Genomic DNA, 57,671 nt, shown 5'->3' with positions numbered 1-57,671 from the left:
AAGCTGTCACGGAGACAATTTGGTTTTCTGTTCGTGATCAGGTTGGGGGTACAGAATTTTTAGGGTATGAAACAGAAAAAGCTAAAGGTATTCTTACAGCTCTTGTGCGTGATGGTAAAATTGTTGATGAGGTTTCTTCAGGGCAGAAAGCCATTCTTGTGTTAAATCAGACTCCTTTTTATGGTGAATCTGGTGGACAAATTGGTGATAGCGGTATCATTTCTAATGAAGGTTTTATTTTTGAGGTGTATGATACGCAGAAAAGAGCTGATGGTGTTTTTATTCATCTTGGAGAAGTTAAATCTGGTCATGCTAAGATCTCTGATTGTGTAGAATTAACCGTTGATGGTGTTCGTCGTAAAAAAATTCGTGCGAACCATTCTGCTACCCATCTATTACACCAAGCTTTACGGCAAATATTGGGATCTCATGTTACTCAAAAGGGCTCTCTTGTGTCGCCAGAACGGTTACGTTTTGATTTTTCTCATCCAAAAGCTATTTCGGCAGAAGAATTGAAAAAAATAGAAGATTTAGCAAATGAGATTGTTTTGCAAAATAATAAAGTGACAACGCGCCTTATGGCTGTTGATGATGCAATTTCTGAAGGAGCAATGGCACTTTTTGGGGAGAAATATGGAGATGAAGTTCGCGTTGTTTCTATGGGAGAGTTGCTTGAAAAGGAAGACTTAAAAAGGTCTTGGTCACTTGAGCTTTGTGGAGGAACACATGTGGAAAGAACAGGGGATATTGGTTTGATTCATATTGTTTCTGAAAGTTCTGTTTCAGCTGGAGTGCGCCGTATTGAAGCTTTAACAGGTGCTGCAGCGCGTCTTTATCTTAGCCGCCAAGATGTACGCATCCGTGAAATTGCAGATCTTTTAAAAACTTCTTCTTCTGATTTAGAAGAACGGGTGAGAGTTTTGCTTGATGATCGTCGTAAACTTGAAAAAGAATTGAATGATGTGCGTAAGAAAATGGTGTTGAGTGGGGGAATAACAGAAAGTGGTCAAAGTGATATTACTATTATCAATGAACTTTCTTTTATGGGACGTGTTGTAAATAATATTCCACCACGGGATCTTAAAGCACTCGTTGATTCTGGTAAAAAACAAATTGGATCTGGAGTGGTTTCTTTTATTAGTGTTTCGGAGGATGGCAAGGGGAGTGCTGTTGTTGGTGTTACGGATGATTTAACGGATAAGTTAAACGCTGTTGATCTCGTTCGTATTCTTTCATCTGTTCTTGGTGGGAAAGGCGGTGGAGGGCGTCCTGATATGGCGCAGGCTGGTGGTCCTGAGGGAACCAAAGCTGATGAGGCATTTGCAGCACTAAAAGATTTTCTAGAAAAATTTAAAAAGTAAAAAATTTCCTTATCGGTTTTTTTTTACATTGGTATGTTAGATTGGCGTATAAAAATCACGAATATCTATCGAGTGGATTGCTGAAATATAGATACAGTATTATTGAGAGAGAGATAAAATCATCAAGATAAAAAAGGGGGGTGTTAGCAAGATTGTGTTGTGCTTCATGCTTTTGTTTATGATGTAGACGAACCATATCTTTCATAAAAGAAAGTATCTATTATTTTGATTTTAAAAGAAACATCTCTATCCTATTTTACAATAGGAATTGTGAAGAGGATAACGCAAGATTTATTGCAAAACAGCTTCTTAAGCTTATGAAGTTGTAAGCTGTCGCTTTTTTGCTTTCAAATTGCTTAAATTATTGCTCGCTCTTTATAAGAGGCTCGTTTTTTAGAGCCGTTTTATTGGTTTCCTTTGCGGCTCATGTGTAAGAGAATAGATTTTTCTTGCAAGTTATGGAACGTAAATTAAACAGATAAATACTGCACAAAACTAAATATTTATATTAATTCAAGTTTTTCTCTGTGCATTTGCTGCATTTAAAATAGATTATGGCATTCTTAGAAATTTTTGCTTACCCACGAACAGAGCATTTTTGCAATGTTTTGCATTGAGAGGTTTTTTTGCATAAGATTTGTGAAGAGTGTTATTTTTATGATGCTATGGCTTCATGTAAGGGGATGATGTTTTCATTTTCTCCTTCTCTTTCTGGTGGCGTGATTGTTAAATTGCTTGCTTTTAAAAATTTAGAGAAACGGCCCCCTTTATCGATCAATTCTTGAAAGCTTCCTTTTTCAATTAAATAACCCTGTTCCAGAAAGAGGATCACATCAGCATTGCGTATTGTTGAGAGGCGATGTGCTATAATGAAAGTGGTGCGGTTATGGCTTATGCTCTCAAGAGCATCTTTGACACGTGCTTCTGTTTCAACATCAAGAGCGCTTGTTGCTTCATCGAGAATGAGAATGGGGGCATTTTTTAAAACAGCACGTGCAATTGCTAACCGTTGTTTTTCTCCACCTGATAATCGAGTTCCTCGTTCGCCCACCATTGTATTATAACGATCAACTTTTTTTAGAATAAAATCATGAGCTTCTGCTATTTTTGCTGCTTCATAAAGCTCTTCGTTTGTTGCACTTGCTTTTCCTATTGAGATATTTTCATGAATACTGCGGTTAAAAAGACCTGCATCTTGAAACACTGTCGCTAGAGATTTTCGTAAAGATTCGCGATTGATTGAGCGTATATTTATTTCATCAATGGAGATATGTCCGAAGGTAGGGTCGTATATGCGCTGCAATAAATTGATTAATGTTGTCTTCCCAGCTCCTGTTGGTCCTACAATCGCAATAGTTTGCCCTGCTTCCACTTTAAAGGAAATGTCAAAAACACCTTGAGAAGAATTTGGAAATTTATAGGTAACGTGGTGAAATTGTATGGCGCCCTTAACATTTTTGAGGGAAGGGAGATTTTGTGGTTCGTTGATATTAAAGGTTGAGTCTTCCATTTCAAAAAACTCTTGCAGCTTTGCTTGTGAGGATATCGCGCAATTAATAAAGTTGCTCATTTGGTCTAGACGGCTAATCATGAGTTGTGCAAATCCGACAAAAGCAACGACTTCACCTACCCTTAATTGATCTCTTGCAACAAAAAAAGCTCCAAGGAGAAGAACACAAACGATTGAAACTGTTGAAGCCATTCTATTTAAGCCACTGGCGAGCGCCCACCAATTGAGAACAGGATTTTGTGCTTTAAGAAGGTCATTTGTATGTTGGTACAGTATGGATGTTTCTTCTTTTATTCGATTATAACTTTGTACAATAGAAACATTAGAGATTGAATCACTAACATGTTTAAAAAGGTTATGATGATAGCATTCTACAGCGGCTTGTCCGTCTTTTGTTTTTCGCATCACTAAACGGGCAATTAAGACATAGATGATGGCAAGTACAATTAAGACTATTGAAAGACGCCAATTCATGTTAAAGGCTGTGGGGATGAGAACCAATAAGGCGACAAGTGTTGAAAGATGTTGACGCATAAAATCAAGCCATATGGTTGACATGGCGTCTATTGCACGCAAAAGTGTATGGAGTGCGTTGGACGTTCCGCGTTGTTGATGCCAAATTAAAGGCATGGCAATGATACGTTCAAAAGATTCTGTTAAAACCGTTAAACGGAGTCTATGGGCTAAGCGGTCCGCACCACGAGCAACAAGGACATAAGCGATGATATGGGAAAGGCCAAAACAAACCCAAATGGCAAGGGTAGGGATGATTCCTGATTTTTCTGTAATGGAATCAATAACGTGTCCAAATAAAATAGGTTCTGCAATGGTGATAATCGCTAACATAACATTAGCGTTACAGATTAAAAGAGATGCATTTTTTTCTCTCTTTAGGTAAGTGAGAACACGTGCATAGGTTTTGAATAAGGACACTATTAATGATCTCCATTCGCTGTTAAGCGTAAAAGCTACTGATTTTTATAGACTCAAATTTCTAACTAATAAAAATTGAACGTTAAGAAAAGGCAATTTTGGATACTCATTGTAATATGGTGTGATAAAGCCAACGAGCATATGAATTTTTGTGTTTATAAAGGCGCAAAAATAGATCAATAAAATTATCAGAAAAAAAATATTAGGTAGGGAAAATTATCAGGTAAGGGAACTTTCATGGCTGGTGTCGAAATAAAAAAGGTTGAGACAGACGAAAATGGAATGCGTTTAGACCGTTGGTTTAAAGTGCATTATCCAGGACTTGCATTTGGTGCTTTGCAAAAATTGTTGCGTTCTGGACAGATACGGGTTAATGGTGGACGTGTTAAAGCTGATACGCGCCTTTGTATGGGACAGTCTGTTCGTGTTCCACCTCTTCCTCTTGATGATACGATAAGTCTTCCAATAACGGATAAAACACTTCGTGGTAAAGATGATGGAACTGTTTTGAAAAAAATGCTGCTTTATGAAGACCCAAAGGTCTTTGTTTTTAACAAACCAGCAGGCCTTGCTGTACAAGGAGGCTCTGGTTTAACACGTCATATAGACAGTATGCTTGAGGTATGGCGCAATAAAAAAGGTGAAAAGCCGCGTTTAGTTCATCGCCTTGATCGCGAGACATCAGGAGTGCTTATTGTTGCCCGCTCTAGGGGAGCTGCACAGGCCTTAACAGCTGCTTTTAGAGAACGGGAAACAAAAAAGACTTATTGGGCGTTGGTTCGGGGTGTTCCTAAAAAAAAACAGGACAAAATTTCGACATGGATGGTTAAGGAAATGACCGCACAAGGTGACAAAATGCGTGTTTGTGACCATGGGGAACCCGATTCACATCATGCAGTTTCCTACTACCGCGTTTTAGAGTCGCGTGGGCGGGCTCTTTCGTGGCTTGAAATGGAACCTTATACGGGGAGAACACATCAGCTCCGTGTGCATGCTGCCCATATGGATCATCCTATCATTGGCGATTCAAAGTATTTTTTTTCTGATAGTAATTGGACATTACCAGGAGGCATTCAAAATCGCCTTCACCTTCATGCACGTCGTATTCGTATTCCTCATCCTTCAGGAGGCATCTTGGATATTGTTGCACCTTTACCCCCTCATATGGTCCAAAGTTTTAATCTTTTGTCTTTTAATGAGCGTGACGCTGAAACAGAATAATTTATCTTTATTTGTTCTTTTTGGTTGGTGCAAATTTTGTCTATAAATTTGATTAAGATGGATAGGGTATCATTTGTAAAGAGCCTTAGTAATCGCTATAAGAAAATTGTGTTTTTGAGTAATGAATTTTCAAATATCATAAATTTTCTTCCTACAGTTTTTTATTTGATTGTATTGTTATTTCTAGATAAGGTGTATCTTTAATAATCTTGGGCTTATGAAGCTGTTCCTTTGAATTATCTACAGAGGTCATATATTGGGGAGGCACGTTTGTAAGGGGGATGAATGAGATAAAATCTGAAGGATATTGACTGAAACAGTAATGGCAATTTTTGATTTTTTCATGGAAAATAATTGAAGACTTTTACAGGAACTCTTAGGGGGGAAGCAGCTTTTCAATAAATTATTGTTTTCAAGGAAGTTTATCCTATTAGTGGTGGGGTTTGGTATATTTATAGATTTATGCTTTTTACCTTTGCTTATACAGTGAAACTTATCAGAAAAGTATTCCTTGCAATGATTAATTATTCTTCTGTTTGTTTCTTTGAAAGATTATCTTTCACAAAAGAAGAAATAAGTTTTTAGTATTTTAATACTTCAGTGAAGTGAATTCATCACATTGAAGAAATGTGCCCCATACCAAAAGTCAGATAGAAAGCATCAGGTGTGTTTTAGTGTTCTAAGGATGGCATGAATACTTTTGTTTTTTCCAGTGAAAAAACAAATATTCAAAGATTGTGGAAATGTTCCAAGAGGGGATAAGTTGAAATGAGGAATGACTAATGGGATCATTATTGATTGACGTTAAGAGCGTCTCAAAAATATACCGCAGCATAAACAATGCAACGGGTTTTACCAATAAAGTTTTTTCTCTTTTCAAGCCTACTTATGCAAAATATCAGGCGCTAAAAGAGATCAGTTTTACCTTGTGTTCAGGGCAAGCACTCGCAATTGTTGGTCCTAACGGAGCGGGAAAATCAACATTGATTAAAATACTTTCTGGCATACAAGCTTCTGATGAGGGAGATGTTAAAGTTTTAGGCGTTAATCCCTATAACGCCAAAAAAAATCTGTTCAAGTCTCTGGGCGTTGTCTTTGGTCACAAAAATTGCTTATGGTGGGATTTACCCCTACGTTATAGTCTGGAAATGGCGCGCCCCTTATATAACCTTGAGCCAAGCTCTTTTCACCGTGATCTTAAAGAAATTACCGAGCTCTTGAATATTGAGCATATCATGGATAAGCCAGTGCGTATGCTAAGCCTTGGTGAGAGAGTCAAAAGCGAATTAGCGTTTAATTTATCCTTTAGACCTCGATTATTATTTCTCGATGAGCCAACGATTGGTCTTGATATTACATCTAAATATGAAATCAGGGAGTTGCTTAAAAAACTGAAAAAAGAGCAGTCTATAGGATATATCATCACCAGTCATGACATGGGAGATATCGATGGTTACGTTGACGATATTCTTCTTTTGCATAAAGGAAAAAAACAGTTTCATGGCGCTATTGATACGTTGAAAGAGATGATCGCCTCAAGTGTGAGAATAACGCTTTTTTGTGAACATTTACCAACAGCTTCACCTCTTATAAAGGATATTGATGAACTGGCAATAAAATTGTCCACTCCTTTAAAAGAGAAATACTTTAATGATGAAAAATGTACACTAGAGATTTCACTCCCGCGTGAAGATGTGCCACGTTTTATCAGAGAAATCGCAACAGAATTTAACTGCCCCTTCTCTGTATCCACCCCCTCACTTGAAGAGATGCTTCGTGTTAAATTTAAAGAATTTCTCTAATCATTGCTTTGCTCTCTTTCTTTTTGCCAAGAATGGATTGCTTACAATCCTTAGTGACAGAGCCATGTTTTTTACCGATATCGTTATGGGGACGCTCTCGCCCTTCGTGATTCAACTTCTGTTGTGGAATGCACTTTTTTCTGACACAAACGATAGTATAAACGGTTTTGGCTTTCATGATATGATGTATTATTATGCCTTTGCCTTAATTTTCTCACGTTTAAATAATGGTTATGGACTTATTCAATCTTTCTCTCAGCATGTTAAAGACGGGAAGTTAGAAGTCTATCTCACCAAACCATTCAGTTACATGATGCAAATGCTATTTACCTTTTTGGGTGAAAGTGTACTCTATGCCGTGCCGTTACTCGCTATTTTTGCTGTAAAGCTTAGTTTATCCTCTGAGAGTATTTTAGCATTGCTTATAGCTTTCCTGCTATTTTTTCTCATTGTTGTTTTCTCACAATTGCTGTGCTTTTTTCTCTCCTTTGCTATTGCCTTATTAAGTTTCTGGGTGATTGAATACAATATTTTGCTCTCTTTTAGTATTCTCAGTTCAGCCCTTCTTGGTGGCACCCTTTTGCCTCCTTCTTTTTGGCCAACATGGCTCATTCCATTGATGCAGTTTAATCCTTATCGTTTTACCATCTCAGCGCCTGCTGAATTTCTTTCCACGCATGATCTGAAAGTGTTTGAGCAATTTATTGTGGGGTGTGTTTTTTATATTTTGTGTCTTTTATTCTTCATTCATATTGCTTGGAAAAAAGGAATGAAAGCCTATCATGGAGCAGGGGGATGAGGTGAAAAAGATCGTTTATTTTATCAGCATGAATGTGCGCCGACAAATTGTTTACGGTAAAAATTTCACGGGAGAATTTATTCTTTCTCTGTGCTATTATTTTATTCAATTCATCTTTATTGATAAAATCTCTTGTTTTTCAGGTAGCATTGGGAACTATAGCAGAGATGAAATTCATCTTATCTTTGTTGTTTTCATTTTGCTTGGGATATTTTTGAATATTTTTACCACTTCTATTGAAACATTTTTTGAAAAAGTTGCAGAAGGGAAAATTGAAGTTTATCTGACAAAGCCAGTTTCAATTTGGCTGTTAATCCTGTTTGGCTGGTGTAAACCTCTTTATTTGATTAAGTTCTTTATTGTTTGTGCCAGTGCTTATTCATTTGTCTCGATACCAGATATGTCAGAGATAAAACTAAAATGGTTTTCTTTTATCGTTGCAATCATTTGTGTCTTTATCGTAAATTTATGTTTTTTCATGATGTTCAACTTTATAACATTCATAACTAGCCGTAAGATGCCCGTCGCCTATTTTCATGCAATGCTTTACCAACTTTCCTTTATCCCCATAGCAATTTATCCCTTAAATCTTGTAAAATGGTTGCTGTTTCTGCAGCCTCTAGCTTTTTCTGCTTCTCTCCCAGTGTCACTCCTGCTTGGTAAAAATGAATGGAATATCGGATATCTTCTGTTGAGCACTTTTCTTTCCATTGCCATGACTTTTATGGTCTACAAGAAAACAATGCCTAAATTTAATGGATTAGGGGGATGATATAAAAGTTTGCCTAATTTATAAAAATGAAAAATTGAGTGAATAATTCTATTGTGCTGTAAAATATTATTATTTACGCTGGCTGTGTGATGTAGGGAAAACATGTAAAAACATGTACATGGTTTTTTAGATATATTGATGCATAAAATCAGCTGTCATATGTTTCTGGTGATTAGTACTAAATAGTGTATTTGTGATATAGCGATTGAAAAGATTGAGAACTTTTTCATGTATCATTCATATCTTTTTACCAAACTTTTTGAAAATTATATAAGGCAGAAAAAATAAATTCTGTGGCGATATTCGCATTTATAATGCCCCTTTTATTCTTCAGTTTTGTTACTACTTTTTCCATTAACAATGCATGAATAACATGCAGATCTGCTTTAAAGTTTCATATAGAATTATCTAGTTAACCTCTCTTTTGATTTTTTATTGCATAGCTCGTATTGGTGTATAAAAATGTATTCGAGACAACATAAAATTACAAAAATAAATTTTTGATTGGGCATATAAAATACGGATTACTACAGATCAAAAAATTTATGTATATCAAAGTTACTTAAGTTGCTTCCTCTTCAAAACGTGCATTTGAGTTAAGTTTTGTGATTGATAGCTTTTCTAAGATGAAAATATGGATATCAATGGATATCTATGAAGTTTGTATATCCACTTAAAAAATAAACGATAATGGTTTTAGGGCTATGGTGGATTTCATTGTTGTAAACTGAAGAAATATAATGCTGAGTATTACAAATATTAATAAGAAAATACTTTTATTAGGTGTCATTAATTTTTTTATTTTATCTTTGTTAGAGAGGGAGGTTATCTATTATCTACTTCTTGCGTTTATCTTAAAATCATGGAGTAATATCAAAAACCATGATACTAGATGATAATGAAATTAATATGCAAGTTATTCCTCGATTTTGTAGAAATAAATGACTGTAAAATATTTCAAAGTTATAATGGCTTTACAGATTTAGATTGAGAGAATATATAAATATCATTTCTCTTATCTTATTTCATTTATTTTTTTCAAATAAAGGCTTAAACTTGTTCTTATGCTAAATTTTATTTAATTAGCTATTTATTCTCAATTTATAATAAGGATAAACTATTATTTAATAATAATTAAATAAATTATTTAAATAAATATCTTACTATTTTATATAAAAATAAAAAATCATTTTGTGTAACTAAAAAACAACAATATAATATTTTTTTGTATTTTAAAATTTAATTATATATAATTTAAAAAAATAAAAGTATAATAAAAACAATAAATTAATTATATTTTATCACTATATTATATAATTTAAAAACACATATTAAATAATTGACATAATTAAATAAATATGTATTGTATAAATAATAATTATTATATAATATAAAATGACATTTAAAATAAAATTATTTTAAAATTTTATGTTATATTCTTCTTTTCAGAAGATAAATAGACATTATCGGTAGATGATGCGGTATTTTTTGTTTAGAGGGTACAGTAAAGATAATTTATTTTACTAAATAGTATATAGGTGGTTATAATGAAAATATTTAAGCATTGTATATTGTATGTTGTTGCAATGGCTATTTTCTTTTCACAGGTTTTGGGTGCGAATGCCGATTCTTTAAATAATCGATTTCAAAATATTGGTTTCATTTCTGTAATGACACAAGAAAATGGGGTTAATAAAGCTGTTAATATGATTATGAGCCAATTTGGAGGACAAAGGGCTGACAAAAATGTCCAAAAGGTTGCGGCTTTAATGGGAATGGAGGCAGCGATTTTTGGTTTAATCGCATATCTTGTATATTTCTTTACGAGAAAGCCACCCAGTCCAAACAGAGCGACAGGTGGGAGAACATTTGATGCTCTTGCTCATAGCGCATGGGCTCTTAATCCTTGATGAACTTTAAATTATTCTATTATTGGATGTTTTATATTACATAAACCGTGATTAAACATCACGGTTTATGTTTTTAGTGCTATTGATAAATTTATTCTTTTATATCATTAAGATGTTGTATGTAGGATGGCAGAATAGGGCGCATTAAATTTAAATAATCAGCTAGCTTTTAAAGTTAATTAAATTTTTTCTCTTTAAAACATGCATAATGCATATGCTTTAATTGAGATACTCATAAACTTTATGTATCTACTTAAAAAACACAGAGTAATACAATCTTATGGTTATGTGGATTTGCTTTTTAATGACTGAAAAAGCATACTGATGCGTCTCACAAATATTTGAAAAAATGCTTTTATTGAAAGCGTTTTGTCTCTTTGTGGTTTACAATTTTTTTTATCATTTTATCCTTAAGCAAAGAGAATGTGGATTCATTTCTATTTCTCTGTTTTATCTGAGAAAGGTGGAGTTATACGAATGTCAAAAAAAGTCATGATCGTGGAAGATAATGAGCTTAATATGAAGTTATTCCGTGATCTTGTAGAAGCGAGTGGCTATGAAACTGTTGAAACACGTAATGGTCTTATGGCACTAGATTTGGCGCGTTCATCGATGCCATCTCTTATCCTTGTGGATATCCAGTTGCCAGAGGTTTCCGGAATAGATGTCATTAAACAATTAAAAGAAGATGAGGAATTGAGATCAATCCCTGTTGTTGCTGTAACAGCCTTTGCTATGAAGGGGGATGAGGAGCGAATTCGAGCAAGTGGATGTGAAGAATATATGTCAAAGCCTATTTCTGTTCCTCATTTTATTGCAATGGTGAAACATTTTGTGGATTAAAGCTCTTTTTAAGTGATGATAGAAAAAGGTATTGAAAGGCTTACGGGGTTGCTAAAGTTATTGTGCAAATATTTTTGTGTTTTAGCGGGAATATATTTTAGTTTCCAAAACAGACTTTAAAAATTGAAAAGAGTTTTTTATTTTTTGGTTTATGTTTCTTACTTTTTGTTTTAAGAGAAGTTGTTGTTTTATACTCTTATTCTCTTCTAAATGGTATAAGATTTTTTCCTGCATTCATCTAAAAGTCTGTTTTAGCAGGGCGAAAAAAGCCCCGATGAAAACGGGGCTCTATATATTGCAAAAATATTGAAATTAACGTTTCGAAAATTGGAAAGATCGACGCGCTTTTGCTTTACCGTATTTTTTACGTTCAACGACACGGCTATCGCGGGTAAGAAATCCCCCTTTTTTCAAAATTGGGCGAAGCTCTGGTTCGTAATAGGTTAAAGCTTTGGAAATACCATGACGTACTGCACCAGCTTGTCCAGAAAGACCTCCACCTGCAACGGTTGCAATAATATCAAATTGGGTATCCCTATTTGTTGCAACAATTGGTTGACGAAGAATCATTCTCAAAACAGGACGAGCAAAATATTTGTCAAATTCTTTGTTGTTAATGGTAATTTTTCCAGAACCTGGTTTAATCCATACGCGAGCAACAGCATCTTTACGTTTTCCTGTTGCATAGGCACGCCCTTGTGAATCAAGCTTTTGCACATGGACAGGAGCGGTATTTTCATGAGCTTCCACAGTATTTGTTACGACACTGAGCTCAGCAAGAGAATTAATTTCAGCCATAATCAAGCAATCCTTTTGTTTTTGCGGTTTAAAGCACTAACGTCAAGAGACTCGGGCTGTTGTGCTTCATGCGGATGTTGGCTTCCAGCGTAAACACGGAGATTCTTCAATTGACGGCGACCAAGGGGACCACGCGGAATCATACGTTCTACAGCTTTTTCAACAACGCGTTCAGGAAAACGTCCTTCGAGAAGCTGACGCGCTGTACGTTCTTTGATTCCACCAATATAGCCGGTATGCCAATAATATTTTTTATCTGTATATTTTTTACCGGTAAGAGCTATTTTATCGGCATTGATGATAATAACATTGTCACCATCATCAACATGTGGCGTAAATGTAGCTTTATGTTTGCCACGTAAGCGGTTTGCAACAAATGTGGCAAGACGACCTAAAACAAGGTTTTCTGCGTCAATAATAACCCATTTTTTCACCACTTCAGTTGGCTTTTGTGAAAAAGTTGCCATACGAAGTATCCTTTAATTAAAGCCCCTGTAGTATGAGGGCATTTTCATTGTTTGCGTTGAAAATTGTTAGCACAGCGAAGTATTTAACGCGTATTAGCTGCTCTGATATAATGTCTTTTGATTGACGTCAAGAGAAAATAAAAACTTTATAAAACAGCATGTTATTGTTGAGGTATCATGATACCTTATATGAGAGGTCTTTATGTATATTATGATTGGGGTAAATGGGGCAAAAGACAATTTTATCTTTAAAGCATGATTGTATTTTATTCACCTTCATTATAAAATAAATAGCAATGCAGCTGTCTCGTTATTTTCTCAATGTTGAATCTTCTGCTTGTGGTCAAGCTTGGCTAGATGCTCTTGATATTCAAGGGATAAATAATGCACGTGCGATTTCTCAAAAATTTGGTTTTCCTGATCAGTTAGCACGAGTTCTTTCGGCAAGAGATGTGGATGAAACTGAAGCTGTTGCTTTTATTAATCCAACATTGCGCATGCTCATGCCTGATCCAGAAAGTTTTGTTGATATGCAATGCGCAGCAGAGCGTATCATTAAGGCTCTTCTCAACCAAGAACAGGTTGCTGTTTTTGGTGATTATGACGTTGATGGCGCTTGTTCATCGGCACTTATAGCGCGTTTTTTTCGTTATTTTGGGATTGAAGTTAAAATTTATATTCCTGATCGTATTGTTGAAGGCTATGGACCGAATGAACAAGCTATGAGGATGCTTGTGCAAGAAGGCGCCCGTTTAATTATCACTGTTGATTGTGGGGCGAACAGTTCAGAAGCCGTCAAAGCAGCAAGACTGGCAGGTGCTGATGTTGTAATTTTAGATCATCATCAAATGTCAGAGGTTCATCAAGAAGCCGTTGCTCTTGTTAATCCTAATCGCCCTGATGATTTTTCTGGACAAGGGCATTTATGTGCAGCAGGTGTTGTCTTTGTTACGTTAGCTTGGGTTCATCACTTGTTGCGAAAAAAACAATTTGAAGGGATGTTGCCTGATCTTCTCAGTATGCTTGATCTTGTTGCCTTGGCAACCATATGTGATGTTGTTCCATTGCAGGGTGTTAACCGTGCTTTTGTAATGAAAGGACTTCAAGTCGCTCGTTCTATGCATAATCCTGGGGTCGCTGCTTTAACAAAGGTTGCACGGATAGGCGAACCGCTTAATAGTTTTCATTTAGGTTTTTTGTTAGGTCCTAGAATTAATGCAGGAGGACGCATTGGCGACCAAGCGTTGGGGGCACGTTTGCTCAGTTGTGAGGATAAAGATGAGGCGGACAGAATAGCAGAACAATTAAATCAACTTAACCAAGAACGCCAAGAAATGGAGAACATTCAATTAGCGCAGGCCGAATCTTATATTGCTTCTCTTTATCAAGATCAAGAAACACCATTGTCACTTGTCATTTCTCATAAAGAATGGCATCCGGGGATTATTGGTATTCTTGCTTCCCGCCTCAAAGAGCGTTTTTTTTGTCCTGTTTTTGCTATTGCATTGAAAGAAGATGGAAATGGTGTAGGGTCGGGACGCTCAATTAGCGGCATAGATTTAGGGGCACTTGTTCGTGAGGCGGTTACACTGAATTTGTTAGAAAAAGGAGGGGGACATAGTATGGCAGCAGGCATTACAATTCAATCAACAAAAATTGAAAGCTTTCGAAAATGGCTAGAAGAAAAAGTTTCTGGCATGGTTTCACAATTGCATGCAAAAAAGTCCCTTAGTATAGATGGTTCTCTTTCTGCTTCTGGTGTTAATCAAGCACTATTTGAGTTGCTTGAAAAGGCAGGACCTTTTGGGACAGGAAATGCAACACCTGTTTTTGTTCTTCCCTCTCATCGATTAATGAACCTATCTGAAGTTGGTAAAGGACACCTTCGCCTCATTGTATCTAACGCGGAAGGAAAAAAACTGCAAGGAATAGCTTTTCGTGCTGTAGGGACTGCACTTGGAGATTTTTTGTCGAAAAATATTGGGGAAATGATTCATTTAGCTGGTCATCTTAGTTTGAATTATTGGAATGGCACGATCAATCCGCAACTGCGTGTGATTGACGCTGCTGCAGTAGTTTAAATGAGATATTTTTTACATTAGATGTCTAAATTAGAAGCAAAAGTAGAATTTTCTTGTATGAAACGAAATCGTGCTTCTGGTTTTGTTCCCATGAGACTTTCTACAGTCTTTTTTGTTTCTTGCATTTCCACAGAATCAATAGAAACACGAAGCAATGTACGTTTTTGGGGATGCATCGTCGTTTCTTTAAGTTGTTCTGCACGCATCTCACCCAGTCCTTTAAAACGACCAATTTCAATTTTCGCTTTTCCCGTAAATTCAGTTTTGAGCAATTCATCCTTATGGATGTCATCGCGTGCATAAGCAACTTTTCCGCCTTGCGATATTCTATAAAGGGGAGGGACGGCGAGATATAAATGTCCCTGATGAATAAGATCAGGCATTTCTTGAAAAAAGAAGGTAATAAGCAATGATGCAATATGAGCACCATCAACATCTGCATCTGTCATGATGATAATACGTTCATATCTGAGATCTTTTTCACGATATTTAGAGCGTGTTCCACAACCAAGAGCAAGGATAAGGTCGCTAATTGTTTGGCTTGAGCTCATTTTTTCATGGGCAGCACTGGCTACATTGAGGATTTTACCGCGAAGAGGTAAAATTGCTTGGTTTGTTCTATTTCTTGCTTGTTTAGCAGATCCCCCTGCAGAATCCCCTTCAACAATGAATAATTCAGCACCTGTAGCATGGTTTTGGCTACAATCTGCAAGTTTACCGGGCAGACGTAATTTACGGACAGCTGTTTTTCGACTGATTTCTCTATCTTGGCGGCGTCTAACACGTTCTTCAGCACGTTCAATAACCCAGTCAAGAAGTTTTGTTGCTTCTTGAGGGGAATTGGCTAACCAATGATCAAAAGGATCGCGGATTGCATTTTCAACGATACGTTGCGCTTCGATTGTTGCTAGTCGATCTTTTGTTTGTCCAACAAATTCAGGATTTTTTATGAAAACTGAAAGTATTGCAGCCGTTGAAATCATAATATCGTCTGATGTAATGATCGCTGCGCGCTTGTTTCCTGTTAACTCAGCGTAAGATTTTAAGCCACGCAAAAGAGCTTGACGCAGTCCTGTTTCGTGTGTTCCTCCTTCTCCGGTGGGAATAGTATTGCAATAAGATTGCACACAAGGATCTCCACCATGCCAAGCGATGGCCCATTCAACACAGCCATGACCATTATTTTGTTGTGTTTTTCCAGAAAAAATTTCTGACGTGACGCGATATTCATCTTTTAATGATGTAAGTAAATAGTCTTTAAGCCCATGGGGAAAATGAAAAACAGCCTTTTCAGGAATATTTTTTACGCCTTCAAGTATGATGGGATCACAAGTCCAGCGAATTTTTACACCGCCAAAAAGATAGGCTTTGGAGCGCGCCATCTGATAAATTTTTTCCGGATCAAAAGCTGCTTTTTCACCAAAAATTTCACCATCAGGATGAAAACGAACACGTGTACCACGACGATTGTAAACATCTCCCAAATCTTCTAATCCAGATTGAGGAATACCACGTGAAAAACGTTGGCGGTAAAGTTTTCGTTCTCGTGCAACCTCAACTTCCATATTATCTGACAGGGCATTGACGACAGAAATTCCTACTCCATGAAGTCCGCCCGCAGTTTGATAAGCTTTTCCATCAAATTTTCCTCCGGAGTGGAGTTGTGTCATAATAACTTCTAGAGTTGATTTGTCAGGCATTTGAGGATGATTTTCGACAGGAATACCACGTCCATTATCTGTAACGGTTATATAACCGTTCTTATCTAATGAGACCTCAATGGAGTCTGCATAACCAGCAACAGCTTCATCCATCGCATTATCAATAATTTCGGCAAATAAATGATGAAGCGCTTTACTGTCTGTTCCACCAATATACATTCCAGGGCGTAAACGTACAGGCTCTAAACCTTCAAGCACGCGAATAGAGAGGGCATTATAGTCGTCTTCTTGTGTATTTTTTGCACTTTTTTTTGAAATCATCGCTTTTGATTTCGTTGGAGACTGCAGAGTGCTTTCTTTTGTATTGACCCTAGATTGGGCTTTATTTAAAATACTAAAAAGATCCTTGTTGTTATCGCTCATAGCGTTTAACTATCCACCTCATAAAACAAAATATTTATTAGCATAAATTTTATGCCTGTTTTTTATTTAAAAATCAATGCAGTTAGGAAACATCAATTGTTGGACCAAAAATTTGTTCAAAAGCCTGTTTGAGAGCAATATCAATATCATGCATTGTTACAGGGCACCCTAGATCAAGAAAGCTTGTTACACCGTGGTTTGTAATTCCACAAGGAACAATTCCTGAATAATGGGCTAAATTAGGATTAACATTGATAGAAACGCCATGAAAACTTATCCATTTGCGCACTCGAATGCCAATCGCTGCAATTTTATCTTCGGAAGAAAGATCATTTTGTTTTGATGGGCTATGAGATTGTTTAACCCAGACACCAACGCGATCTTCTCTGCGTTCGCCTTTAATATTAAAGCGCGCAAGCATTTGTATGATCCATTCTTCTAATGCACTAATGAAAGCACGAATGTCTTGTTTTCGGCGTTTAAGATCAAGCATAATATAAGCAATACGCTGTCCTGGTCCATGATAGGTAAATTCACCTCCACGTCCTGCTTCGTAAACAGGAAATAAATGAGGCGCTAAGAGATCCTTTTTATCTGCACTCGTACCCGCAGTATAAAGGGAAGGGTGTTCAAGAAGCCAAACCTGTTCATGAGCCGTTTTTGCAAGAATTTTTTCCACACGTTCCTGCATGTAACGCAGCGCTTCAGGATATTCAACCAAATGATCACTTATTTTCCATTCAACGGGTGGATTCCCTAGAATTGCATTAAAATGATGTGATAAGTGACTACGATCCCTATGTTTCAATTCAAATGTCATTGGCAATATTTATCTTAATGTTTGAGTTTGTATTGTAATCAGAAAAATAACAAAAGCGTAAGATTAAGAGACACTTTATGAGAAATGCAATGAATTTTTAATGAGAAATGTAATGAGTTTTATTAAAAAGAACGTGTTATGTTCGTTTTACCATCTTCCTGTTGCACCACCACCACCTGATGATCCACCACCACCTCTGAATCCTCCTCCTCCTGAATGTCCACCAAAAATTCCACCAGAACCTCTACCCCTCGTATTTAAGTTTAAAAACCAAGGTGTGAAGATAATACCCATCCAAAGATACTTTCGTGGACCTATTTTCTGACCAAAAATCATAGCAAGAATGGGTAACCCCATGGCTATAAAGAGAATGAAAAACATGACTGTATTTATAATCATTTCTTCTTTTGCAGCTTGTTTACGTTGTTCTTCAACAGCTTTAGCTTTTTGTTTGAGTCGAAAAGAAAAATCTGCATCACTTTGTGTGATCACTTTGATAATTGCATGAACCGATTCAACAATTCCTTTTTGATAATTTCCTTCACGAAAATGAGGAATCATGAAGCTATTAATGATGACAGAGGAAATAGCATCTGTTAGTTCTCCTTCCAGACCATAGCCTACCTCAATACGTGCTTCACGTTCATTGGGTGCAATGACGATTAATACGCCGTTATTGATTTTTTTTTGGCCTAACTTCCATGTGCGAAAAAGAGAATTGCTGTAAGTTTCTATATCATTTCCCGAAAGAGTAGGGAGCGTTACAAGAACAATTTGATCTCCCGTTTTCTCTTCGAGTGTAGCAAGCTTTTCCGTTAAATTTCTCTTTGTTGCATGGTCAAGTAAATGAGCCATATCGTTGATATAGCCGGTTAAGGGAGGAAATTGAGTGTGTGCGTGAGTAACATTCCCCCATGTAATGATCAAGTAAAGAATGCTCAAAGAAATCCATAAACGTCGAAAAAAACGACGTTTTATAGCGTATTCAAACGATTTCATTAATTAAAATTAACCTTTGGAGTTTGTTGACTATCCGTATCGATGGTAAAAGTTGGCATCGGTTTGGCGTCACGAAACCATAATTTTGCCCAAATCATTGTTGGCATTGTTTTGAGTGCCGTGTTGTAGGCACGAACCGTTTCAATATAATCACGGCGTGCAACGGAGATACGGTTTTCAGTTCCTTCTAGCTGTGATTGAAGAGCAAGAAAGTTCTGGTTTGCTTTAAGATCCGGATAGTTTTCGACAACTGCCATAAGTCGCGAAAGTGCACTTGATAAATTGGCTTGATTTTTGAGATATTGCTGCATAATTTCCGGATTATTCAACATATCTGCATTAATGTTGACTTGTGTTGCTTTGGCACGTGCTTCAATGACATTTGTGAAAACGCTTTGTTCATGGGCGGCGTAAGCTTTAACTGTTTCTACAAGATTGGGGATGAGATCTGTACGGCGTTGATATTGATTGAGTACTTCACTCCATGCGGCGTGTGCTTTTTCTTCATTTGTTGGTATTGTGTTAAATCCGCAGCCACTTAAAAATGGTATTAACCCTGCCAAAAAAATAATGATTGAAAATTGTTTTAATATTTTAAACATTGAAGAAGTTTGTCCATTTAACATAAAGAGGTCTCCACAGATATTTTATGTATCATATAGGGTTTATCTTACTTGTGGAAAGTATTTTGAATTTTATAAACAGCTATTGTTATCAATAAATTGATATCTCTCTGCGTTTTTAGCACGCTTAAGTCACTTGTTGATATGAGGATAATAGCGAGAGTATAAATGTCATCTTATGAAAGATCAACACTGTTCATATCAATTATTCTTTACAGAAAAGTATATTATTTTCATAGGACTTTTTTATTTCAGAACGTAGAAAATAACAATTAACGAAGGGGAGAATATCGGTATCAAGCTTATAAAAAGAAGAGGCCGTTCCCATTTTTCTTCCTTTAGAAGATAAGCTTAACCTATTGGATAAAAAGGCTTTTAAATTATGGGTATTAACAATTATGAAGAAGGGGGGAAATTCCTGCATTGCAAAATGTTCAATGGCAAAATGAAAGGTTTGACGGATTAGCTGATGATTATGATCGCTATCTTCCTCGCTGCCTTCCTCACTTTATTTAAGATCATGTTTTTCCTTTTTAAGAATAAAAAGCATTTGTCCATCGTGATGTAGGGATTGGAATAGGCATTGCATGAGAGGGAATTGTTAAATTTTTAGGGAATAGCAGCAATATCATGCTATTTTTATCCTAAGGAATGGCTTTTAAAAAAGCATTTTCATTCAAAGAGAGATTATATCTTTTTTATTTTATAGGTTTTATAGAAGGGTTAATAATGTTAAGAATTATACTTTAATTGAATAAAGAAAGAAAATTATGACGATTATACTAAAACCGGGTGAGGTAACACTTAGCGAACTTGAAGCTATTTATTTTAATGGTGAAGTGAGTAAACTTCATCATGACACGCATTTAGCTATCGAGAAAGGAGCGCAGCGCATTGCTGAAATTGCTGCTGGAAGCGAGCCTGTATATGGGATTAATACTGGTTTTGGGAAATTGGCTTCCATTAAAATTGGTGCAGACAAAGTCACTGTTTTACAGAGAAATCTTATTTTGTCCCATTGTTGTGGGGTAGGCAATCCTCTTGCTGAAGATATTGTGCGTTTGATGATGAGTTTAAAGCTTATCTCTTTGGGAAGAGGGGCTTCTGGGGTTCGTCTAGAATTGGTCAATTTGCTGGAAAATATGCTTTCAAAGGGTGTTATTCCTGTCATTCCAGAAAAAGGATCTGTTGGCGCTTCAGGTGATCTTGCCCCACTTGCTCACATGGCTGCTGTTATGATGGGAGAAGGAGAAGCGTTTTTTCAAAAGGTTCGTATGAGTGGAGCGACTGCGTTAGAAAAAGCAGGGTTATCTCCTATTATTCTAGAGGCGAAGGAAGGTTTAGCTCTTATTAATGGGACTCAAACATCAACAGCACTTGCACTTGCTAACCTTTTCCGAGCTTATCGGGCATTGTGTGGTGGATTGTTGGCTGGGGCTTTAACGACAGATGCTACCATGGGGTCAACAGCGCCATTTCACCCTGATATCCATATTTTACGAGGCCATTATGGGCAGATTGCCGTATCAAAAACATTAGAAAAACTTGTAGAGGATTCAGAAATTCGTGCAGCACATTTACGGGGTGATGAGCGTGTCCAAGATCCTTATTGTATACGTTGTCAGCCACAGGTTATGGGGGCATGTTTTGATATTTTGCGAGCAGCAGCCAAAACACTGATTATTGAAGCAAATGCTGTTACAGATAATCCATTAATTTTAAGGAATGGTGAAGTTGTATCAGGTGGAAATTTTCATGCTGAGCCTGTAGCATTTGCGGCTGATCAGATTGCTCTTGCTTTGTGTGAAATAGGGGCTATTTCTCAACGGCGTATTGCTCTTATGGTTGATCCAGCAGTTTCTTATGGTCTTCCAGCTTTTTTAGCCAACAATGCAGGTCTTAATTCAGGTTTTATGATTGCTGAAGTAACAGCAGCAGCTTTAATGTCTGAAAATAAACAAATGGCTCATCCTGCTTCCGTTGATTCAACACCAACTTCAGCCAATCAAGAAGATCATGTTTCAATGGCTTGCCATGGTGCTCGTCGTCTATTGGTAATGAGCGAAAACCTTTTTACAATTATTGGCATTGAAACGCTTATTGCAGCACAAGGAATTGAATATCGCGCACCTTTAAAAACAAGTACTCTTTTGCAGTCTGTTATGGAATGTTTACGCAAAAATATTGCTTCTCTTAAGGAAGATCGCTATCTGGCTCCAGATCTTCATCAAGCACATATACTTGTACGTGAAGGGCATTTATTATCTGTTTTACCAGAAACAATTTTTCCTTCATTAAGTTTTCAATGATATTTGTTTTAAGGTTAATGAGGAAGGGCGGATATTAGATTTTGAAACTTCCTCATATAAAAATATAGAAAATCAATACTATATTTCAATTATTTAATCAATTGTGTATATATATTCTGTTCGTAATCAACTATATATATTTTACTTTATAGTGATCTGAATTTATCATCATAATTTTATAATCTATAAAATTGAAGTAAATATACTTTATGATTTCTATTAGAGATTTTTAATTTAAATAATATCCAAAAATTATATATTGTAATATTATGTTTTTATAATTATAAATTTATATTATATGCATTATATTAAATAAAAATTTTATTTTATATTCTTCTTATTTGTTAATACTTTATGAGTTTTATAGTTCATTTTTTGTATTTTAATTAAAAAAGGAGAAATAAATGTTTAAAAGTACTAGATTAGGTATTTTAACAACAATTCTTTTTTGTTTTTCACAAACTCTTGAAGTTCATGCAAATTTTTAGGAGAGGTAGATTTCCAGAGGGAATTTTTATTATGATGGTGTCTCAAGAGAAAGAGCCTCTTATTTTAGCTAAAAACAAAGGTTTTAGTAATATCTCAGGGCAAATTCCCACAGGAAAGGAGGGAGATATTATTGGACCAACAGTTAAAGATGCTCTTTTTACCGTATATTTTTTTTCATCGGAAAGCTTGTCGTTAAGGCTGTTGGAGCCCTTAGAAGGTGGGCTATAGCTTCACTTTATCATACTTTTAAAAATTGGCGAGATTCGCTTTATCATTGATTGAGTTCTTCAATTGACGTAAAAAGTTTGTTTTATGGGCTCAAAGAGAATTTACTTAAAGTCACAAAAATTAATTGTATGCATAGTGTTAGTGCGCTTGTTATGAACTTTTAGGCTTCTATTTCGGTGTACTGAGATAGAAGCCTAAAACTTCACACTACATTAAGACTAATTTTCTTTGTAAAAAGCCATGGAATACGAAATGAATTAAATGACAATTATAAAAAAATTCATTATCACTTTATTTCAATAAAATAATACGGAATTGCAGGTTATAAAAACTGTATAATTTGCCATATAAGTATTTTTTATTGTTTAGAGCAAAGCGTTGGACTGGCTGGTTTTTGATGTTTTTTGAAATATATTCGTGAAAGAAACATGAGACTTTATTTATCATAAAGCTGTTTATTGTGGTGTGGATTTTCGCCAACATTTTAATAAAGAAGGAAAGTAATGGCAAGAAATGAACTGAAACGAGGGATGAGTAAGCGCCAAGTTATTTTTTTAGCTCTTGGCTCTGCTATTGGAACAGGTCTTTTTTATGGATCAGCCCAAGCAATTAAGCTTGCAGGTCCCAGTGTTTTGATTGCCTATTGTATTTCTGGTTTAGCTATTTTTATGGTTATGCGGGCTTTAGGAGAGATGATCCTTCATAATCCATTACCTGGTTCTTTTGCGCGTTATGCGGCAAATTACATATCGCCATTGGCAGGTTTTTTAACGGGGTGGACATATGTATTTGAGATGATTCTTGTTGGTTTGGCTGATATTACAGCTTTTGCGACTTATATGGGGTTTTGGTACCCTGATGTTGCTCCTTGGGTATGGGCTCTGAGTATTACACTCATCATTACAGGTATTAATTTAGCTGCTGTAGAAGTCTATGGTGAGCTAGAATTTTGGCTGTCTTCTATTAAAGTAATCGCTATCATTGCAATGATTATTTTAGGCATAGCAATTATTTTTTGGGGGTGGGGTGAAGATGCTCATTCTTCTACTGTTACTGTTCATAATTTATGGAAGAATGGTGGTATTTTCCCCAATGGTTGGTTTGGTTTTTTAGCTTGCTTTAGTGTTGTTGTTTTTGCTTTTGGTGGTATAGAAATCATTGGCATGGCAGTCATGGAAGTTCAAAACCCTCATCAAACGATTTCAAAGGCAATTAATTCTACTCCATTTCGTATTTTGCTTTTTTACATCATGACATTAGCTATTTTAATGTCTCTTTATCCTTGGAATGAGATTGGTCTTATGGATAGTCCTTTTGTATCCATTTTTGAAAATCTTGGGATTTCATATGCAGCAAATATTTTAAATATTGTTGTTGTTACAGCGGCTATTTCGGCAATGAATAGTGGAATGTATGGTGCTTGTCGTATGATCCATGGTTTATCGCAGGAAGGTTATGCTTTAAAGAAGTTTCAATATTTATCAAAAAACGGTATACCAGTTTTTGTTATTTTGATGATCTTCATTATTTTTCTTCTTGGTGCTGTCCTTAATTATTTTTATCATGAAAAGCTTTTTTTTCTTATTGCAGCAATGGCAACGTTTGCGACAGTTTTTGTTTGGATGATGATTCTACTTTCGCAAATTTTTATGCGAATTAAGATGCCTAAAGAAGTACAGAATGCTTTAAACTTTCCTATTCCACTTTGGCCGATAGGGTCAATTTTTTCTATTTTATTTATGGTTTTTATTTTTATTCTCTTATGGTACTTCGATGAGACGCGACCAGTTTTAATTGTTGGTGTTGGTTGGATTGCTTGGCTTGTTATTTGTTTCTATGTCCTTAAGCTTTACAATTTTAAGCAAAAAAACTGCAATAAAACAAAGATTATAAATTAAAAAGAAAAAATGGATGTCTTCAGAAGAACGGGCATTCGATTTTTATCTTCCAAAGATTGGGATAATCTAAACTGAAAACAATCTACTCGTTATCGTTTTGCTTTGAACGTTTTTGTAAACCATTGCCTATAATAACAATCTCATCATATAAATACCAGATATTTTTTGATGGTAAGCTGTATCATTGATAATCATGCCATCAATATAAGTATTTCATGTTAAAATACCTAATATGTGAAAATATATTTTACCAGATACAGGGCTATAGGGGAGTACCTTTGTTCTAAAATTATTATTGAAGTTTTTTTAAAAGAGAAGTTATTGTGAGAATTATTTTTATTGTTTGATTTATGTTGTTTTAATCTATACTCAACCGAGCCAATAAATTATTTTATAAGCTTTTTTAAAATTCAGTTTTTAAATTTTGTTATTTAAGAAATCGCTAATCTTTTAAAAGCGAAGGTGGCTTTATTATACATTTCCCTGTAAAGAAGCGCTGGAGTTTTCTGCGTCTTTTAAAAGGATATTGCGGTTAGAGGGTAAAGAGGAGGAGTTTTTTATTTTTATTATCATTTTTTCTCAAAGAGAATTGGTGTAGGTAGAAAATGCAGATAACAGAGTGATTAGGGCATTGTACTATTGTGTTTGTAAAAGCTTTAATAAAGAAGCAGTAAGGTATCACAATACAATCTCATAGAAGAGTTAATCTTAAGAAAACGGTAGGCGTGTGACTGTTTTTTCACGATACTGTTATGGCTATCAAAAGAGTAGGAAGCAAGCCTTACTTTTTTATAAACTTATGTTTTATCGACTGTTTTTTGCGGATTTTTGTTACAAAATTAATAATATCGATACAGGGCTAATTTTTATCATAAGTGGACAAAGGACCAAATGCGTTTTGCAACTGTATTGAGGTCAAAAATGATGCAATATTATCATCAAAGGTGCACAAAAGAAGTATGATCAGCAAGAATAATCATTAGAAAATGGTTTCTTGCATCAGAAATCTGCCAATACATTTCAATCGCATACTACAACGGTTTTCTCCATTCTTGGGGCGATGGGCAATATTGACGTGGATGCAAAAAAAGAAGCTATAGTTACTGCTTCCCATATGATTGCAGATCAAGATATCAACGAGATAGGACAAAGCGTGACGATTGATGGTATGACAGGCCATCATAGCAGCTATTCACAGACGCATGAAATGGGTTTTGTGTTGATTTAGGCAAGGGATTTGTTTTGATATACAGGAGTGAGGGAAAATAGTAAAATGAGGAAGGTTTTGAACATCAAGGACCTTCTCTCAATGGGAAAAATATTACCATCACCGCTAAAAAAGACGATATAACGGTTTATGGTGGCGGGATACCAAAAATTTTTGAAAAATAACTTTGGGGGGATGAGCAATTGAACACAAGAAGCAAAAGATCTGATGTATGTCTATAGTAACAGAGGATTGCATTTTTATGCCATAGTCGTAGCTGTTTGACAGGCTTTAATGCGCTGTATTCTTTCAAAAAAGAAGGTGTTCACGGGATAGCTAACGAAAACACGAATATCAGTTTCTATGGACTAGCGGTGAATACTTTGGTTGTAGTAGGTCTATTAGGTTATGTGAGTGATGGCAAACAAATCAGTGTTGGCTTTGATGGGCATAGAGATGACTTTGTAAGCAGAGTGATTGGTGGCAATGGCTATACTTACGAGACAGTACCTGCTGGCAGTAACTGGTGGAAAGAAGCATGGAAAATGTTCACAGACCCTTACAATCTTCATACTTGCTTTGGAGATGCGGGAAATAAGTGTAGGATATTTTTCGTCTCATCTCATCTAGAAAAAAAACTCGAATTAGATCATGGAGAAAGAGTGAAACAAACTTTAAAGCTATTAGATGCTGTAACTTTGTTAGGTATTGCAGGATGTCAGTTTAATAAAACTTCTGGAAGGCATTTGAGTGCTTGGAGAAGCTGAGAGCAGATTTTACTGAGAGAGGAAAAGCTTTGCTAGAATGTGGCATGCCAACCCCTTATAATGTCGATCCAGAAAACAGAAAGATTAGTATCAATGCAAAAGCAACAATTTATGCTTGTATGCTTCAAGCAGGGTTCCGCTATAAAGATGAAGAGGTAGCAAGAACGGGAGGGCTATGTTATACTTTTAGAGCCGAAAACCTTTCCATTTGTCGTCCAGGTGCAGTTATCCCCCAGAGAAGTGTCAAGAGACGCTTGAACAGTCCGTTTTGTAGAAAATATAACAATAGTCATAAATGCTAACCTTAAGCTTTGCTGTTTGTGAAAATTACAATCCCCATTTCCATGCTTGTGCGAGATTGTTTTCTCAATCAACCGTCCCGACATTATTTATCTATGGGAGCGACAAATGTAGGCGCAAAAATTTATAAAAATATCTATTTTAATTGTAATCAAAATATTGAGAATAATTATAAACATAACGTTGATAGAATATGATTTTAGTAGTAATTTTACTATATTTTTGATATAATATCAGTGGCGTATCATCGGAAAAGATAATGAAGGGGATAATGTCCATCATTGTTTTGCAATAAAAAAACAGCATATAAATAATTTATAGATTGTTTCGTGATATCAAAATTATTCAAGGATAGGAAAATGAAGCAGATTTTAAAATTATTAAGTGGGATAACCTTATTTGTTATGGCTGGATGCTTTCCAGAACAGCCTTCTCGGACAGCTGTAGATACATGGGAAAAGCCTGGTACAGATCAACTTGAGATCAAGAAAGCTCTATTGGAGTGCGGAATGCAGCATTTGGATGGTCGTTTTGATACAGAAAAAAGTACCGATGAAAAGTTCAATGCAGAGGAGTCTGTGAATGCATGTATGATACAAGCAGGTTTCCAGGATAAATTGGGAAGGGTGAAGTGGTGTGAGAAATATGAAAATCTTCCTATTTGTCAGCCTGATGCTGTTATTCCTCAACGAAGTGTAGAGAGGCGCTTGAATAGTCCTCATTGTGAAGAGAACAAAGAACAACCCGAATGTCAGCCTTAAGTTGAGGTTGCTATAATCGATCATCCTCATATTTCTTATTCTCGCAGGGGGGGCGAGGTTGCTTTTTCCGTGTATGATCTCTATGCTCTCTAGAGTTGTCTTACGGGCGAGAGAAAATATTGGCAAACTTATCAGCCTTTTTATTGCAAATATTAAAGGGGGGAAATGAAAAAAATATTGAAATTATTAAGTGCGATAGTTTTATTAAACTCTTCTGGATGTGTTAGCAAACCTCCTCCATCGACGCTGGCATTATGGGAAAAGCTAGGTGTCAATAAGTCTGTGGTCCAACAAGCACTATCAAAATGCGGCTGGAAACCAATCTATGCTTCTTCTGAAAATATGGATTCGCGTGCAAGTAAGTTTGCAGCAATTTATGAATGCATGACTAAAGCAGGTTATCGGTACAAATTGCAAGATTCAAAAGGAATCTATTTTTCATCGCCGCCGCGAAGTGACTCATTTTTAGTCAATTTAATGATAGCAGGGTATCAGCAGACTATGGAAAATGATATTTTTGGTGTAACCAATTCGACAAAGCAAGAGCAAGATTTGATGTTACGGATTGAGAATGATAAAAAACGTCAGAAAATAAAAAAAGCTTTGAAAAAGTGAAATATTCATCTTTATTGAAATGAAATATTATGGAGAAGCGAAAGAAAAATACAACTCTTTTACCTCTTGATATAGTGATATTCATCGGCTTTGAGAGTGCAAAAGTGTTATTGTCAAATGATAATATCGGGGAATATTTAGAAATTTATTTGATATAAAAAGTGGCAAAAAATGGTTTTACTAACATAGCTACTTTAAGGATAATAGATAGTTTTTTTCAATAGCACTGATTTAATGTAGAAATTGTATACATTCGCTTACATTTCAGTGCGTGTTTTCTTGGATTTGTGTTGTGGTTGAAGAAATGATGCGGTTTATGTGATATTTATATTAATATATGATATTTATATTAATATATTTTGATCGTTTGAATCTTAAAAATTATTCTTATTTTGTTATATTTTATTTTGGGAAATGAGATAAATTAAGCATTATATCTCTTCAAAATTCAAATTTCTTCCCGTTTTTTGAAATTAATTTTATGGTACTTTGTGCCATAACTCTCAACATTTTTGGGATAAATCTTTAAAGAGATTGTTATTCTCAAGGGTATTTTTTTAATTTTTGTTCTTTCTTTACATAAAACACAAAGCATATTATAAAAAGCTATCATTTATCATAAAAAATAAAATAATTTTGTTTATTTTTCTCTTATTGTATTTAACTTTTCGTTTATTGTTTTGCCCGCATTTTTTATTTTTGTTGTAAAAAGAAAGTTTTGAAAAGCAATGATAATCAAAGTATCTCATAATCGCTTGTATTCGTGCGTTTTTACAGCAGCTATTTTTTCTTTTTTATTCAATATAAATATTGAAGCACATTCTCACCCATTTGTGTCACTGTCATGTGACAAAAACAAATTGCCCTATGAATGCAGTGATGGCGCAAAGCATACAGTTAGTGATCAAATATATAAGATCACGGCACCTATTCAACCAAAGAGTGAGGAGGGGAGTTCTCTGTCCTTGCCTTTTGTTATAGCAGTACAGGAGCCCAATACAGTTATTCAAGCAATGCGTATAGAGATTGAAGGTACTGCAGGTACTGAAGATATTTATGGTGTTGTTGTATCACGAGGGGGAAAAATTGTCTTGAGCGATTCAGCTTTTAAAAATGTGTCAATAGGTCTTAAAGCTGATCGTGGAATAATTGAGGTTAATCGTGGAACAATTGAAGCTACTCGGGTCGCTGCTTATGCAGAGAAGGTAGGAGCATCTGTTACATTAACGGATACAAAAATTAAAGTGGAAGGTCAGGGGATTGGTCAAGAGAGTGCCCTTTTTGTTACGGCTGATGCGGGTATTCAGATGAAAGGTGGATTTATTGATGTGAATGATGCCGCTGCACTTTATGTAGAGAGAGGAGGGAGTGCAACTCTAGATGATGTTACCATTACTTCAAAACGTCAAAAAACAAAAGATAGAGAAAATACAAATGAAAAAATTGCGCATACAGTTTTCAATTTAAAACAGCAAGGCTCTGTTTATTTAAAAAAGACGAATATTGTTTCTACGGATGTTCATATTTTAACAGTTGGACAAGATTTTAACACACAATCTGCTGTCGGCAGGGACGGAAATCTTTTAATCTCGCGGGTGAATATTGAAGATTCAACCATTAAGGCAATAGGAAACAAGCATGGTATGCATTTTGAAATGGGAGAGGAGACTAATGCGTACGAACAGGGACTTGTTTTTTTGAAAAGGACGGTTTTTGAGGTTCCTACTGGAACAGCTATTCATAGTCATAACAGTCAGAGTTATATTGCTGTAACAGAAGGGTCAAAAATTTCTGGTGATTTATTATTAACAGTTGAAAAAGGGGGGACTGTCGCGATTTTGGCTGATTCTTCTTCATTGATAGGAGGGACTCGTGTTGCTGATGATTCTATTGCTGAGCTTTATTTGACAAAAGGATCAAAATGGTTTTTGACAAGAAGAAGAGAGATAGATTCCCACGTTGCAAATCGTGCAAGTTCACTTATTTCATTTGTAAAACTTTCTGATAGTTTTATTGCTTTTGAAACACCAATGCTTCACATGTATCAGACACTTTATATTGGAAAGGGAGAGAAAGAAGTTTATAGTGCGCAAGATCGTGCGGATATTTATCTTAATACCTATCTCAGGCGTGATGGGTTGCTTGATAATAAAAAGACTGATCGGCTTTTGATACAGGGTGATGTTTCTGGAAAAACAACAGTTCATGTGCAATTTATTATCGAAAATCAGGAAGACTTAGCAACGGGTGAAAATGCTCAGAGTATTTCACTTATTCAGGTTTCTGGAAAAGCGGCAGAAGATTCTTTTCAATTAAATCGTGCTTATATTGCCGTAGAGGGTTCGCCTTACCAATATTATCTTCATGCCTATGGTTCAGATTCTTCTCTTGGACAAGCACAAACTTCTCAAAGATTGGTTGAGGGAGAGGGAGATTTTTGGGATTTTCGCCTTGAAAGTAAATATATTAAGCCTGTTTTAGGGGAGTCTAATCTTCCTCATTCTAAGTTAAAGATCAGAGAAGTTGTTCCACAAGTTCCGACCTATCTTCTGTTACAAAATGCTTTGTTTCATGTTGGACTCATGGATATCCATAATCAACAAAAGCAATTGCAAGCTACGCGGTCTATTTCTCGTAAGTTATTAAAAGTTAAAGAGAATTTTGCATTATCTGTTTACGGTTACGGTGGGAGTTATCGTTATGTCTCAGATTTGCCTCTCCTTGAATATGGGTACGATGGGAATGTTGATTATAACGCTATAGAAACAGATATTTTACTCAAAACAATAGAGAGGGCATATAGTACGATATCTTTTGGGATTATGGGAACCTATGGACAACTTTCCTTACAGCCTTGTGGCGTGGAACAAAGTCAAAAGAGTCCGTTTAATAAATGGGCATTTACGGCATACGGTCGTGTGAAACACAATACGGGTTTTTATGGAGATGGTCTTTTATCTTATGGTTTGATTAAAGGCGATGTTCTTACTCATGTTTGGGGTAAGACGGCGACATTAAAAGCAAATCCTCTGAGCGTTTCGTTGTCTGCTGGTAAAGTGCTTATGATAGGACAGGAAGGTCTTCTTTTTGATCCGCAGATTCAGCTTATTTATCAACATCTTCAATTTGATAAGTTTCGTGATATTGATGGAGTTGATGTTGAGATGAAAAAAGCAGATCAATGGTTGATGCGTATTGGAGGGTATTTAAGTAAAACATTTACGGCATATGAAAAGGATCGTATTATTTCTTTAAATGGCAATATTCATCTTGCTCATCGTTTTGGTGAAAAACAATTTGTTCATCTCAAAGATGTTTTCCAGTTAGGGGCTTTTGGTTCTTCTTTAGAAGCAGGTTTGGGGATTAATGCACAATTTTCTTCTAAAGTTACACTTCACAGTAATCTTAGCTATCAGCATAAGCTAACCAAGGCAGGCTTTTCTGGCATTCGTTTTTCTGGTGGATTGCGTTATCATTTTTAGTAGATGTGAAAGGATCACTTTGATTTAAATTTTTTTATCTGGTTGATAGAGAATTCAAATGCTTTAAAAAAATTTATCAATGAAACTCTAAATCTATTTGTATTTTTGGGGCTACGAATATATGAGATGCATCCGTCATTAGCTTTTTAAAATAGCAACACTGTTATCCTATTATGCTGTAAAAGACCGTTGTTTAAGGAGGTGAATATCAAGTATAACAGGCAGGAGTGTTGATTTTTAATTGGGGGCTTTTGCCGTTAAGTAAAAAAAGATGATGCGTAAAATGCACAGTTTCGTATTTCCACTTCGCTTTATAGACTATAAGAAGCATTTTAAAAGCATGTGAGTGTGTGTAAATGCCTCTCTTTTAGAGGGAGAGTATGCAAAGTTATGGATCAATTATCATTATTAAACTCAACATTTCCTTTAAGGAGAAGGCTTTTGCAAAATTTTAGGTAATCGCATTGTAATTGTGCTTGTCTTGATAAGATTCATATCAACATTAAGAGTCGTAGAAATGTCTCTATCAGGGTGTTTAAATATCGGTTTTCCATATAATACTTAAGGTATCATCAAGCCATTTATGGTAATCGTGTGCTTCTTGATCTGAGGCATGAACAGAGAAAATAAAACCAGGATATCCACCAAATGCTGGTGGAGGTGGTGAGATATGATCAGTTTCAAAGAAAATTATTGTTCTGGTGGTTTGAGGATGTTGTGCAACCTTATCGAGACCTGAAAATCCACAGAATCGTCCATATCCATGAAGAGGAATAATGTAATTTGCAGCCACTTTTTTAGCTGGGAGTATATCAGGAAGGTCGGGGTTTTGTTCAGCTAAAGCGGCATTCATACAAAGTTTTGCAAATGAAACTCCTGTGCCTTGCTCTACAATAAAATGGGAGACACCCGATCCACCGATACGAGCACCGATCTCAATGATATAAGGCAAGTTATTGGCATCTAGGCGTAGCTCTACATGGGCAGCACCCATATTTATACCAAGAGCTTTCACCCCAGAGCATGCAACCTCACATAAAGCAATAACGAGAGGATCATCTAGATCACAGCGTTGACGATAAATTGTTTCTTCAAACCATGGCCCTTCAGGTTGTCCTTTATCACCAACGGCTAGAACATGTACACCTGCTGTATCAACAAAACATTCTACGACAAACTCTTTTCCTGACAAATATTGTTCTATTACTAAACCTAAAGGTTTATTTGCATCATTAAAACGTGCCATGTCTTTATGCTGAACATTCCATACTGCTTTAATGAGATCAGGAAGTTCGGTGGAATTTTTAGCTAACATTACGCCTGTACTTGCCCATCCAGAGATGGGTTTAATGACGAGCGGATAGTCTAAGGCATGCACTTGTGATAGGTCTTCTGGATTATCTATATAAAGAAATCTTGGTGTTCTAAGCCCTGCTTTAGCAAAAGCTTGACGCATGAGATATTTATTTCGGGTTAATGCTGCTACTTCTGGTTCAATACTTGGAGCATTGATTTTTTTGGCAGCCAAAGCAGTCCATAGGATGGCTTCTTCACGCAGGGTCATAACCCCACAAATATTGCGTTCTTTTACGCCTGATGCAAAAGCGTCTAGAGCTGCCTCTGGATTATCAAAAATAGGAAGTTGCCAAGTTGAAGTGACTGCTGCAGGGAGCTGAATAGGAGTGCTTTCAGCGGTATCATAGATCATGACTAATTCGATATTAGCGGCTTGTGCTGCTTCAAATATAAAGGGTAGTTTTGCATTACGTTGGCAAACTAACGCGAGTTTTTTCATTTTATTTCCTCATTAAATTTGGAATTTTGGGAATGGCGTTTCTGTTGCCATTTAGATACCTTTGATGCATCTATAAATAAGAGTGACATCCCTATAACAGCCATTATCATGGCAATTATTTTGATCATATTGAGAGAAGGGCTCGAGCCGATGATCCATTCGCATGCAATCACTGCAAAAGGAGATAATACGCCAATAGTGTTGGCATATAATACGCCTCCCTCAGCGAGAACTTTTTGGTACAATACGTAAACGGGTGCTGAGCAAACAGTTGCTAAAATCAATATTTTCAATATATCTTCTAACTTAAGATAGAAGAGTGGGGTGGGATCAAAAATGAAGAATGGCATAAACGATGCTGCAGAAATTGTCGTGATCCAAGCCAATGAGGTGAGCAAAGGTAAATTTTTAAGATAACGTTTAGACAATAAACCATATGTAGAGTAAGAAAGCGCTGCTATTAAAGCAAGAGCTATTCCTATTAGGCTATAAGATTCACCCTCTATATTGTTTATATTAAATGCTATAGCTGCTACACTGACAATGATCATACCGATAAGCTTGAACCATGAGAACATAAGGCACTTCGTCAGAGTCCCCAATAGATAGGTAATGCCTGGAATAGTGGCTAAAACCATGGTTAAATCACTGGCTTTGAGTGATTTTAATGCACCAAAACTGCAGATAAAATATAGCGAAAATCCTAACACCGATAGAATTAAAAAAGAAGGTATCATTGAAAGCAAGGGAAGGGATCTGAAAACAGCTTTCTCACGAAAAAGTGTCATCACCCATAAGGCAGCGGCAGTCGCACACAACCTCAGTCCAACCGCATGCATGACAGGTATATTGCTCACCAAATTCTTAGATAATAACCAACTTATGGAAAACAATGCGAGAATGGCAAAGGTAAATAAGAATAACCGTCCTTTTAAGAAATTCAAAGATTTAATCCCCCAATAACGCGCTGTGCATAGTGTGATGTTGAAAAATTAAATCGTGACTGTGAGGTTTTTGGTTTTCCAAGATTATTTTGGATATAATCCTTAGCCTCTGCCAAATAAGCGTCAACACACCTAATGCTTCAAGCGCTTCTATATCTGCAATTACTAGCGATACTACTTGCTTAAGATGCTTTAAGTCAAATTGAATATAATCTTGAATCGTTTTAATCAATGTTTGTTTCGAATCAATATTTCTAAAAGAAAGATATAAGAAAAAAAATTCTTTTAAAAAATTATTCTAACAACTGTTGCTGTATATATGGAGAAGGGCATTGTTTTGTTTGTTCAATAAAGGATATATTTTAAAATCGGTTTGGATTGGTAAGATTTTTTCCTTCTTGTAAGGTAGAGAAAGAAATCAATTTAAACCTTAAATCAGATACAGAGAGCTTTGAAAACAAGTCGTTTTTTTTGAAATGTCAGAGGTAAAACAATATGCGTGAAATTTTGAATCATTTTGATAGGCCCTTGAATAAAAATAGTTTAAATAAAGATAGTTCTGTCCAAAAGACTCAAAATCTTTCATGCCAACCTCATCCTAAACGGTTTTATAGAGAAGTGAAAATTGCTTGTGAGGAGGGAGGCTTTACGATCTTGTTAGATGAACATCCGGTTAAGACACCAGCAAAGCGTCATTTTCTTGTACCAACGCAAGTGTTTGCTGAATTCATTGCTCAGGAATTTGAGAGCCAAAAGAACGTTATTGATCCAGCAACAATGCCGATGACGCGTCTGGTTAATACTGTTATTGATGGTATCGCTGATGATATGCAAGTTGTTTTTGAGGATTTATTGCGTTTTGTTGCTTGTGATATGATCTTTTATCGTGCACAAACTCCTAGAGGGTTGGTGCAAAAGCAATCTGAGCAATGGGATCCTTTATTGGATTGGGCAGAAGAAAAACTTGGTGCACGATTTTATTTGACAGAAGGGCTGATGCATGTGGAACAATCACCAGAAGCACTTCAAGCTGTGAGTCATTATTTGCGTCGCGTTGAGTCCCCTTATATGCTTGCTGCACTCCATGTGATGACAACTTTAACGGGATCTGCTCTTATTGCTCTTGCGGTTGCTGCAGGAAAAATTAATGCGGATCATGCTTGGTCTATTGCCCATTTAGATGAAGATTGGATGATGGAACAATGGGGAACAGATAAGGAAGCAATGGTGTGTCGCGCTCATAAAAAAGTTGAATTTAATGCTGCTGCTACAATTGTTAGAACTTGTTTATAAGGTTAAATCTTTTATTGATGTTCATTTTTTCCGATTACAGTATTTTTGTAATTTTTAGAGGGTTGATTTTAATTTTTTCAAGTCCAGGAAATGCTTCAGTTGTTATGTTTAAAAGTGCTTCTTCATTCCCATGAATAAAATACCATTGGGGATGGTCAAATAGGGCGATAATTTCGGTTTGAATAGAGCATTTCTGTCCAGAATTTGTTATCGTTACAAACTCTACCGGTATAACAAAGTAAAGAACACCATTATCAAGTTCGCCTTCACGCCTTTTCTCTTGATTGATGTGTATGCTTTCAATTTTATAACGTTCTGTCAACCTTTCTATTTGGCTTTTCATGATTTGCCGAAATTGTGATTGGCTAAGATTTTTTTTGTCTGTTAAGCTGTTGATAATTTGGGGAGGGATAGCATTTAAAATAGCGTTCGCATCGGCGTTTTGAAGTGCTTCACTGTAAGCTAATATCTCTTTTTCAAAGAGATGAAATATTGAGTTTTCCATGGGACTTGCTTGCGTTATCGGTGCGATAGTGATCATGTATAAAAAAATGGGAACGAGTAAAAAAATTCGCAGCATTAAAAACCTTATTAATTAATTTGAAAAAACCCAAAATGATTATAAAGGAAAAGCAGATGAGAAAAAAGCTTCTTATGCTTTGGTGTGAGACGGATATCCACAAAAATGGAGGCTTTTGCCCCCATTTTAAAAATCAAAAGAATGTGTATTGATTGTTTAAACAGAATAGTACATATCAAATTCAACAGGATGCGGCGTTGTTTCGTAACGCAAGACTTCTTGCATCTTTACTTGAATAAAGGAATTAATCTGATCATCATCAAAAACGTCGCCAGCTTTAAGAAAGCCACGATCTTTGTCGAGTGCTTCAAGTGCTTCACGCAGACTTCCCGAAACGGTAGGGATTTCTTTAAGTTCTTTTAAGGGAAGATCATAAAGGTCTTTATCCATAGCATGTCCAGGGTGAATTTTGTTTTTGATGCCATCAAGACCAGCCATTAAGAGGGCTGCAAATGCTAAATAGGGATTTGCTGTTGGGTCTGGAAAACGAACTTCTACGCGTTTTGAATTTGGCGAAGAACTCATTGGAATACGGCAAGAAGCAGAACGATTACGTGCCGAATAGGCAAGAAGGACAGGAGCTTCATAACCAGGAACCAAGCGCTTGTAGGAGTTTGTAGAGGGATTGGTGAAGGCATTAATTGCTTTTGCATGCTTAATAACACCACCAATAAAAAATAAACAGGTTTCTGAGAGTCCGGCATATTCATTTCCCGCAAAAATGGGTTTTCCATCTTTCCAAATGGACATATGAACATGCATTCCTGAGCCATTGTCACCAAAAATAGGCTTTGGCATAAAAGTTGCTGTTTTCCCATAACTGTTTGCTATTTGATGCACAACATATTTAAAAATTTGCATCTTATCAGCTTCGCGAACAAGCGTATCAAAACGAATCCCCAATTCATGTTGACCGGCTGCTACTTCATGATGGTGTTTTTCAACCTGCACACCCATATCTTTGAGTGCTGTGAGCATTTCAGAACGCATATCTTGGCAGGAATCAATCGGTGGGACAGGAAGATAGCCTCCCTTCATTCGTGGGCGATGTCCTAGATTGCCTGTTTCATATTCTGTATCATCATTGGAAGGAAGTTCACTTGAATCGAGTTTAAATCCTGTATTGTAAGGGTCTGTTTTATAGCGCACATCATCAAAGATAAAAAACTCTGCTTCTGGACCTATATTGATTGTATCTCCAATACCTAAAGATTTCATATAAACCTCAGCCCTTTTGGCAATAGAACGAGGATCTCTACGATAAAACTCACCAGAAACAGGGTCAAGGATATCACAAAATATGACCAAAGTAGACTGAGCAAAAAAAGGATCAATATGCGCTGTTTTGGGATCAGGCATTAAAACCATGTCAGATTCATTAATTGTTTTCCAACCAGCAATTGAAGAACCATCAAACATAACACCATCACTAAAGGTATCTTCGCTGATTTCTTCGATATCCATTGTAATGTGATGCAATTTTCCTCGTGGATCAGTGAAACGTAAATCAACAAAACGGATTTCGTTGTCTGCAATCTGTTTGATAATATCTGATGCGGTTCTCATATTCAATTTCCTTAATATGGCGTTGAGGGTGATAAAGGTGAATTTTTCGTTGTTTATTAAAGAGCATCGATCCCAGTTTCGTCAGTCCCTATACGAATGGCATCATCAATGGAAAAGACAAATATCTTTCCATCTCCCATATGTTTTGTTTGAGCTGCTTTGCGTATTGCATCAATAGTTTGCTTCAGTTTTTCATCGGATACAACAATTTCAATCTTTACTTTAGGGAGAAAGTCAACAACATATTTTGTACCACGATAAAGTTCTGTATGTTCTTTTTGACGACCAAAACCTTTTGCTTCTGTGACTGTAATACCATGTAGTCCAATTTTTTGAAGCGCTTCTTTTACTTCATCAAGTTTGAAAGGTTTTATAATGACTTCAATTTTTTTCATGCTGAAATTATCTCCAACGTTATTTTGTCTTTTTAGACTGCATCACATTATATTGACAACTCTAAGATGTCCAACAGATACTTTGTGCACAAAAACTCGAAAACAATGATATTTTGTGTCCTTGAAGGAGAGTTTTTTGTAGAATAAAGCGCAATGCTGTTGTTTTGGAAAAAATCTTATAATTCCTTTGTACAGATCAAGATGATATAATAAGAGTGTTGTGTTTCTTTTTTTGTTAAATAATACTTTGACTTATAAGGATAATTAAATGTTTCTCATATTGAATAAGAAACATTTAATTGCGTGAGATTTTCTCATTTTTATCGTTAATCAATCAAAACAATATCTTTATATATCCTAATCGTACGAGTGTGTGCATAAAAACGGTTAAGAGAGAAATAAAATATGCCTATAATCGATGGCATATCAAATATAAAGGCTGTTGGGTAGAAAGGGGAGTAGCAAATATTTGCAAATATCATGATAGCGGCAATTTGCTCCCATCATAAGTATAAAGATGTTGGTGTACAATAATCGATGTATTAAGATACCATTTACAGGGGATGTCGTGAAGTAGGCTTAGGAGAAATTGAGAAATATTTCTTTAAAATAAGCGTCTGAAATTGCTAAAGCAAATATCCCGTTTAAGATTTTCTGTCTTTTCGCAAGGAATAAATCCTGTTAAGGAGCGCGATAAATAAAAACATGAAGCAATGAGTAATCTTTTATTATAAGATCTTGTAGTAGATGCTTTTGAGAATCGCCAAGATCAAGATAAATTAAAAGATAATAGTAAAGATGAAAACTTTTTTATACCTTTAAACCTTCATGTTCTTCCCAAATTGGACTGTCTGGTCGTTTCAGATATAAACAAACAAGAGAAAAGATACGCCATTATAAGCCTGTTCCTATTAGGTAATACGAAAATTGAAACAGCTTATAAAGCGCTGAAAAACGTTTCAGTCTTTGTTTTAAACATGCTGCTGTACTGGCAGGAGATATTAATGTACAGGCAACAATAAAAATACAGGCTTTGTTCGTATGCTGTATTTTTAAGGGTAAGCCTTTTTAAGAGTTGGAATTGTAGAAAGATTGGCGCTGTAAAACATCTTTTAGAAATTTTCCTGTATAGGAAGCGGGAACCTTAATAATGTCTTCAGGACGTCCAATTGCAACGATTTCACCTCCACGATCTCCACCTTCTGGGCCTAAATCAATAATCCAGTCGGCTGTCTTGATAACGTCAAGATTATGTTCAATAACGATGACAGTATTGCCTTGCTCGACCAGTTCATGAAGAACTTCAAGAAGTTTAGAAATATCATGAAAATGTAAACCTGTTGTCGGTTCATCCAAAATATAAAGCGTACGTCCCGTTGTTTTGCGTGAAAGCTCTTTTGCAAGTTTGACACGTTGTGCTTCCCCACCAGAAAGCGTGGTTGCTTGCTGTCCTACTTTTATGTAACCCAATCCTACTTTCATGAGGGTTTCCATTTTGTGATGAATAGCGGGAACAGCGTTGAAAAATTCTTCAGCCTTTTCGATTGTCATATCCAAAATATCGGCGATAGATTGTCCTTTGAATTTTATTTCTAGTGTTTCTCGATTATAGCGCTTTCCTTTACAGACATCACAAGTCACATAGACATCCGGTAAAAAGTGCATTTCAATTTTGATGACTCCATCACCTTGGCAGGCTTCGCAGCGTCCTCCTTTAACATTAAATGAAAAACGCCCCGCTTTATAACCACGGGCTTTTGATTCTGGAAGTTCGGCAAACCAATCACGAATGGGTGTAAAAGCACCTGTATAGGTTGCGGGATTAGAGCGTGGGGTGCGCCCAATGGGAGACTGATTGATATCAATGACTTTATCAAGAAATTCTAAGCCTTCAATTTTATCATAGCTGGCAGGACTGTGATGACTACCCATGATCTGATGGGATGCTGCTTTAAAAAGCGTTTCAATAAGAAATGTTGATTTTCCTCCTCCAGAAACACCGGTGATGCATGTGAAGGTTTCAAGAGGGATATTTGCACTGATATTTTTAAGATTATTACCTTTGGCGCCGATGACTTTAAGGATTTTTGATTTTGATATTTTGCGTCGCTCTCTCGGCAGTCTAATAGCTATTTTTCCTGAAAGATATTGACCTGTGAGAGAGGATGGATTCTCTATAATTTCTTTCGGTGTCCCTTGCGCTATGATTTTACCACCATGGACCCCTGCCGCAGGGCCCATATCAACAACATGGTCTGCTGTACGAATGGCATCTTCATCATGTTCAACGACAATGACTGTATTGCCAAGATCGCGTAAATGGCGCAGCATTTCCAAAAGGCGTTCATTATCACGTTGGTGTAAACCGATAGATGGTTCGTCTAAAATATAAAGAACTCCTGTAAGACCAGAACCAATCTGAGAGGCTAATCGAATGCGTTGACTTTCTCCCCCTGAAAGCGTCCCTGAATTGCGAGATAAGGTAAGATATTCCAATCCTACATGATTTAAAAAAGCTAAACGTTCGCGAATTTCTTTTAAAATACGTACTGCGATGTTACGTTGTTTTTCCGTGAGATATTGATGAATATTGGCAAACCAATCATCTGCTTTGAGAATGGAAAGATCTGATATTTGCCCAATATGCATCCCATGGATTTTCACAGCAAGTGCCTCTGGTTTTAAACGATAACCGTGACAGGCTTCGCAAGGGGAAGAAGACATATAACGCTCAATTTCTTCACGGGACCAAGCAGAATCGGTTTCCTTCCAGCGTCTCTCCATATTGGGGATGACTCCTTCAAAAGGTTGAGTCATTTTATGTGAACCAGAATTATTTTTGTAGATAAAAGAAATTTCATTTCTTTTTGTACCGTAGAGAATAGCTTGTTGTGCTTCATGAGAGAGTTCACACCACTGATCTGTGATTTTGAAATCGTAAGTTTTTCCTAATGCTTCTAAGGTTTGGCTATAATAAAGTGAATCTGATTTAGCCCAAGGAGCAATGGCTCCGCCTTTTAAGGTAAGATTTTTATTGGGTACAACTTTCAGTGGGTCCATTCTCTTTTTGATGCCAAGTCCATCGCAGAGAGGACAGGCTCCAAAAGGGTTATTGAACGAAAAAAGACGTGGTTCAATTTCAGGGATAGAAAAACCTGATACAGGGCAGGAAAACTTTTCTGAAAAAAGAAGCCGTTTGTGTGTGTCGTTTTTTGACTTATGAGCAGATTCTTTTTTTGTTTCTTTTTGTGCCAAGGGTTGGTCAGCCATTTCAGCAATGGCGAGTCCATTTGCGAGTTGTAAACAAGTTTCTATACTATCAGCCAAACGAGAGGTGATATCTTTATTGATAACAATGCGGTCTACCACAACATCAATGTCATGTTTATATTTTTTATCAAGAGGTGGAATATCAGGGATTTCATAGAATTTTCCATCGACTTTAGCGCGTTGAAATCCTTTTCTTAAAAGTTCTGTGAGCTCTTTTTTATATTCTCCCTTTCGACCGCGCACTAAGGGAGCCATAATAAAAATTCGCGTTCCTTCTGGTAAGTCCATAATTTGATCAACCATTTGGCTTACCGTTTGGCTTTCAATGGGCCGTCCTGTCGCAGGGGAATGAGGGATACCAATACGAGCAAAGAGGAGACGCATATAGTCGTGGATTTCAGTCACGGTACCGACTGTTGAGCGCGGGTTGCGGCTGGTGGTTTTTTGTTCAATGGAGATGGCTGGAGAAAGGCCATCTATGCGATCAACGTCGGGTTTTTGCATGACTTCGAGAAATTGGCGTGCATAAGCCGAAAGGCTTTCGACATAGCGGCGCTGTCCTTCAGCGTAAATTGTATCAAAAGCTAAAGACGATTTTCCTGATCCGGAAAGTCCTGTTATAACAATGAGTTTATCGCGAGGCAGATCGAGATCAATATTTTTAAGGTTATGCTCACGTGCACCGCGAATGGAGATATATTTTTGATGAGTCATATTTTATCCTTAGCATATGTGACAAAAATTCAGCCTCTAAAATGGAATAAAACTGTTTTTTTTAGAATTATAACATGTTTAGCTGCTTTAACGCACAAAGAAGCTATAAATTTTATGAAAAGAAAATACAAATGAGAAGCTTTTTATTCTCTGGTGATGGAATAAACTATGCGTCGTTATCATATTTTGTTATAATTACACGGATCCAATATTGGGAAAGGATAACAATATCCATATTGAAGGTCAATTACAGGTGTGCAAATTGAAGGTCAAGATGGTTATAACTGTTCTATAAAGACTATTTACGAATTAAAATTTTGGAGTTTATGCGATGGCTGGTAGCCTTAATAAAGTTATTTTGATTGGTAATCTCGGGTCAGATCCTGAAATCCGCCGTTTGAATTCTGGAGATCAAGTGGCTAATTTGCGTATTGCTACTTCGGAAAGTTGGCGTGATCGGAATACAAATGAGCGAAAAGAACGCACCGAGTGGCATAATATTGTTATTTTTAATGAGAACCTTGTCAAAATTGCAGAGCAATATTTAAAAAAAGGCAGCAAAATTTATCTTGAGGGACAGTTACAGACACGGAAATGGCAAGATCAAAATGGAAATGATCGTTATACAACGGAGATTGTTTTGCAAAAATACCGTGGTGAATTACAAATGCTCGATGGCCGTGGGGGAGCTAGTGGGGAGCAAGGAGCAAGTCAAGGGGGCAGTTACAGTGGTGGCTTTGCGGATAGTAGCTCAAATCAGAGAAATACTTTTGGCCAAAATAATAGCCAAATGGGAGAAAGTTTTTCTCACAAATTAGATGATGACGTTCCTTTTTAAGAGCCTTTAAATTTAAAGTATTAAGATTTCTTTCTGATTTGTTTGTTTTAAATTTTTGAAGTTTAGCGAAGTGGAAACGGTTTATTATTATTGGTAATTTTTAATATAAATTAATAACATCTTGAAAAATATTGTTAAACTTCTCCTTTGTTATGGGAGAGAAATTAGCATTCTGGTGTATTTTTAGATATAAACAAAGTGAAGTGATTCTTTTTTGAAAGTTTTAAAATTGTGACCGATCTTACTCCACAGCTAGAACGTGATGTGCTGACCGGTATTGAACCAATCAGCATTATTGATGAAATGCAACGCTCTTATCTCGATTATGCGATGAGCGTCATTGTTTCGCGTGCACTCCCTGATGTCCGTGATGGTCTTAAACCTGTTCATCGACGTATCCTTCATGCTATGAATGAGATGGGGCTTGTTTTTAATAAACCCTATCGTAAATCTGCTGGTGTTGTTGGGGAGGTTATGGGAAAATTCCATCCCCATGGTGATGCTTCGATTTATGATGCTTTGGTGCGTATGGCGCAGGATTTCTCTTTGAGAAATCCATTGATTGATGGTCAGGGGAATTTTGGTTCCGTGGATGGTGATCCACCAGCGGCAATGCGCTATACGGAGTGTCGTTTAGAAAAAGTTTCAGAAGCGCTTTTAGCTGACATTGATAAAGATACTGTTGATTTCCAAGATAATTATGATGGGCGTGAACGTGAACCGGTTGTTTTACCAGCGCGTTTCCCTAATCTTTTGGTTAATGGATCAGGGGGGATTGCTGTGGGAATGGCAACCAATATCCCACCCCATAATCTTGGTGAAGTTGTTGATGGTTGTATCGCTCTGATTGATAATCCCAGTATCACACTCGATCAAATCATTGAAATTATTCCTGGGCCAGATTTTCCTACAGGGGGGATTATCTTGGGCCATGCTGGGGTCCGTTCAGCTTATGAGACAGGGCGTGGCTCAATTATTATGCGTGCTAAAGTTGAGATTGAAGAAATTCGCAGTGGTCGGCAGGCAATCATTGTGAGTGAGATTCCTTATCAGGTTAATAAGGCAACGATGATTGAGAAAATGGCGGAATTGGTACGTGATAAACGCATTGAGGGAATCTCTGATTTGCGTGACGAATCTGATCGTGATGGCTATCGTGTCGTTATTGAGTTGAAGAAAGATGTTGTTGCGGAAGTTGTTTTAAACCAATTATATCGTTATACGCCGCTGCAAACTTCTTTTGGTTGTAATATGGTTGCGTTGAACGGGGGAAAACCCGAACAAATGACGTTGCTTGATATGCTTCGTGCATTTGTTAATTTTCGGGAAGAGGTTGTTAGTCGGCGAACAAAATATCTTTTGCGTAAAGCCCGTGAGCGGGCCCATGTTTTGGTTGGTCTTGCCCTTGCGGTTGCCAATATTGATGAAATCATAGCGCTTATTCGCAAAGCTCCTGATCCACAGACAGCACGTACACAATTAATGGAGCGACGCTGGCCGGCAATGGATGTTGCGCCTTTGATTAAACTTATTGATGATCCCCGTCATATTATTCATGAGGATGGTACTTATAATCTCTCTGAAGAACAGGCGCGTGCTATTTTAGAATTGCGTTTGCAACGGTTGACAGCCCTTGGACGTGATGAAATCGCTGATGAGTTGAATAAAATTGGCGTGGATATTGCTGATTATCTTGATATCTTGGCATCACGTGTACGCATTATGGGTATTGTTAAAGACGAGTTGAGTGCTCTGCGTGAGGAATTTGCAACGCCGCGACGGACCGTATTTGGTTTTGGTCGCGCTGAGATGGACAGTGAAGATCTGATTGCACCAGAGGATATGGTGGTAACGGTGAGCCATAGTGGCTATATTAAGCGTGTTCCTCTTAATACCTATCGTGCACAGCGTCGTGGCGGTAAGGGACGTTCTGGTATGTCGACGAAAGATGAGGATTTTGTCACGCGTTTGTTTGTCGCTAATACGCATACTCCGGTTCTTTTCTTTTCATCACGGGGGATTGTTTATAAGGAAAAAGTTTGGCGACTACCTCTGGGGACACCGCAATCGCGCGGACGGGCTTTGATCAATATGCTTCCCTTACAACAAGGTGAACGCATTACAACGATTATGCCTTTGCCAGAAGATGAAGAAAGTTGGAGTGCATTGGATGTCATGTTTGCGACAACACGTGGAACTGTGCGTCGTAATAAGTTATCAGATTTCGTTCAGGTTAATCGTAATGGTAAAATTGCCATGAAACTTGATGAAGAAGATGAAATTCTTTCTGTTGAGACCTGTATGGAACATGATGATGTTGTTCTCACAACAGCGAATGGACAATGTATCCGTTTTCCAGTGGTAGATGTTCGTGTTTTTGTAGGGCGTAATTCTGTAGGTGTTCGTGGTATCAATTTGGCTCAAGGCGATAAAGTCATTTCGATGACAATCTTAGAACACGTTGAGGCAACGTCCATTGAGCGTTCTGCTTACATTAAACGTGTGATGAATGAACGGCGTGCTGATGGTGTTGATACAGAGGATATTGTAACTCTGGATGAAGAAGATATAGGAATGGAGACAGAGTTAACGGATGAGCGTTATGCAGAACTCCATGAACGTGAACAAATGCTTTTAACCGTGAGTGAATTTGGTTATGGCAAACGCTCTTCTTCCTATGAATTCCGGATTTCGGGACGTGGTGGGAAAGGGATTCGTGCAACAGATCCATCTAAAACAGCTGAAATTGGTAAATTAGTAGCGGCTTTCCCCGTGAAAGCACAAGATCAAATTATGTTGGTATCAGATGGGGGACAGCTTATTCGCGTCCCTGTTGAGGGAATTCGTACGGCTGGGCGTTCAACGAAGGGGGTGACAATTTTTAATACAGCTGAAGGTGAAAGAGTCGTATCGGTTGAGCGTATTTCTGAACCTGAAGATGATACGCGTTCATTAGAGGATGAAGGTGAGAAGCATTCTGATACAGTTGATATGAGCGAAGAAAAGTAATTTTGAAGAGGATGGAGTACAATCATGAAAATTGCTTTTTATGCAGGTTCCTTTGATCCTCTTACAAACGGTCATATTGATGTTTTAAAAGGGTGTTTTGTGTTAGCTGATAGGGTGATCGTTGCTATAGGTATACAGGCGGGCAAGAAAACACTCTTTAGCTTTGAAGAGCGCGTTGGTTTGATTTTGCAGGTAGGGAAAGATTTGTTTGGTGCAGATTCTAATCGGTTGCAGGTTCTTTCATTTGATAACCTTCTCATTGAGAAGGCGCGTGAAGTTGGTGCTTCATTTCTCATTCGTGGATTGCGTGATGGCACTGATCTTGATTATGAAATGCAAATGGCAGGGATGAATGCTATTATGGCCCCTGAATTGCAAACTGTTTTTTTGCCGGCAAGTGTTTCTGGACGTGCGATAACATCTACATTGGTTCGTCAAATTGCCTCTATGGGAGGGGATGTGACGCCATTTGTGCCGACCAATATTGCACAAGCTTTACGTTCGAAATTCCAGTCTTTATAGGGGTGAATAATGGTGTCTCGTAGATTCTTTGCTGTTTTGATATGTTTTTTTTGTTTTTTTTCATTGCGCGCTGTTGCTAATAATTTTAGCTCAGCAAGTGATGCAAGCCTGCTTGTTTTATCTCTCAAAGACGGTGATGTTATTATTCGTTTGCGTCCTGATTTGGCGCCAAAACACGTTGCGCAAATCAAAAAACTAACAGAGGAGGGCGCTTACAATAATGTTGTGTTTCATCGCGTTATTCCTGGCTTTATGGCACAAACTGGTGATGTAAAGTTTGGAAAAAAAGGCAGTAGAGATTTTGATCTGAAACGCGTTGGTATGGGGGGGTCAAATTATCCCAATATACCGGCTGAGTTTTCAAAGCAACCGTTTCAGCGCGGTACAGTTGGAATGGCACGGTCACAAGATCCAGATTCCGCGAATTCTCAATTCTTCATTTGTTTTGATGATGCTCCTTTTTTGAATGGTCAGTATACGATTGTTGGAGAGGTCATAAAGGGGATGGATATTGTTGATAAAATTAAAAAAGGAACTGCAAGTAATAATGGGGCTGTAACAAATCCTGATGTTATTCATGCTGCTGCTTTACAAATTGAAAGATAAATCAAAGGAGTTTTCATATGGCTGAGAATAAAAATCCAGAGAATATCTTAATTCTTGAAACGACGAAGGGTAGAGTTGTTATTGAACTTTTTGCTGATTTAGCGCCTGGTCATGTTGCACGTATTAAGGAACTTGTTCGTGAAGGTGCTTATGATAATGTTATTTTCCATCGTGTTATTGATGGTTTTATGGCGCAGACTGGTGATGTGCAATTTGGAAAGAAGGATGGTGAAAAATTTAATTTATCACGTGCGGGGATGGGTGGTTCAGAAAAACCAAATTTAACAGCAGAGTTTTCAAATCTTTCTCATAAGCGTGGTACAGTTTCTATGGCACGGAGTCAGAATCCAAATTCCGCTAATTCGCAGTTTTTTATTTGTTTTGCAGATGCTCCGTGGCTTGATCGTCAATATTCCATATGGGGGAAGGTCGTTGAAGGTATGGAAAATGTTGATAAAATTAAACGTGGTGAACCTGTTATCGATCCTGATGCAATTACCAAAGCTATTATTGCTGCGGATGTAAAATAGTATAAATATTACACGTGTTTCAATTGTAAATTGGCTAAAAGAAAATATTCTTTTCTGATCAATAAAGGTGTACGAAATTCTTTTGTAGTATCATGCTTCCCTTTCATATTCTTGAGTTAAGAATTCTCTATTATTCTCTTCAATCTTATTTTCAGGAATATGGCGCTGGGGATTTGTGCAAAAAGCTATCAGGATAGAAAAATGCGAAGACAGTTGTGTTAGGGGTGAAAAGTGTTTTATAAAAATGCCGGCACTTCCCTTCAATCCATTGCTGGGCTCTTAATAGTTTTGTTCTTTTCCTTAAAAGGAACATGCTTTTATTTCTGTTTTTATATCAATATCTAATTCTAATGCTGCAGCATGTTCAAAATATATATTGAGACGGGTAAAAGCCTGGCTGCTTCATATCCATATGCAAGGTGAAAGAGCGAGCATATTGTGTATATTTTTATTGCTGTAATCTCTAAAATAGAAAGGTTACTTAATTGGGGGAGAATATAAAGTTGTAAAGGTGAACACAAAAAGTTATTTTATCATCTCCTTTTTAATTCCGATTTATTTTTTTCAAAACCATTTAAAGAAATATCTTTTAGATGACAAAGATTATGCATGGCTTTACACTCTTGTTTTACTCGTTTTTTATGGAGGAATACTTTAAATGAAATATGCTTGTGTCACATATTTACGCGCTTGTTTAAAAAAACATCTCTTAGCACATCTAAGTCCATTTAGTGAATAATCTAACGATAAAGCCGCTATGAGTTATATAAAACTTATTGAGTAGAAGCATCTTTACGTTTAATGGCTTAATAAAAGAACAAGCTGGAACCATCACACATTTTGCCATTTTCTGAGGTTGCGGGAGCTCTTGGCGCTTGAGAGCATTCACAAGAAGCATTTTTTAGCCTTTTTTTGTACAGCTTCACTCCGCATGACCTAGTCGTTTATAACGTGTAAGTAAGTGATTTTGGGTGATTCAATATGGTATAAGTTTAGAATGGGAGAAGCTGACGCTATAAGAGTCTTTCATTCAATATGAAAAAAGTAAATTATTTTTATAAATCAATCTATTATCCAATAGATAAAAACTTATCTTTCAAAGTGAGAAATATTGAAAGCGAATGTGATTAAAATTTTCCTCTATTCGTACAAAAACATTGCTTATGAAAATGCGTAAAGAGGAGATTATTGAGATAATAATTTCACAGTTCTATTTTAAGGCTTTGGTGCGTTAAGCATCGATATTTTAAGGTATAATATTTTTGTTATTTTCTGAAGTTAGATTATTTCTTTATTATGGTTTTTTCTAACAACAAATGTTCTTTTATCTCGTTTATCTTTTTACTGGTTCGAGTGAATCGAAAATTAATTCATAAAATTTATGACAATGCTTGTAAGAGAGATATCTTTTTTCTTTCTATAGAAGTATGCATTGATGGAATCAAATCGAGAAGATAAGAGTGATGATAAAGACATTTCATTATAGAAAAATTGCTCAAGATGGATGGGCGCGTCGAGGCGAAATTATTACTGGGCGTGGGTGTGTTCGTACACCTGCTTTTATGCCTGTTGGGACGGCAGGAACCATTAAGGCTATGTATATGGATCAAATACGTGATCTTGGGGCGGATATTATTTTGGGGAATACTTATCATTTAATGTTACGCCCAGGCGCTGAACGTGTTGCTCGTTTGGGAGGATTACATGAATTTTCACGCTGGAATGGACCTATTTTAACCGATTCTGGTGGTTTTCAGGTTATGTCATTGGCGAGCATCCGTAAAATTAACGAACAAGGTGTGATTTTTCGTTCTTACATTAATGGAGCCTACTATGAAATGAGTCCAGAGCGTTCTATCGAAATTCAAGGACTTCTTGATGCCGATATCCAGATGCAGTTGGATCAATGTATTGCATTACCAGCCACTGAAAAAGAGATGGAAGAAGCTATGGAGCTTTCATTACGGTGGGCACAACGTTGTAAAACAGCTTTTGGAGAACAGCCAGATAAAGCATTGTTTGGGATTGTTCAAGGGGGGGATAATATGAAACTACGTGAACGTTCTGCTCAAGCATTAAAAGAAATGGATTTAAAAGGTTACGCGATTGGAGGGCTTGCTGTTGGTGAGCCGCAGAGTGTTATGACAGCAGTGTTGGATACGACTTGTCCGATTTTGCCAGAGGATAAACCGCGCTATCTTATGGGAGTTGGGACACCTGATGATATTTTACAAAGTGTTGCGCGTGGTATTGATATGTTTGATTGTGTTATGCCAACGCGTGCAGGACGTCATGGTTTAGCTTTTACGCGCTTTGGTAGAATTAATTTACGCAATGCGCGTTATGCAGAAGATCCCCATCCTCTTGATCCACAGTCACTTTGTCCAGCAGCAAATGATTATAGTTGTGCTTATTTACATCATTTGATCAAATCTGGTGAATCTCTGGGAGGGATGTTGTTGACCTGGAATAATCTTTTTTATTACCAACAATTGATGCAAGGAATTCGTGATGCCATTGAAGAGGGCTGTTATGCTGATTTTTGCGCTGAAACGCGTGCTCTATGGGCACAAGGACGCTAAAAAACTATTCATCTAATAGCGTTTTATTTTTTATTGAATTTATTTTTTTACTTACAAATTTTACTAAAAATATAAAATTGCACTATCTTGAAGTCTGAAGGTGCTATTTTATGGAGCATATATTCTTTTTGCAATTATCATATAAAACAGAAACTGTTACTCCGGTACGCGCTACCTGATCCGGAGAAAAACAGTTTATTTCTGTTTCTGATGACTGTTTAAAACAACAATGTTAATGAGGCGTTAGCGAACTCTTAAAGAAGTATGAAAATTGTATTTTTATGAGTTCTTTTGTGTTTTTTATTGGTTAAGGTAAAGAATGTGTTACATGCATAAGAAGAGATAAAAACTTAGAAAATTAAAGTAATAATAAATTAATATTATAATCTTTAAAATTTATAAAATTACATTTTATGTTTTTATTATTTTTATATAATTATTATTTATAATATAATTATACTCTTATAAAATATTCATAAATATCTTTAATCAAATTATCATATTTATTATCTTTTCTATTTATAGAATATTATATAAATATCAGAATATATTATGTAAATATTTCAAATTTACAGATAGTGTGTTAGATAAAAAACGATCTTATACTATTTCATCTATGAGATGAGATACGGGGAATATCTCTAGAATAGGTTTCTTTAATCAATTGAGGAATCTAGATCATTATCATGAGAAATTTTTAAAAGCTTCTTCATTCAAAAATCTTTCTTAAAATTTCATAAAATGCTTGCATATCAAAATGTTTCTAAAACTTTATTGGGGACGATTTTCTATGCGTATAACAATGTTTTGAATTTTTATTTTTCCGTATTACAGATATCTACAGCAAAAATTCTTATCCAGAAGTGATGATATGAAGGATTCTCGTAAACAAAACATTCTTGTATTGGAGACTGATTCGAAAATACGACGTTTAGCAATTTTAGCCCTTGCAGTGGGAAGCTTTGCTATCGGTACGGCAGAGTTTGTTGCAATGGGACTTCTACCAGAGATGGCACGAAGTTCATCTGTTGATATTCCTACTGCCGGTCAATATATTTCTGCTTATGCATTAGGGGTTGTGATTGGAGCCCCTCTTTTAGCTCTAGCGACAGCTCAATTTTCACGCAAAACTGTTTTGATAGGATTAATGTTTTTTTATGCCTTAGCAAATAGTGCGAGTGCTTTTTTTTCTGATTTTAGCATATTAGTTACATTACGCTTTCTCAGTGGGCTTCCTCATGGAATTTATTTCGGACTTGCGGCTATGGTTGCCTCTTCAATGGTGGAAATGAAGGAACGTTCTAAAGCTGTTGGGTCTGTTATGCTTGGCTTAACCATTGCAACCGTTTTAGGAGCACCAAGTGCAACTTGGATTGGTCAACTTATTGGTTGGCAGATTGCTTTCATTCTTGTGGGTATGATTGCTTTATTGTGTTGTTTGCTTATTTGGAATTTTTTGCCTTGCGATTCAAGGACCTCAAGAACGAGCCCTTTAAGCGAAATGCGTGCATTAAAGCAAAAGCAGGTGTGGCTTCTTTTGACAATGGTTTCGGTGGGAGCATCAGGATTATTTTCTGTTTTCACTTATATTAAGTCAACGTTAATGCATATTTCTGGTATTTCGCTTGAGTGGGTACCCTTTATCATGCCCTTAGTTGGATTGGGGATGGTGGGTGGAAATCTCTTGGGTCCTAAATTGGCTGTTAAAATAGGCATTTCGCCGATGATATTTTTTTCTATGCTTTGGAGCATATTTGTTTTTTTTCTTTTTTTCTTTTTATCCTATACTCCGTTAACAGCTGCAATAGGATGTTTTTTTGTTGGGACTTCTTTTGCGGCTATGCCTTCTATACAAACAAAAATTATGGATGTTGCAATACAGGGACAGGTTTTGGCAGGAGCATTAATGCAGTCTGCTTTTAATATTGCTAACGCTCTTGGTGCAGAAGCTGGAGCCTTGGTTTTAAAATTAGGCTATAGTTATGAATATACAGCTGTTTTAGGGAGTCTTCTAACGTTTTGCGGATTAATGGTTTTTTGCGTCTCATGGTTTCTGGAGAAGCATTCTTAATATTTTTCTTTTTTGAGTGGAGAGAGAATTTTTATATTTATTTTTAGTTATTATTGGAATCTCCTGTTGGATTTTTTAATATGCAGTAAGAAATGCGCAACGCTAATGGAATAGCAAAACAAGATAAAAGCCCCATGAGCACGATAAGAAGCGTTTTTGCTGCTAAGATCATTCCTATTGTTCCTCCAGGATTAAAGAGGCCCGCAAGATTGGTGATGACTCCCGCTAGAGTTGCACTTAAGGCCGCTGAAAATAGTTGCACAGAGGTAAGGGATTCACTTGCACGCAGAGCATCTTCATCATTTGCACATTGTAAGATCCTTGTGAGTAAATGTGGCCACGCTATACCCGCACTGATCCCAATAGAAAATAGCGCTAAGCAAATAATAAAAATATATTCAAGTGTGGAAATTTTTGTTGGAATAAGCCATAAAAGAATGGTGATGCCTAACAGTTTTAATAAGGGGGAATATACAATGATGTTGCGAATTTTTCTTGCGGAGATACCAGCACTTGAGAGGGCACCACATGTCCACCCAAGGCTCATGAGTGCTGCTATATAACCAGCAATAAGTGGAGCTTGCCCATGAAGCTCTTGAAGAAAAAGTGGAAAATAAAGTTCTATACTATATACGACTGTTGTCATAACAAGTATCAATGCGTAAACAGGAAAAATTTCAGAAGAAAAAGAAAAAGTTTTACGGGGTAACATAGGATGAAGGGAAGATGATTCGATTTTTGCGAGAACAAAGAGAAGACTAATCCCGATAACAAGCCCGCAGATTTTTGCCATTGTTGATTCCATAGTTCCTCCAACAGAAATGATAAAAATCAATAAGGTGAGTGTGAGAAGCTGGAGAAGAGGGAGAGGGGATGTTGGAATATCGTTTTCATTCTTTTTTGGCAAAAATTTAAAGGCGATGAGTGAGAAGAATATACCGAATACGCCAATAACCCAAAAGGACGCTCGCCATAGGCCATAATATACAGAAAGTCCCCCGATTGCTGGTCCTAACAAGGTTGATATTCCCCACATTCCAGAAATAACACTTAAGGCGTGTGACCATAAAGATGGACTGAAAACAATACGGACCATGGAATAAGATAGGGATAACAAAGAACCACTACCAAATCCTTGAATAAAGCGCCCTATTAAAAATAATGGCATAGATGAGGAAATGCTACACAAGAAAGTCCCTAGGGTAAAGATAAGCCCAGAGATAACATAAGCATTGCGAGGGCCTAATTTTCCTAATACTTTTGTTGCAAGTGAAGTTCCTACCAGTGAAGCTGTAATGAAGACAGTCGCCACCCAAGAATAATATATTTCATTGCCAATATGATCCATAAGAGAGGGTAAAATAGTAATAACAATATAAACGTTAGTGGCGTGCAGCACAACTCCGCCTGTAAACGTTAAAAAGCAAAGACCATTTTTACCCACTAAAAGCGTAGACCAGCTTTGTTTTTTCACTATTTTTGCTATTTAATAAAAGTTTATTCTCTTTTTACTTATAAGGTAGTTCTTTAAATTTTCCAAGAAAAATTCAAAGCTCTAAATAGAGCTTTGAATTTTAATTAAATTATTGCTTAATTGCCCATTGCTTTTTTAAGATTTTCATCAATTTTATCAAGAAAGCCTGTTGTAGAAAGCCATTTTTGCTTAGGTCCAATCAAAAGCGCGAGATCTTTCGTCATAAAACCTTCTTCAACGGTTTTAATACAAACTTCTTCCAATGTCGTGGCAAAGTTTTTTAATTTCTCGTTATTATCCAGTTTAGCACGGTGCGCTAGTCCCCGAGTCCATGCAAAAATAGATGCAATAGAATTTGTTGAAGTTTCTTCATTCTTTTGATGTTGACGATAATGGCGTGTTACGGTGCCGTGTGCGGCCTCTGCTTCAACAATTTTACCATCTGGTGTCATGAGAACGGAAGTCATAAGACCAAGAGAACCAAAGCCTTGGGCAACAATATCAGATTGAACATCACCATCATAGTTTTTGCATGCCCATACGTATCCACCGGACCATTTTAATGCTGAAGCTACCATATCATCAATGAGACGGTGTTCGTAATATAATTGACGATTTTCAAATTCATCTTTAAATTCCGTATCAAATATTTCTTGAAAGATATCTTTAAAACGACCATCGTAATTTTTTAGAATGGTATTTTTTGTTGAAAGATAAACCGGAACATTCCGTTGTAGTCCATAATTAAAAGATGCGCGGGCAAAATCACGAATTGATTCATCAAGGTTATACATCGCCATGGCAACCCCTGCACTTGGGGCATCAAAAATCTCATGCTCAATAACTTGATTATCATCCCCGACAAATTTAATGCTTAATTTTCCTTTACTTGGAAATTTAAAATCTGTTGCTTTATACTGATCACCAAAAGCGTGACGTCCGATAATAATTGGTTTTGTCCAATTAGGAACAAGGCGAGGGACGTTTTTACAGATAATGGGTTCGCGAAAAATGACCCCACCTAAAATATTGCGGATGGTGCCATTGGGTGATTTCCACATTTTTTTTAGGTTAAATTCTTTAACACGTGCTTCATCAGGTGTGATGGTTGCGCATTTTATACCAACCCCATATTGCTTGATAGCATTGGCAGAATCAATCGTTACCTGATCATTGGTTGCATCACGGTTTTCGACAGAAAGATCATAATATTTGAGATCAATGTCGAGATAGGGATGGATTAATTTATCTTTGATATATTTCCAGATGATACGAGTCATTTCATCCCCATCGAGTTCAACAACGGGGTTTTCTACTTTGATCTTTGCCATTAGAAGTCCTTTTTCTTTTAAGTGAGATTACTTTATAGCATCTTCAGGTTTATAATGAAAAGTAAAAACAAGGGAAAAAGGGCATGTAAATATGGGTGTTAGAATATATGATCAATAGAGTGTAAACTTTTATTGAAGAGTTTAATTCTTTGAAAAGAAGTCATGTATTTGCAAACTTATCACCATCGTATAACGGATAAAAAGTCTGTTTAATCAATAAAGTAAGTTGCCCGTATTTTTAAATTATGTTTTCTTGAATTGTTCCTTTGCTTGCTAAACATCTATTTTTATATCGCCATTTGATTCTAAAGTTACAGCCCGTTTGTTTATAGAAATGTTTATAGAAAAATGTAATGTGATATCAAAGTCCCTGTAATTCAGCTAAAATGGGTTTTTGGTGGTCAATTTCAGTTTTGAAAGTTAAAAGGAATGCATAAAGGATTTGGTTGGTTTTTATTTAAAAATTAACAGCATACACATGAATGTAGCTTATAAAAAAATTACTTTACCACGAGGTAAAGCTCTCTCTTTAACTTATATTTTATTGATTTATAGCTACCGAGGTCTACATGAGAGCGTTTTTCCTGAAAAGAAACAAAAAATGAATCACATGATGACCCCTGCACCTTTTTTATGAAAAAACTTCTTTTAAAAACTATCCGTTCACTTTCATTTATGATTGTCCACGTTTAAAAAGATAAATAAAATCAAATTCTTATATATGAAAAAGGAAGTAATGGTACGCCCAAGGGGCAAGCAGAACATAAATAAAATCAATATTTTACTGTAATAGTAAGGGAATAGTTGAGTCTTGATTCTATTATGTTTTTTTGCTTCTATCCCTAACTTTTTTGGAGCTTTTTTATAGCTTCAAGAGCTAGCCTTTTACGATCTGCGCTCTTGGTATAAAGAGATGCCATTTGGTCTTCTGTCCAGCCAAAAATTGCTTTGAGTTGTGAGACAGTTGCACCAGAGTTAGCTGCGCGTGTTGCCGCTAATTTTCTCAAACCGTGTGCTGATTTTTTAATTCCAGCCGCATTACAAGCGTCTCGAAATGTATTTCCAAAGCTTTCTTTTGTGAACTTTTGATTAATTTTACTACAGATGAATGTTTTATCACCAATAGGACCAGCTTCAGGTGTTTTGGCTAGTTCTGGTAAAATAGGCAGAAAAACATCTGTTTGGAATTTGCTTTTCTCTGTTTTGAGATGAATGATATTATCTTTAACGTCTTTCCAGCCAATGCGAACCGCATCACCACGACGTAAGCCCGTATATAAGAGGACATCAATCCATACGCGTTCATGCGTACCATGATGCCATTTGTGATAATATTTCTCAACATCTTCTTCTGTCCAAGCAGGAAAGCCATCTTTGTTTTTTAGAGGAGGTCTCTTAACACCTACAGTTGGATTATTTTCCAAAAGACCTTGTTCAATCGCCCAATTAAAAAGTCCATTAAGTGCTTTCAAAAAATTCCTAGCTGTTGCTGGTGTATCTTTACGCCGTTCCACACCGGCTATGATATGTTTCTTTTCAATTGCTTGGTATGGAATGTTTCCTATTGTATCGCATACCTTCATAAGGATGAGTTCTTTTTGTAGCTTTAGCGAGGCTATGCCAATTGACACTATTAAAATATTGTTTAAGCAACCATGCGAATGAACCTTCAGTAAGTCTGCCGGTTTTGGATTTAGGAAGTATAAGCCCTTGTAATTCGGCAAGTGCTCTTTTGTAGTTATCAACAAACTCTTGTGTTCCATAGGTTCCATGCACTCTACGACGTGGTCCATGACCAATGCGTACATACCATATAATTCTACCATGACGTGTAATTTCTTTAACAAGATGAGGTGGGCGTGGTTTAGGCATGGTATTTTACATCTTAGAGAGCTTTTCTTCGTAATATTCATTCTTTGACAAATCTAAGATTTTGTCTGGGTGTGTTGTTGAGTTTGGTATTGGGATATTGGATTTAAGATAGATAAGAAGTTCACCGGTGGGCTTTATTTCTATGAGTTCACACCCTTGTTTTTTTGCTTCTCTTAAAGCACGCGCAATGGCTGGTTGAGTTATGGTAGCAGGACGAGGCGCCATTCTTTTCTCCTTACATTTAAGATGCAATTCACTCGTGTCGTGAATCACGAATTGATTAAAAATTGTTAGGAAAGGGTGGAGATAGAGGTGTTATAGAACACCTTCATTTTTTAAAGTTGTAAGTTATTTATTAGATGTGTTTAATTTCATATTTCCAATTTGTTAGTTGTGTAAGAGCCTTCGTAATTTCTCCCCGATGACACATGCACACATCAGATTCAAAGCAAGTAATTGCAACATATTTTTTATCTAAAAAAAGCTGGTATAATTTTTCTATTGCATGAAGATTATCCCTAAGAGTTGTATTTTGGTAATTTTTAAAAAGATGTTCATAATCTTCTCGTGTTTTCAGATTGCGTCTTTTTTCAGAGGCGATTCCAAGTTCAGGCAAGTGTATATATTCAATGCCAATGTTGCTTACAGCTTTCTCTAATTGTCTTTTTGAAAAACCATGTTTTCTACTTATTGGATTTTTACGAACATCACACAAAACTTTGATATTATTTTCTATAAGACAATTCAGATAATGGTCTAATGATTTTCCTTCATAACCAATGGTAAAAAAACAAGGCTTCTCATCTTTGGTATTACACATGTTTAATTTCCTTATATGGGTGGGGGGCTAGAAAATATGCTGGAACCTAGAACAAAGCCCCCCAAAAGTTCAGGCGGCTTTAGTTGAGATTCTTTGTATCTCTCGTTCTATTTCTGCTAAAAAGCTTTCAACCGCTTGATTAATCTCTTCAATTTTCTTTTCATCACGGTGGATGCGTTTGATTTTCATACGAAAGAGAGATGAATCGCCCGTAAAACGTGGGTCATAACTGATAAAATCACACCATTTGCGCTCTGTACAAGCCGTTTGGAATTGCATTTGTGCAAGATATTCAGGTTTGATTTCGTTATCGATAATGAAACGCATATGATTAGTTGATCTAGGGCATTTGATTTCGATTAGACCATCTTCATCAATCA

General features: G+C 36.5%; 41 protein-coding genes and 3 pseudogenes (1 of these 44 running past the window's edge). 25 read left to right on the top strand and 19 right to left on the bottom strand.

What is annotated here, in order from left to right; translation table 11 throughout:
• Positions 1-1,361, top strand: partial view of an alanine--tRNA ligase gene (gene alaS / locus T429_RS0105995; protein WP_005773300.1) — the 3' portion only. It extends 1,312 nt beyond the left edge of the window; 1,361 of the gene's 2,673 nt are visible here — the last part of the coding sequence; its start codon lies beyond the left edge, outside the window; the stop codon is at positions 1,359-1,361.
• A gap of 655 nt (positions 1,362-2,016) precedes the next feature.
• On the opposite strand, the gene T429_RS0105990 is transcribed toward alaS, so the two are convergent.
• Positions 2,017-3,804, bottom strand: coding sequence for a glucan ABC transporter ATP-binding protein/ permease (locus T429_RS0105990; protein ID WP_005773301.1), 1,788 nt, complete (start codon positions 3,802-3,804; stop codon positions 2,017-2,019).
• Positions 3,805-4,041: 237 nt separating this feature from the next.
• On the opposite strand from T429_RS0105990, the gene T429_RS0105985 reads away from it, so the two are divergent.
• From T429_RS0105985 to T429_RS0105960, 6 genes are all read left to right on the top strand, one after another.
• Positions 4,042-5,025 carry an RluA family pseudouridine synthase gene (locus T429_RS0105985; RefSeq protein ID WP_005773302.1) on the top strand — a complete coding sequence of 328 codons (984 nt, stop codon included), beginning with the start codon at positions 4,042-4,044 and terminating at the stop codon, positions 5,023-5,025.
• A 782-nt stretch (positions 5,026-5,807) separates the two neighbouring features.
• Positions 5,808-6,827 carry an ATP-binding cassette domain-containing protein gene (locus T429_RS0105980; RefSeq protein WP_005773303.1) on the top strand — a complete coding sequence of 340 codons (1,020 nt, stop codon included), beginning with the start codon at positions 5,808-5,810 and terminating at the stop codon, positions 6,825-6,827.
• A gap of 64 nt (positions 6,828-6,891) precedes the next feature.
• Entirely contained in the window at positions 6,892-7,626 is a 735-nt protein-coding gene (locus tag T429_RS0105975) for an ABC-2 family transporter protein (protein ID WP_034456020.1), read from the top strand.
• Positions 7,610-8,398 carry an ABC-2 family transporter protein gene (locus T429_RS0105970; RefSeq protein WP_005775200.1) on the top strand — a complete coding sequence of 263 codons (789 nt, stop codon included), beginning with the start codon at positions 7,610-7,612 and terminating at the stop codon, positions 8,396-8,398. The genes T429_RS0105975 and T429_RS0105970 overlap by 17 nt, the downstream gene beginning before the upstream one ends.
• A 1,547-nt stretch (positions 8,399-9,945) precedes the next feature.
• Positions 9,946-10,308, top strand: coding sequence for a hypothetical protein (locus T429_RS0105965; RefSeq protein ID WP_005775202.1), 363 nt, complete (start codon positions 9,946-9,948; stop codon positions 10,306-10,308).
• 477 nt (positions 10,309-10,785) lie between these two features.
• Positions 10,786-11,151, top strand: a complete 366-nt coding sequence (locus T429_RS0105960) for a response regulator (protein WP_005775203.1) — start codon at positions 10,786-10,788, stop codon at positions 11,149-11,151.
• 312 nt (positions 11,152-11,463) lie between these two features.
• On the opposite strand, the gene rpsI is transcribed toward T429_RS0105960, so the two are convergent.
• On the bottom strand, positions 11,464-11,949 hold the full coding sequence (rpsI, locus tag T429_RS0105955) for a 30S ribosomal protein S9 (RefSeq protein ID WP_005773309.1): 486 nt from the start codon (positions 11,947-11,949) through the stop codon (positions 11,464-11,466).
• A 2-nt stretch (positions 11,950-11,951) separates the two neighbouring features.
• Positions 11,952-12,416, bottom strand: a complete 465-nt coding sequence (gene rplM / locus T429_RS0105950; RefSeq protein ID WP_005773310.1) for a 50S ribosomal protein L13 — start codon at positions 12,414-12,416, stop codon at positions 11,952-11,954.
• Positions 12,417-12,712: 296 nt separating this feature from the next.
• Here rplM and recJ point away from each other — a divergent pair, with 296 nt between their 5' ends.
• Positions 12,713-14,497, top strand: a complete 1,785-nt coding sequence (gene recJ, locus T429_RS0105945; RefSeq protein WP_005775204.1) for a single-stranded-DNA-specific exonuclease RecJ — start codon at positions 12,713-12,715, stop codon at positions 14,495-14,497.
• A 17-nt stretch (positions 14,498-14,514) separates the two neighbouring features.
• Here the strand turns inward: recJ and parE are convergent, their stop codons facing one another.
• The 4 genes from parE to T429_RS0105925 all read right to left on the bottom strand — a co-directional run bounded on the left by parE (position 14,515) and on the right by T429_RS0105925 (position 19,026).
• On the bottom strand, positions 14,515-16,581 hold the full coding sequence (gene parE, locus T429_RS0105940) for a DNA topoisomerase IV subunit B (RefSeq protein WP_005775205.1): 2,067 nt from the start codon (positions 16,579-16,581) through the stop codon (positions 14,515-14,517).
• A gap of 82 nt (positions 16,582-16,663) precedes the next feature.
• Positions 16,664-17,401, bottom strand: coding sequence for a lipoyl(octanoyl) transferase LipB (gene lipB, locus T429_RS0105935; protein ID WP_005775206.1), 738 nt, complete (start codon positions 17,399-17,401; stop codon positions 16,664-16,666).
• Between the two features lie 147 nt (positions 17,402-17,548).
• Complete coding sequence (locus T429_RS0105930; protein WP_005775207.1) at positions 17,549-18,400, bottom strand: TPM domain-containing protein; 852 nt, start codon at positions 18,398-18,400, stop codon at positions 17,549-17,551.
• On the bottom strand, positions 18,400-19,026 hold the full coding sequence (locus tag T429_RS0105925) for a LemA family protein (RefSeq protein ID WP_005773316.1): 627 nt from the start codon (positions 19,024-19,026) through the stop codon (positions 18,400-18,402). The genes T429_RS0105930 and T429_RS0105925 overlap by 1 nt, the downstream gene beginning before the upstream one ends.
• Before the next feature lie 420 nt (positions 19,027-19,446).
• Between T429_RS0105925 and T429_RS11065 the strand changes: the two are divergent.
• The 9 genes and pseudogenes from T429_RS11065 to T429_RS0105865 all read left to right on the top strand — a co-directional run.
• Positions 19,447-19,611 (top strand): annotated as a pseudogene (locus T429_RS11065) (class I SAM-dependent methyltransferase); the annotation flags it as partial.
• Positions 19,612-19,793: 182 nt separating this feature from the next.
• A complete protein-coding gene (gene hutH / locus T429_RS0105915) occupies positions 19,794-21,332 on the top strand; it encodes a histidine ammonia-lyase (protein ID WP_005775209.1) in 1,539 nt (512 codons plus the stop codon).
• Between the two features lie 519 nt (positions 21,333-21,851).
• Positions 21,852-22,049 (top strand): hypothetical protein, encoded by a 198-nt coding sequence (locus T429_RS11060; protein WP_005775210.1) that lies wholly within the window; start codon positions 21,852-21,854, stop codon positions 22,047-22,049.
• A 503-nt stretch (positions 22,050-22,552) separates the two neighbouring features.
• Complete coding sequence (locus tag T429_RS0105905; protein ID WP_005773321.1) at positions 22,553-23,947, top strand: amino acid permease; 1,395 nt, start codon at positions 22,553-22,555, stop codon at positions 23,945-23,947.
• A gap of 994 nt (positions 23,948-24,941) precedes the next feature.
• Positions 24,942-25,175 (top strand): hypothetical protein, encoded by a 234-nt coding sequence (locus T429_RS0105900; RefSeq protein ID WP_026500902.1) that lies wholly within the window; start codon positions 24,942-24,944, stop codon positions 25,173-25,175.
• Between the two features lie 641 nt (positions 25,176-25,816).
• A pseudogene (locus T429_RS10860) lies at positions 25,817-26,223 on the top strand (hypothetical protein).
• A 357-nt stretch (positions 26,224-26,580) separates the two neighbouring features.
• Positions 26,581-26,982 (top strand): hypothetical protein, encoded by a 402-nt coding sequence (locus T429_RS0105885; protein ID WP_005773324.1) that lies wholly within the window; start codon positions 26,581-26,583, stop codon positions 26,980-26,982.
• Positions 26,983-27,147: 165 nt separating this feature from the next.
• Positions 27,148-27,597, top strand: a complete 450-nt coding sequence (locus T429_RS0105875; protein ID WP_005775213.1) for a hypothetical protein — start codon at positions 27,148-27,150, stop codon at positions 27,595-27,597.
• 728 nt (positions 27,598-28,325) lie between these two features.
• The gene (locus T429_RS0105865) at positions 28,326-31,079 is read left to right on the top strand and encodes an autotransporter outer membrane beta-barrel domain-containing protein (RefSeq protein WP_005773326.1); all 2,754 of its coding nucleotides are present in this window, start codon (positions 28,326-28,328) and stop codon (positions 31,077-31,079) included.
• Positions 31,080-31,614: 535 nt separating this feature from the next.
• Here the strand turns inward: T429_RS0105865 and T429_RS0105860 are convergent.
• Positions 31,615-32,874, bottom strand: coding sequence for an ATP-grasp domain-containing protein (locus tag T429_RS0105860; RefSeq protein ID WP_005773327.1), 1,260 nt, complete (start codon positions 32,872-32,874; stop codon positions 31,615-31,617).
• Positions 32,871-33,731 (bottom strand): DMT family transporter, encoded by an 861-nt coding sequence (locus tag T429_RS0105855; RefSeq protein WP_244548683.1) that lies wholly within the window; start codon positions 33,729-33,731, stop codon positions 32,871-32,873. Before T429_RS0105855 ends, T429_RS0105860 begins: the two co-directional genes overlap by 4 nt.
• A 582-nt stretch (positions 33,732-34,313) precedes the next feature.
• Here T429_RS0105855 and T429_RS0105845 point away from each other — a divergent pair.
• A complete protein-coding gene (locus T429_RS0105845) occupies positions 34,314-35,111 on the top strand; it encodes an ATP12 family chaperone protein (protein ID WP_005773329.1) in 798 nt (265 codons plus the stop codon).
• Positions 35,112-35,145: 34 nt separating this feature from the next.
• On the opposite strand, the gene T429_RS0105840 is transcribed toward T429_RS0105845, so the two are convergent.
• From T429_RS0105840 to uvrA, 4 genes are all read right to left on the bottom strand, one after another.
• The gene (locus T429_RS0105840) at positions 35,146-35,691 is read right to left on the bottom strand and encodes a hypothetical protein (protein ID WP_005773330.1); all 546 of its coding nucleotides are present in this window, start codon (positions 35,689-35,691) and stop codon (positions 35,146-35,148) included.
• 156 nt (positions 35,692-35,847) lie between these two features.
• Positions 35,848-37,257 carry a type I glutamate--ammonia ligase gene (gene glnA / locus T429_RS0105830; protein WP_005773332.1) on the bottom strand — a complete coding sequence of 470 codons (1,410 nt, stop codon included), beginning with the start codon at positions 37,255-37,257 and terminating at the stop codon, positions 35,848-35,850.
• Positions 37,258-37,313: 56 nt separating this feature from the next.
• Positions 37,314-37,652, bottom strand: a complete 339-nt coding sequence (locus T429_RS0105825; protein ID WP_005775214.1) for a P-II family nitrogen regulator — start codon at positions 37,650-37,652, stop codon at positions 37,314-37,316.
• A gap of 1,068 nt (positions 37,653-38,720) precedes the next feature.
• Positions 38,721-41,636 (bottom strand): excinuclease ABC subunit UvrA, encoded by a 2,916-nt coding sequence (gene uvrA, locus T429_RS0105820; RefSeq protein WP_005773334.1) that lies wholly within the window; start codon positions 41,634-41,636, stop codon positions 38,721-38,723.
• 331 nt (positions 41,637-41,967) lie between these two features.
• On the opposite strand from uvrA, the gene ssb reads away from it, so the two are divergent.
• From ssb to T429_RS0105770, 7 genes are all read left to right on the top strand, one after another.
• A complete protein-coding gene (ssb, locus tag T429_RS0105810) occupies positions 41,968-42,474 on the top strand; it encodes a single-stranded DNA-binding protein (RefSeq protein ID WP_005773335.1) in 507 nt (168 codons plus the stop codon).
• A 231-nt stretch (positions 42,475-42,705) separates the two neighbouring features.
• Positions 42,706-45,483 (top strand): DNA gyrase subunit A, encoded by a 2,778-nt coding sequence (gene gyrA / locus T429_RS0105805; RefSeq protein WP_005773336.1) that lies wholly within the window; start codon positions 42,706-42,708, stop codon positions 45,481-45,483.
• Between the two features lie 24 nt (positions 45,484-45,507).
• Positions 45,508-46,005, top strand: coding sequence for a pantetheine-phosphate adenylyltransferase (gene coaD, locus T429_RS0105800; protein ID WP_005773337.1), 498 nt, complete (start codon positions 45,508-45,510; stop codon positions 46,003-46,005).
• Between the two features lie 12 nt (positions 46,006-46,017).
• Positions 46,018-46,611, top strand: a complete 594-nt coding sequence (locus tag T429_RS0105795; RefSeq protein ID WP_026500901.1) for a peptidylprolyl isomerase — start codon at positions 46,018-46,020, stop codon at positions 46,609-46,611.
• Positions 46,612-46,628: 17 nt separating this feature from the next.
• Positions 46,629-47,141 (top strand): peptidylprolyl isomerase, encoded by a 513-nt coding sequence (locus T429_RS0105790; RefSeq protein WP_005773339.1) that lies wholly within the window; start codon positions 46,629-46,631, stop codon positions 47,139-47,141.
• 1,463 nt (positions 47,142-48,604) lie between these two features.
• Complete coding sequence (gene tgt, locus T429_RS0105775; RefSeq protein ID WP_005773340.1) at positions 48,605-49,723, top strand: tRNA guanosine(34) transglycosylase Tgt; 1,119 nt, start codon at positions 48,605-48,607, stop codon at positions 49,721-49,723.
• 871 nt (positions 49,724-50,594) lie between these two features.
• Entirely contained in the window at positions 50,595-51,794 is a 1,200-nt protein-coding gene (locus tag T429_RS0105770; RefSeq protein ID WP_005773341.1) for an MFS transporter, read from the top strand.
• Positions 51,795-51,837: 43 nt separating this feature from the next.
• Here the strand turns inward: T429_RS0105770 and T429_RS0105765 are convergent, their stop codons facing one another.
• The 6 genes and pseudogenes from T429_RS0105765 to T429_RS0105730 all read right to left on the bottom strand — a co-directional run.
• A complete protein-coding gene (locus tag T429_RS0105765) occupies positions 51,838-53,268 on the bottom strand; it encodes an MFS transporter (protein WP_005773342.1) in 1,431 nt (476 codons plus the stop codon).
• A 116-nt stretch (positions 53,269-53,384) separates the two neighbouring features.
• Positions 53,385-54,599, bottom strand: a complete 1,215-nt coding sequence (locus tag T429_RS0105760; protein ID WP_005773343.1) for an NADP-dependent isocitrate dehydrogenase — start codon at positions 54,597-54,599, stop codon at positions 53,385-53,387.
• 842 nt (positions 54,600-55,441) lie between these two features.
• Positions 55,442-56,471, bottom strand: a pseudogene (locus T429_RS0105750) (tyrosine-type recombinase/integrase).
• Positions 56,472-56,477: 6 nt separating this feature from the next.
• Positions 56,478-56,696, bottom strand: coding sequence for a hypothetical protein (locus T429_RS0105740; protein WP_005773347.1), 219 nt, complete (start codon positions 56,694-56,696; stop codon positions 56,478-56,480).
• 130 nt (positions 56,697-56,826) lie between these two features.
• Positions 56,827-57,291, bottom strand: a complete 465-nt coding sequence (locus T429_RS0105735; protein WP_005773348.1) for a DUF488 domain-containing protein — start codon at positions 57,289-57,291, stop codon at positions 56,827-56,829.
• A gap of 69 nt (positions 57,292-57,360) precedes the next feature.
• Positions 57,361-57,671, bottom strand: a 311-nt coding sequence (locus T429_RS0105730; RefSeq protein ID WP_026500899.1) for a YqaJ viral recombinase family protein, incomplete at its 5' end; no start/stop codon positions are given.

Origin of the sequence: Bartonella elizabethae F9251 = ATCC 49927, from assembly GCF_000518165.1 — a bacterium.
Lineage (GTDB): Bacteria > Pseudomonadota > Alphaproteobacteria > Rhizobiales > Rhizobiaceae > Bartonella > Bartonella elizabethae.
Note: the sequence above shows the minus strand (reverse complement) of the source record. Positions and strands in the feature narration are given on the sequence as shown.

Coding starts and splice junctions, on each gene's coding strand:
- T429_RS0105985 (WP_005773302.1), top strand. CDS start 4,042: ATGGCTGGTGTCGAAATAAAAAAGGTTGAGACAGACGAAAATGGAATG.
- T429_RS0105980 (WP_005773303.1), top strand. CDS start 5,808: ATGGGATCATTATTGATTGACGTTAAGAGCGTCTCAAAAATATACCGC.
- T429_RS0105975 (WP_034456020.1), top strand. CDS start 6,892: ATGTTTTTTACCGATATCGTTATGGGGACGCTCTCGCCCTTCGTGATT.
- T429_RS0105970 (WP_005775200.1), top strand. CDS start 7,610: ATGGAGCAGGGGGATGAGGTGAAAAAGATCGTTTATTTTATCAGCATG.
- T429_RS0105965 (WP_005775202.1), top strand. CDS start 9,946: ATGAAAATATTTAAGCATTGTATATTGTATGTTGTTGCAATGGCTATT.
- T429_RS0105960 (WP_005775203.1), top strand. CDS start 10,786: ATGTCAAAAAAAGTCATGATCGTGGAAGATAATGAGCTTAATATGAAG.
- rpsI (WP_005773309.1), bottom strand. CDS start 11,949: ATGGCTGAAATTAATTCTCTTGCTGAGCTCAGTGTCGTAACAAATACT.
- rplM (WP_005773310.1), bottom strand. CDS start 12,416: ATGGCAACTTTTTCACAAAAGCCAACTGAAGTGGTGAAAAAATGGGTT.
- recJ (WP_005775204.1), top strand. CDS start 12,713: ATGCAGCTGTCTCGTTATTTTCTCAATGTTGAATCTTCTGCTTGTGGT.
- parE (WP_005775205.1), bottom strand. CDS start 16,581: ATGAGCGATAACAACAAGGATCTTTTTAGTATTTTAAATAAAGCCCAA.
- lipB (WP_005775206.1), bottom strand. CDS start 17,401: ATGACATTTGAATTGAAACATAGGGATCGTAGTCACTTATCACATCAT.
- T429_RS0105930 (WP_005775207.1), bottom strand. CDS start 18,400: ATGAAATCGTTTGAATACGCTATAAAACGTCGTTTTTTTCGACGTTTA.
- T429_RS0105925 (WP_005773316.1), bottom strand. CDS start 19,026: ATGTTAAATGGACAAACTTCTTCAATGTTTAAAATATTAAAACAATTT.
- hutH (WP_005775209.1), top strand. CDS start 19,794: ATGACGATTATACTAAAACCGGGTGAGGTAACACTTAGCGAACTTGAA.
- T429_RS11060 (WP_005775210.1), top strand. CDS start 21,852: ATGATGGTGTCTCAAGAGAAAGAGCCTCTTATTTTAGCTAAAAACAAA.
- T429_RS0105905 (WP_005773321.1), top strand. CDS start 22,553: ATGGCAAGAAATGAACTGAAACGAGGGATGAGTAAGCGCCAAGTTATT.
- T429_RS0105885 (WP_005773324.1), top strand. CDS start 26,581: ATGAAGCAGATTTTAAAATTATTAAGTGGGATAACCTTATTTGTTATG.
- T429_RS0105875 (WP_005775213.1), top strand. CDS start 27,148: ATGAAAAAAATATTGAAATTATTAAGTGCGATAGTTTTATTAAACTCT.
- T429_RS0105865 (WP_005773326.1), top strand. CDS start 28,326: ATGATAATCAAAGTATCTCATAATCGCTTGTATTCGTGCGTTTTTACA.
- T429_RS0105860 (WP_005773327.1), bottom strand. CDS start 32,874: ATGAAAAAACTCGCGTTAGTTTGCCAACGTAATGCAAAACTACCCTTT.
- T429_RS0105845 (WP_005773329.1), top strand. CDS start 34,314: ATGCGTGAAATTTTGAATCATTTTGATAGGCCCTTGAATAAAAATAGT.
- T429_RS0105840 (WP_005773330.1), bottom strand. CDS start 35,691: ATGCTGCGAATTTTTTTACTCGTTCCCATTTTTTTATACATGATCACT.
- glnA (WP_005773332.1), bottom strand. CDS start 37,257: ATGAGAACCGCATCAGATATTATCAAACAGATTGCAGACAACGAAATC.
- T429_RS0105825 (WP_005775214.1), bottom strand. CDS start 37,652: ATGAAAAAAATTGAAGTCATTATAAAACCTTTCAAACTTGATGAAGTA.
- uvrA (WP_005773334.1), bottom strand. CDS start 41,636: ATGACTCATCAAAAATATATCTCCATTCGCGGTGCACGTGAGCATAAC.
- ssb (WP_005773335.1), top strand. CDS start 41,968: ATGGCTGGTAGCCTTAATAAAGTTATTTTGATTGGTAATCTCGGGTCA.
- coaD (WP_005773337.1), top strand. CDS start 45,508: ATGAAAATTGCTTTTTATGCAGGTTCCTTTGATCCTCTTACAAACGGT.
- T429_RS0105790 (WP_005773339.1), top strand. CDS start 46,629: ATGGCTGAGAATAAAAATCCAGAGAATATCTTAATTCTTGAAACGACG.
- tgt (WP_005773340.1), top strand. CDS start 48,605: ATGATAAAGACATTTCATTATAGAAAAATTGCTCAAGATGGATGGGCG.
- T429_RS0105770 (WP_005773341.1), top strand. CDS start 50,595: ATGAAGGATTCTCGTAAACAAAACATTCTTGTATTGGAGACTGATTCG.
- T429_RS0105760 (WP_005773343.1), bottom strand. CDS start 54,599: ATGGCAAAGATCAAAGTAGAAAACCCCGTTGTTGAACTCGATGGGGAT.
- T429_RS0105740 (WP_005773347.1), bottom strand. CDS start 56,696: ATGGCGCCTCGTCCTGCTACCATAACTCAACCAGCCATTGCGCGTGCT.
- T429_RS0105735 (WP_005773348.1), bottom strand. CDS start 57,291: ATGTGTAATACCAAAGATGAGAAGCCTTGTTTTTTTACCATTGGTTAT.